Source organism: Micromonospora sp. KC721 (assembly GCF_004348355.1).
Classification (GTDB): Bacteria; Actinomycetota; Actinomycetes; order Mycobacteriales; family Micromonosporaceae; genus Micromonospora.
Map to the genome: position 1 here is coordinate 1 of NZ_SMJY01000011.1, position 57,671 is coordinate 57,671.

Annotated in this window: 44 protein-coding genes; 25 read left to right on the plus strand and 19 right to left on the minus strand. The window is 69.2% G+C overall.

Going from position 1 to position 57,671, the window contains the following annotated elements:
* Nucleotides 1-317: 317 nt before the first annotated feature.
* Nucleotides 318-2,123, minus strand: a complete 1,806-nt coding sequence (locus E1182_RS03685; RefSeq protein WP_243706014.1) for an RICIN domain-containing protein — start codon at nucleotides 2,121-2,123, stop codon at nucleotides 318-320.
* A 674-nt stretch (nucleotides 2,124-2,797) separates the two neighbouring features.
* Here E1182_RS03685 and E1182_RS03690 point away from each other — a divergent pair.
* From E1182_RS03690 to E1182_RS03710, 5 genes are all read left to right on the plus strand, one after another.
* Nucleotides 2,798-4,069, plus strand: coding sequence for an ABC transporter substrate-binding protein (locus E1182_RS03690; protein WP_207921255.1), 1,272 nt, complete (start codon nucleotides 2,798-2,800; stop codon nucleotides 4,067-4,069).
* A 72-nt stretch (nucleotides 4,070-4,141) separates the two neighbouring features.
* Nucleotides 4,142-5,095: a carbohydrate ABC transporter permease gene (locus E1182_RS03695; protein ID WP_132261232.1), complete on the plus strand. Its 954-nt coding sequence runs from the start codon at nucleotides 4,142-4,144 to the stop codon at nucleotides 5,093-5,095.
* Between the two features lie 202 nt (nucleotides 5,096-5,297).
* A complete protein-coding gene (locus E1182_RS03700) occupies nucleotides 5,298-6,167 on the plus strand; it encodes a carbohydrate ABC transporter permease (protein ID WP_132261200.1) in 870 nt (289 codons plus the stop codon).
* Entirely contained in the window at nucleotides 6,164-8,221 is a 2,058-nt protein-coding gene (locus E1182_RS03705) for a family 43 glycosylhydrolase (RefSeq protein WP_132261201.1), read from the plus strand. The genes E1182_RS03700 and E1182_RS03705 overlap by 4 nt, the downstream gene beginning before the upstream one ends.
* A gap of 245 nt (nucleotides 8,222-8,466) precedes the next feature.
* Nucleotides 8,467-11,289 carry an NEW3 domain-containing protein gene (locus tag E1182_RS03710; RefSeq protein WP_132261202.1) on the plus strand — a complete coding sequence of 941 codons (2,823 nt, stop codon included), beginning with the start codon at nucleotides 8,467-8,469 and terminating at the stop codon, nucleotides 11,287-11,289.
* Nucleotides 11,290-11,386: 97 nt separating this feature from the next.
* On the opposite strand, the gene E1182_RS03715 is transcribed toward E1182_RS03710, so the two are convergent.
* Nucleotides 11,387-12,880: a cellulase family glycosylhydrolase gene (locus tag E1182_RS03715; RefSeq protein ID WP_132261203.1), complete on the minus strand. Its 1,494-nt coding sequence runs from the start codon at nucleotides 12,878-12,880 to the stop codon at nucleotides 11,387-11,389.
* Nucleotides 12,881-13,062: 182 nt separating this feature from the next.
* On the opposite strand from E1182_RS03715, the gene E1182_RS03720 reads away from it, so the two are divergent.
* The 5 genes from E1182_RS03720 (at nucleotide 13,063) to E1182_RS03740 (ending at nucleotide 21,231) form a co-directional block, all read left to right on the plus strand.
* Nucleotides 13,063-14,322, plus strand: coding sequence for an ROK family transcriptional regulator (locus E1182_RS03720; protein WP_132261204.1), 1,260 nt, complete (start codon nucleotides 13,063-13,065; stop codon nucleotides 14,320-14,322).
* A gap of 231 nt (nucleotides 14,323-14,553) precedes the next feature.
* The gene (locus E1182_RS03725; protein WP_132261205.1) at nucleotides 14,554-17,007 is read left to right on the plus strand and encodes a glycoside hydrolase family 2 protein; all 2,454 of its coding nucleotides are present in this window, start codon (nucleotides 14,554-14,556) and stop codon (nucleotides 17,005-17,007) included.
* Nucleotides 17,008-17,373: 366 nt separating this feature from the next.
* Nucleotides 17,374-18,156 carry a hypothetical protein gene (locus E1182_RS03730; RefSeq protein WP_132261206.1) on the plus strand — a complete coding sequence of 261 codons (783 nt, stop codon included), beginning with the start codon at nucleotides 17,374-17,376 and terminating at the stop codon, nucleotides 18,154-18,156.
* Nucleotides 18,157-18,850: 694 nt separating this feature from the next.
* Complete coding sequence (locus E1182_RS03735) at nucleotides 18,851-19,756, plus strand: GDSL-type esterase/lipase family protein (protein WP_243706016.1); 906 nt, start codon at nucleotides 18,851-18,853, stop codon at nucleotides 19,754-19,756.
* A 44-nt stretch (nucleotides 19,757-19,800) separates the two neighbouring features.
* Nucleotides 19,801-21,231, plus strand: a complete 1,431-nt coding sequence (locus E1182_RS03740; protein WP_207921256.1) for a glycosyl hydrolase — start codon at nucleotides 19,801-19,803, stop codon at nucleotides 21,229-21,231.
* Nucleotides 21,232-21,496: 265 nt separating this feature from the next.
* Here E1182_RS03740 and E1182_RS30850 read toward each other — a convergent pair whose 3' ends face one another.
* The 3 genes from E1182_RS30850 to E1182_RS03750 form a co-directional block, all read right to left on the minus strand.
* Entirely contained in the window at nucleotides 21,497-21,721 is a 225-nt protein-coding gene (locus tag E1182_RS30850) for a hypothetical protein (protein ID WP_165942497.1), read from the minus strand.
* A gap of 329 nt (nucleotides 21,722-22,050) precedes the next feature.
* Nucleotides 22,051-22,824: a hypothetical protein gene (locus E1182_RS03745; RefSeq protein WP_207921257.1), complete on the minus strand. Its 774-nt coding sequence runs from the start codon at nucleotides 22,822-22,824 to the stop codon at nucleotides 22,051-22,053.
* 496 nt (nucleotides 22,825-23,320) lie between these two features.
* A complete protein-coding gene (locus E1182_RS03750) occupies nucleotides 23,321-23,818 on the minus strand; it encodes a S26 family signal peptidase (RefSeq protein ID WP_132261208.1) in 498 nt (165 codons plus the stop codon).
* Between the two features lie 118 nt (nucleotides 23,819-23,936).
* Between E1182_RS03750 and E1182_RS03755 the strand changes: the two genes are divergently transcribed.
* The 7 genes from E1182_RS03755 to E1182_RS03785 all read left to right on the plus strand — a co-directional run bounded on the left by E1182_RS03755 (nucleotide 23,937) and on the right by E1182_RS03785 (nucleotide 31,744).
* The gene (locus E1182_RS03755; RefSeq protein WP_132261209.1) at nucleotides 23,937-24,494 is read left to right on the plus strand and encodes a MauE/DoxX family redox-associated membrane protein; all 558 of its coding nucleotides are present in this window, start codon (nucleotides 23,937-23,939) and stop codon (nucleotides 24,492-24,494) included.
* 38 nt (nucleotides 24,495-24,532) lie between these two features.
* Nucleotides 24,533-25,084, plus strand: a complete 552-nt coding sequence (locus E1182_RS03760) for a redoxin domain-containing protein (RefSeq protein WP_132261210.1) — start codon at nucleotides 24,533-24,535, stop codon at nucleotides 25,082-25,084.
* 109 nt (nucleotides 25,085-25,193) lie between these two features.
* Complete coding sequence (locus E1182_RS03765; RefSeq protein ID WP_165942499.1) at nucleotides 25,194-26,987, plus strand: ABC transporter ATP-binding protein; 1,794 nt, start codon at nucleotides 25,194-25,196, stop codon at nucleotides 26,985-26,987.
* A gap of 20 nt (nucleotides 26,988-27,007) precedes the next feature.
* Nucleotides 27,008-27,754, plus strand: a complete 747-nt coding sequence (locus tag E1182_RS03770; protein WP_132261212.1) for a BTAD domain-containing putative transcriptional regulator — start codon at nucleotides 27,008-27,010, stop codon at nucleotides 27,752-27,754.
* Between the two features lie 33 nt (nucleotides 27,755-27,787).
* Complete coding sequence (locus E1182_RS03775) at nucleotides 27,788-28,057, plus strand: hypothetical protein (protein ID WP_132261213.1); 270 nt, start codon at nucleotides 27,788-27,790, stop codon at nucleotides 28,055-28,057.
* 106 nt (nucleotides 28,058-28,163) lie between these two features.
* Nucleotides 28,164-31,007 (plus strand): FtsX-like permease family protein, encoded by a 2,844-nt coding sequence (locus E1182_RS03780; protein WP_243706023.1) that lies wholly within the window; start codon nucleotides 28,164-28,166, stop codon nucleotides 31,005-31,007.
* A gap of 20 nt (nucleotides 31,008-31,027) precedes the next feature.
* A complete protein-coding gene (locus E1182_RS03785) occupies nucleotides 31,028-31,744 on the plus strand; it encodes an ABC transporter ATP-binding protein (RefSeq protein ID WP_132261215.1) in 717 nt (238 codons plus the stop codon).
* Between the two features lie 81 nt (nucleotides 31,745-31,825).
* Here E1182_RS03785 and E1182_RS31940 read toward each other — a convergent pair whose 3' ends face one another.
* Entirely contained in the window at nucleotides 31,826-32,044 is a 219-nt protein-coding gene (locus E1182_RS31940) for a hypothetical protein (RefSeq protein WP_243706018.1), read from the minus strand.
* A gap of 18 nt (nucleotides 32,045-32,062) precedes the next feature.
* On the opposite strand from E1182_RS31940, the gene E1182_RS03790 reads away from it, so the two are divergent.
* From E1182_RS03790 to E1182_RS03800, 3 genes are all read left to right on the plus strand, one after another.
* A complete protein-coding gene (locus tag E1182_RS03790; protein ID WP_243706019.1) occupies nucleotides 32,063-33,592 on the plus strand; it encodes an alpha-galactosidase in 1,530 nt (509 codons plus the stop codon).
* 74 nt (nucleotides 33,593-33,666) lie between these two features.
* On the plus strand, nucleotides 33,667-35,040 hold the full coding sequence (locus E1182_RS03795) for a glycosyl hydrolase (protein ID WP_207921258.1): 1,374 nt from the start codon (nucleotides 33,667-33,669) through the stop codon (nucleotides 35,038-35,040).
* A gap of 161 nt (nucleotides 35,041-35,201) precedes the next feature.
* Complete coding sequence (locus E1182_RS03800; RefSeq protein ID WP_132261216.1) at nucleotides 35,202-37,202, plus strand: glycosyl hydrolase; 2,001 nt, start codon at nucleotides 35,202-35,204, stop codon at nucleotides 37,200-37,202.
* A gap of 57 nt (nucleotides 37,203-37,259) precedes the next feature.
* Here the strand turns inward: E1182_RS03800 and E1182_RS03805 are convergent, their stop codons facing one another.
* Nucleotides 37,260-38,399: an ROK family transcriptional regulator gene (locus E1182_RS03805; RefSeq protein WP_207921259.1), complete on the minus strand. Its 1,140-nt coding sequence runs from the start codon at nucleotides 38,397-38,399 to the stop codon at nucleotides 37,260-37,262.
* A 266-nt stretch (nucleotides 38,400-38,665) separates the two neighbouring features.
* Between E1182_RS03805 and E1182_RS03810 the strand changes: the two genes are divergently transcribed.
* The gene (locus E1182_RS03810) at nucleotides 38,666-38,929 is read left to right on the plus strand and encodes a hypothetical protein (protein WP_243706020.1); all 264 of its coding nucleotides are present in this window, start codon (nucleotides 38,666-38,668) and stop codon (nucleotides 38,927-38,929) included.
* Nucleotides 38,930-39,020: 91 nt separating this feature from the next.
* Here the strand turns inward: E1182_RS03810 and E1182_RS03815 are convergent, their stop codons facing one another.
* From E1182_RS03815 to E1182_RS03850, 8 genes are all read right to left on the minus strand, one after another.
* Entirely contained in the window at nucleotides 39,021-39,521 is a 501-nt protein-coding gene (locus E1182_RS03815; RefSeq protein WP_132261217.1) for a MauE/DoxX family redox-associated membrane protein, read from the minus strand.
* A 1-nt stretch (nucleotide 39,522) separates the two neighbouring features.
* Entirely contained in the window at nucleotides 39,523-39,834 is a 312-nt protein-coding gene (locus E1182_RS03820; protein WP_132261218.1) for a S24/S26 family peptidase, read from the minus strand.
* Nucleotides 39,831-41,609: an ABC transporter ATP-binding protein gene (locus E1182_RS03825; protein ID WP_132261219.1), complete on the minus strand. Its 1,779-nt coding sequence runs from the start codon at nucleotides 41,607-41,609 to the stop codon at nucleotides 39,831-39,833. The genes E1182_RS03820 and E1182_RS03825 overlap by 4 nt, the downstream gene beginning before the upstream one ends.
* Nucleotides 41,610-41,611: 2 nt before the next feature.
* Nucleotides 41,612-42,094, minus strand: coding sequence for a hypothetical protein (locus E1182_RS03830; RefSeq protein ID WP_132261220.1), 483 nt, complete (start codon nucleotides 42,092-42,094; stop codon nucleotides 41,612-41,614).
* Between the two features lie 68 nt (nucleotides 42,095-42,162).
* On the minus strand, nucleotides 42,163-42,402 hold the full coding sequence (locus tag E1182_RS03835) for a hypothetical protein (RefSeq protein ID WP_132261221.1): 240 nt from the start codon (nucleotides 42,400-42,402) through the stop codon (nucleotides 42,163-42,165).
* A gap of 66 nt (nucleotides 42,403-42,468) precedes the next feature.
* Nucleotides 42,469-45,420, minus strand: a complete 2,952-nt coding sequence (locus E1182_RS03840) for a BTAD domain-containing putative transcriptional regulator (protein ID WP_132261222.1) — start codon at nucleotides 45,418-45,420, stop codon at nucleotides 42,469-42,471.
* 83 nt (nucleotides 45,421-45,503) lie between these two features.
* Nucleotides 45,504-46,886: a PLP-dependent aminotransferase family protein gene (locus E1182_RS03845; RefSeq protein WP_165942501.1), complete on the minus strand. Its 1,383-nt coding sequence runs from the start codon at nucleotides 46,884-46,886 to the stop codon at nucleotides 45,504-45,506.
* An 808-nt stretch (nucleotides 46,887-47,694) separates the two neighbouring features.
* Nucleotides 47,695-48,966, minus strand: coding sequence for a hypothetical protein (locus tag E1182_RS03850; protein WP_132261224.1), 1,272 nt, complete (start codon nucleotides 48,964-48,966; stop codon nucleotides 47,695-47,697).
* 356 nt (nucleotides 48,967-49,322) lie between these two features.
* Between E1182_RS03850 and E1182_RS03855 the strand changes: the two genes are divergently transcribed.
* A complete protein-coding gene (locus E1182_RS03855; RefSeq protein ID WP_132261225.1) occupies nucleotides 49,323-49,739 on the plus strand; it encodes a cellulose binding domain-containing protein in 417 nt (138 codons plus the stop codon).
* Between the two features lie 204 nt (nucleotides 49,740-49,943).
* Here E1182_RS03855 and E1182_RS03860 read toward each other — a convergent pair whose 3' ends face one another.
* Together E1182_RS03860 and E1182_RS03865 are read right to left on the minus strand one after the other, a co-directional pair.
* A complete protein-coding gene (locus E1182_RS03860) occupies nucleotides 49,944-51,182 on the minus strand; it encodes a S8 family peptidase (RefSeq protein ID WP_132261226.1) in 1,239 nt (412 codons plus the stop codon).
* A gap of 227 nt (nucleotides 51,183-51,409) precedes the next feature.
* The gene (locus tag E1182_RS03865) at nucleotides 51,410-52,375 is read right to left on the minus strand and encodes a PaaX family transcriptional regulator C-terminal domain-containing protein (protein ID WP_132261227.1); all 966 of its coding nucleotides are present in this window, start codon (nucleotides 52,373-52,375) and stop codon (nucleotides 51,410-51,412) included.
* A 187-nt stretch (nucleotides 52,376-52,562) separates the two neighbouring features.
* On the opposite strand from E1182_RS03865, the gene E1182_RS03870 reads away from it, so the two are divergent.
* Nucleotides 52,563-53,657 carry an arginase family protein gene (locus tag E1182_RS03870; protein ID WP_207921260.1) on the plus strand — a complete coding sequence of 365 codons (1,095 nt, stop codon included), beginning with the start codon at nucleotides 52,563-52,565 and terminating at the stop codon, nucleotides 53,655-53,657.
* 206 nt (nucleotides 53,658-53,863) lie between these two features.
* Here E1182_RS03870 and E1182_RS03875 read toward each other — a convergent pair whose 3' ends face one another.
* A complete protein-coding gene (locus E1182_RS03875; RefSeq protein ID WP_243706021.1) occupies nucleotides 53,864-55,324 on the minus strand; it encodes an MFS transporter in 1,461 nt (486 codons plus the stop codon).
* Between the two features lie 101 nt (nucleotides 55,325-55,425).
* Here E1182_RS03875 and E1182_RS03880 point away from each other — a divergent pair, with 101 nt between their 5' ends.
* A complete protein-coding gene (locus tag E1182_RS03880; protein ID WP_132261228.1) occupies nucleotides 55,426-55,815 on the plus strand; it encodes a MarR family winged helix-turn-helix transcriptional regulator in 390 nt (129 codons plus the stop codon).
* Nucleotides 55,816-55,981: 166 nt separating this feature from the next.
* Here the strand turns inward: E1182_RS03880 and E1182_RS03885 are convergent, their stop codons facing one another.
* Nucleotides 55,982-56,431: a hypothetical protein gene (locus tag E1182_RS03885; protein WP_132261229.1), complete on the minus strand. Its 450-nt coding sequence runs from the start codon at nucleotides 56,429-56,431 to the stop codon at nucleotides 55,982-55,984.
* 62 nt (nucleotides 56,432-56,493) lie between these two features.
* Between E1182_RS03885 and E1182_RS03890 the strand changes: the two genes are divergently transcribed.
* Nucleotides 56,494-57,471, plus strand: coding sequence for a YafY family protein (locus tag E1182_RS03890; RefSeq protein ID WP_132261230.1), 978 nt, complete (start codon nucleotides 56,494-56,496; stop codon nucleotides 57,469-57,471).
* The last annotated feature ends 200 nt before the right edge of the window (nucleotides 57,472-57,671 follow it).

Genomic DNA, 57,671 nt, shown 5'->3' on the forward strand with positions numbered 1-57,671 from the left:
GTGCCGGCACCTATCGGGGTGCCGGCACCGCCCGCTTCTCAGCTGATCGTGGCCAGCAGGCGCGGCAGCCCGCTCGCATGCGCGTCAGGCGTCGGCGCAGATCCCGCAGTGCTCCTGCTCGCCGTTCACCGACGTGCAGCGCTGCTGATCCTCGTTGCGTTCGGTGTGCTCGGCCACCGCGCGCTGGATGGCATCGTATCCGTCGTTGCCGGTCTGAAAGCCGCCGGTGGCTCGGGTGCCGCGGCCGCCAGGGTTGTCCTCTCGGGGAGGGCAGATCGCTGGGACTCGACGCGCGGCACCCCGGCCGATCGGGCGACTCAGTTCCGCAGGCTCCATCTCTGGTTGCCCTGTCCGTTGCAGGACCAGAGGATGATCCTCGTGCCGTTGGCGGTTCCCGCACCGTTCGCGTCCAGGCACAGCCTCGACTGCACTCCGCTGATACTGCCGTCGGCGTTGACGTTCCACTGCTGGTTCGCGCCGCCGTGACAATCCCAGATGATCACCGCCGTGCCGTTGCTGGTGCCGCCGCCGTTGGCGTCCAGGCACTTGTTGCCGTAGACGGTCAACTGCCTGCCGGCGGTGTACGTCCAGCGCTGCTGGACACCGGTGCCGCAGTCGAACAACTGGATCTGGGTGCCGTTGGTGGTGCTGGCGTTGGGCACGTCCAGGCAGCGGCCGGACTGTGCGCCGACGATCTGCTGGCCTTCGCCCGGCGGAGCTGTCGGTGTGGGAGTGGGCGTCGGCGAAGGACCGCCCGAGGGAGGCAGGATGGTGATGGTGAACGTCTCATCCGCGTTGCGGTGCGGCAGGTTCACGGTCAGAGCGTTGTTGGACAGCGTCATCACCGAGTCCTGCACGGTGACCGGTCCCGGTACCGCGCCGCCAGCGTCGTACGGTATCCGGCTGACCAGCACCCGCACCTGGTTGTTGGCGACGATCCCGTCTGTCGCGTCCAGCCGTTGCAGGTTCACCGAGATGTTTCCCGTCGTTCTGCCACCACCGATGAGGACCTTCGCGACGCCGGTGTCCTTGGTGGCGAACGCGTCGTAGTTCGAACTGGGGGTCACCGACACGATCTGCCCCGTTTGCGACGCGTAGAAGTTGTAGACCCACCATTCACCCTTGGGCTGGTACTGGCCGGAGACGCGGGTCAGCAGGTTGGCCATGTCGTTGTGCAGGTTTCCCCCGCCGGCCCAGTTGGCCCGCAAGCCGTCCGCGCCGGCGCGTTCCAGGCGGGCGATGTACCAGGCGCCGTCACCCGGGTTCTGCTCGTTGGACGCGCCGTACTCGTTGATCTGGTACGGGCGCGGGTGCGCGATGCCCCGCGAGTTGAGCGTGTTGTTCGCGGTCGCCACGTTCGACACCGGGTCGCCGGGCAGGGAGTGCCAGCTGACGATGTCCGGTACCACGTTGTTGGCCTTGACATAGTCCAGGTACTGCGTCCACCAGCCGGAGTTCGAGGGGACGCAGGCGCAGCTCGGTCCGACGATCAGGTGGTCGGGGAAGGCCGACCGGATGCGCTGGTACGCACGTCGCCACATTTCGAAGTACTGCGCCTGTGGACGGTTCCAGAACAGGGTGATGTTCGGTTCGTTCCAGATGTCCCACTGCACCGGCGCGCCGGTGGCCCGTACGTCGTTGATGAGCCGGGTCAGGAACGCGTCGTAGTCGCTCCAGTTGCCGTTGTCGCCCGGGAATCGGGAGATGGGGTATCCGTCGGCGCCCCACAGGTCGTGCACGAGCAGCACGAACTCACCGTCCAGCGACCGGGTGCGCAGCAACTGGGCCCGGGTGGAGTTCCACCGCCGGTCGTAGCGGCCGGACACCCAGCCTCCCGGGCTGTCCAGTTGTGCGCCGCCGGCCCGCATGTACCGGAACTTCACGTCCCGGTAGAAGTTGTCCGGCGGGCCGGAGGCGTTCTCGGTCATGCCATAGATCCAGCCAGAGGCCCGGTAGGTCGGAGCACCGGACGACGCCGAGAAGTTGACGGCGAGGGACTCGTCCGCCGCCTGCGCGGCCGACGAGAGGGCAATGGTGGCGGCGGTGAGTGAGGCGGCGACGAGCGCCATGGCTGTGAGGTGGACGGTGAGACGTCGACCGCGTCCGCCGGGATGGGGCTTCATTGGCGACTCCTAGGACTCGGGGGATGGGCGGAGGTGTGACGAATGGACCTGGTCCGCACACTCGTTTCGGGAACCCGAACACGCCGACCTGCCGGCTCGGGGGCCGGTGCCTGCGCACAGTGAGACCGGTGCGGGCAACCGGGACCGCTGGTCGCCGCCGACCTCGTACCAGAACGCGCGGGGCGACGCGTCGGTCCGGTGGACGGTCTCACCGACGCTCATGTCGTACTCCTCACGAGTCGATTCGACCGCTGCGTACGCAGCTGGCAGCCCTCGGCGAGCCGCGCCGAGGCGTCACGGTCGAAACGATTCGACAAGACCCTAGGCCGCTCAGTGACGTATGTCAATGTCACTGCTGACGTTGGGTTGGGTGTCAGTGCCATGGCGGAAGTGGCTGTGATCAATCAGACGTCGGTCATCCGGGCCCATGGGTCGTTGACGGGTCCGGTGGTGCTGAGTATCGTCATACGTCATACCACTTATTGATGTTGGTCGAGATCTGGGATCCGGCTTCGCAGCGTGGGAGCGATCGCGACAGGGTCGTCGCTCACGTGTGAGCCGCACGTGGGGTGACCACATCACCTCCGCCTGGGGCCTGGCCGGTATCTGGTTCACGCGAGTTGACCGTAATCGCTAGAGCCGCCGCAGCTCATCACTGCCGTATGGAGGGCCGCTTGAAGCGCGTCATCACCACCGCAGCTCTTTTCGCCACGGCCGCGCTCTTGGTAGTCGGCTGTACGCCAGGATCGAGCGGCGACTCCGGATCGTCCGACTCGAAGTCGTTCGAGTTCTGGTCGTTCACCGGGATCAACCAGAAGACCGACGTCGAGGCATACAAGAAGAAGCACCCGGACATCAACATCAAGCTTACCGAGGTGGGCAGCACGAGCGAGACGGCCCAGGCACTCACCGCGGCACTGGCCGGCGGCAAGGTGCCCGACCTCGTGCTGATCCAGGGTGACGATCTGCCGAAGTTCATGCAGTCCCCGGACAATTTCGTGGACCTGTCCACGCTCGGCGCCGACAAGTTGAAGGGCGACTATCTCGACTGGGTGATGAAACAGTCGACGACCGAGGACGGCAAGATCATCGGAGTGCCGACGGATGTCGGCGGCATGGCGGTCGTGTACCGCACCGACCTGTTCAAGGCCGCCGGTCTGCCCACCGACCGGGACCAGGTCTCCAAGCTGTGGCCGACCTGGGACGCGTTCGCGCAGGTCGGCAAGCGGTACGTCCAGGCGACCGGCAAGCCGTTCCTGGACAACACGCCGACGAGCGTCTTCTTCCAGGCGGTCAACCAGGGAACGGAGCGCTACTACGACGCGGAACGCAAGCTGTCGTACGACAGGAATCCCCAGGTCAAGGCCGCTTTCGACCTCACACTGAAGGTCTATGAGTCGGGAATCTCCGCCAAGATCACCTCGTGGTCTCCCGGATGGACCGCGGGTATGAGCAAGGGTGACTTCGCGGCGATGTCGGCCCCGGCGTGGATGCTCAACGCGATCAAGACCAACGCCCCCGACACCGCCGGCAAGTGGGATGTCGCCACCATCCCCGGTGGCTCGGGAAACTGGGGTGGCAGCTACCTCGCCATTCCCAAGCGGGCGAAGAACCCGAAGGCGGCCTGGGACTACATCGCCGAGATGCAGTCCCCCGAGGGCCAGCTCAACAACTTCCTGTCGAAGGGGAATCTGCCCACGACGCCGTCGGTCTACACGGACCCGAGGCTGCTGGAGAGGACCGAGCCGTTCTTCTCGAACGCACCGATCGGCAAGATCTACACCGAGTCCGTGGTGAATATCAAGCCCTTCTACATCGGTCCGGAGGACGCCACCATCGGCAGTGAACTGCTCAACACCCTCACCAGCGTCGAGCAGGGCAAGGTCGAGCCAGCCAATGCGTGGAACACCGCGCTGACCAACGTCAAGAACGCCCTACGCGGCTGAATCGACGACTGATATGCGGCGGCCGGCGCGGGCCGGCCGCCGCACGTCGGAAAGGTGAGCGCTGTGACCACCATGCTCAGCCCGGCCGCGGCCCCGAAGGCCACCGCCAGGCCCACCCGGCGTCGCCACATTCAGCAGGGGTTGCGCGAGCGATTAGCGCCCTACGTGTACGTGGCGCCGTTCTTTCTGCTCTTCTTCGTCTTCGGCCTCTTCCCGCTGATTTTCACGTTCTACGTCGCCCTGTTCGACTGGGATCCGATCGGCGAGCGACGCTACGTGGGGCTGGCCAACTTCGCCGAACTCGTTGACGACCCGCGGTTCTGGGGCGCGCTGCGCAACACCTTCAGCATCTGGGTGCTGTCGACGGTTCCGCAGTTGCTGCTCGCGCTCGGCGTGGCACACATGCTCAACCATGTACGGCTGCGGGCGGCCACGCTGTTCCGCATGTCGATGCTCGTTCCCTACGTCACCTCCGTGGCGGCGACGACCATCGTCTTCGCCCAGCTCTTCGACCGCGACTACGGCATGCTCAACTGGTTCCTCGGATTGTTGGGTTTCCAGCACATCGACTTCACCGCGTCGGTGTGGGGGAGCCACATCATGATCGCCGTGATGGTCGCCTGGCGGTGGACCGGATACAACACCCTGCTGTATCTCGCCTCGCTCCAAACGGTGCCCCGCGAGCTGTTCGAAGCCGCCGCGGTGGACGGCGCCAACGGCTGGAAGCAGTTCCGCCACATCACCATCCCCGCGCTGCGGCCGATCATCGTGTTCACCGTCGTCACGTCGACGATCGGTGGGTTGCAGATCTTCACCGAGCCGCTGCTGGCCAATCCGGTGGGCGGGTTGACGTGCGGAGCGGCGCGGCAGTGCCAGACCCTCACCCTCTTCCTCTACGAACAGGCCTTCGGCCGGTTCCACTTCGGCTACGGCGCCGCCGTCGGCGTCGCGCTCTTCGTCATGGTCGTGATCGTCGCGGCGATCAACTACCTGCTGGTCACCCGCATCCGCTCGGAGCGTCCTTGACGTCCTCACCACGTTTCAGGGTGGGGGGCCCGTGCCCTCGCGGGTTGGGTTCTCTGCTTCGCTGGCGGCTGCGTCGCGGTCGCAACCGTCCGTCCTACCTCGCCCCCACAGGCAGCCACGGCAGGACCTGCCGCCAGGATGTTCGTGGGAGGCCCGAATTCCTTCCTACGGCTAACGCCGGGGGTCTCCTTCGGAGGTTCCGATGAATCCCGCGCCCTCGACCGTCAGGCGCGCACCGCACCGCCGGCGCAGTTCCGACCGGGTTCCCTTCGTGGTGTACGCGGTGCTCGGCGTCATGGTGGTCCTCAGCGTGTTCCCGCTCTACTGGATGTTCGTGGTCGCCACCACGGACTCGGCCACCGCGACGAGCCTGCCGCCGCACGTCCTGCCGGGCGGCAATTTCCTCTACCTGGCCGGCCTGGTCTTCGACACCGTGCCGTTCGTGCAGGCACTCCTGAACAGCGTCGTCGTGGCGACCTCGATCGGCGTGGGCCAGGCGCTGCTGTGCGCGCTGGCCGGGTTCGCCTTCGCCAAGCTGTCCTTCCGGGGCCGCAACACCCTCTTCCTCATCGTCGTGCTGACGATGACGGTGCCGGCCCAACTGTCCGTCGTACCGCAGTATCTGATCATGTCGCGGCTCAACTGGGTGGACACCCTTCAGGCGTTGATCGTCCCGGGCTTGGTGAGCGCGTTCGGCATTTTTTGGATGCGCCAGCACATCGTCGGCACCATCGACGACGACCTGATGAACGCCGCCCGCGTGGACGGCGCGACGACCTGGCAGATCTTCTGGCGCATCGCCTTCCCGTTGGTCCGCCCGGCGGCGCTCGTCCTGGGACTGTTCGGGTTCGTCAACGCCTGGAACGACTTCCTGTGGCCGTTCATCGTGCTGAAATCCCCGGAGCGGTACACAGTCCAGATCGCCATCAAGGCGCTGCAGAACAACCGGGACATCGACCTGGGCCTGGCCATGTCAGGTTCGTTCCTGGCCACACTGCCGCTGCTGGTGTTGTTCGTCTTCATCGGGCGGCGCCTGGTGCAGGGGATCATGGAAGGGGCGTTCAAAGGTTGACAGACTCCAGCGCCGCCCCCCAGGCCCGCGTGGTGCTGCCGTCGGTTCTCCGCTCGGGCACCATCCTGCCGGCCGGCGTCCGGCTCACCACCGACCATCCCGATGTCGATGTCAGCTCCGGTGTGATCACCAGCCGCGCGGCGGACGCGGTCGTCGCCCGTATCACGGTGCCGACCGCGTCCGAGACCACGGACACGTTCGATGTCACGGTGCTGCCGGCGGACGCGCCGGTACTGCTGGCCGGCACGCGTCGCCCGGACACCGACCCGGCGGTCTACGCACCCCGTATCGCGTTCAGCCTGCATCTGGCGCTGGCAACGCCGGACGGCGCGGTCACCCGGCTCAACGACGACCGTGGGGTCCTGTTCCCCCGCGCGGTTCCCACCGAGCACGTTGACATCCATCGCGTGCGTACCCTCACCGATCCGTGGGTGTTCGCGGTCCCCGGCGGGTACGCCGTCGTCGCCTCGCCCGCCCTGTCGGACGGCTCGCCGGAGCCGTCGGCCAGCTCGGCGGTCCTGCTGTTCCAGTCGCCCGATCTCATCCGGTACGAGGAGATCGGGCTGGTCCAGGTGGCCGCTGGCGGCGGCGTGCGGCAGCCGCGCGGGGTGTACGACCAGGCACGCGCGGAGTTCGTGGTGTGGTGGACCGACGACGAGGGTGAGATGTGGTCCTGCAACGCGGCCGGGCTACGCGGACCGTGGGCACCTCCCATCCCGGCGGCACCCGTGGTGCCCACGCCACCGGTACCCGACGGGGCACCCGACCGCGTCCTGACCGCTGCGCTGCCACTCCGCGAGGCCGACGCCCTGCGGCTACGGCGCCGGTTCGGACGCATCCGCAACATCGCCGTCGAGGTACCCCCGATCGAGGCCACCACCGGGGAGGTCGCCCGTGAGCTGCCGTGGGCGCGGCTGACCTACGACGACGGCTCCACCGCGCGGCGTCCGGTCGACTGGGACCCGGACAGCCTCGCCGGGGTCGAATGGGACCGGCCGGGGGAGTACGTGGTGACCGGCAGGGTGCGACAACGTGTCTACCCGTTCCCCTTCGTCGTCGATCGTGCCGATCCCACCGTGCTCGCCCACCGTGGCCGGTACTACTTCATCGCGACGGACGATCCCGGCGGCGACTGCGTGACCCCGACCAAGCTGCTGATCCGCGTCGCGGACAGCATTGCCGGGCTCGCCACCGCGCCGGATCACGCGATCCTCGAGGTCGGCACCGCGGGTATCGCCGGCTGCTTCTGGGCTCCCGAGCTGCACCTGATCGGGGATCGCCTGCACTGCCTCTTCGCCCCCAGCATCGGGGAAGCGGACTGGAAGCGGGTGCGCTGCCACGTGATGCGGCTGCGTCACGGCGGGGATCCGGTGGTCGCCGCGGACTGGGAGCCGCCCCGCGCGGTACTCCAGTCGGACGGTTCGCCCCTGCAACGTGACCCCGGGCACCCGGGGCTCAGCCTGGACATGACCTACGTCGAGGACGCCGGGCGGCACTACATGATCTGGTCCCAGCGGTACATCACCGACCGCATCGGCGACGCCGAGCTCTGGATCGCGACGATCGATCCTGCCGCCCCGTGGCAACTGACCAGCGATCCGGTACGCATCGTCACCGCCGAGTACGGGTGGGACCACGAGGTCGCCGAAGGGCCGTTCGCGGTGCGGCACGGCGACCGTCTCGTGGTCACCTACTCCGGCTCCCAGGTGGGGCCGACATACGCGGTCGGTGCGATCGAGGCGCGCAGCGGTGCCGACCTGCTCGACCCGGATGCCTGGACCAAGGCGAACGCACCGGTGCTCGGTACCAGCGGCGACTTCAGCCACTGGGGGCCCGGTCACAACACGTTCAGCCGGGACGAGGACGGCCTGGAACTTGTTGCCTTCCACGCGCATCCCGGGATCACCACACGCGGAAGGTGCGTGGCGCTGCGCCGCATCCACTGGGCCGCCGACGGGCACCTGGTGCTCGATCAGCGACCCGATGAGGAGGTCGCGCCGCACCTGCGCCGGGTCCGCGCGGTCGTACGGGTCGCTGCCGCCCGTACCGGCTAGCCGAGCGGGTCGGGCACGGTCGGCGCCAGCGGCTGCGGGTCGACTCCCGGCCGGGCGCTGGTGCTGCCGGTCGCGGGCGCGATCCCCGGACCCAAACCGCAGAAGGAGATGATGTCGCTGTGCGTTGCTCGTTGGCCCGCCACACACGCAGAGCCGCCATGGTGGTGGCCGCTGTCCTGACCGCGACCGGTGTACTCGGTCGGTTCGCACCATCCGCACAAGCTCTCCCCGCAGAACACGTCATCGTGGTCGCGCCACCCGGCACCGAGAACGCCAGTGACCGCGGTCCGGGCACCTTCGAACGGCCGCTGGCCACCCTGCGGGAGGCACAACGGCGCGCACGCGTGGCGGCAGCCAAAGGTGACCGTGACGTCGCTGTCGTGCTGCGCAGCGGCACGTACCGGTTGAGCGAGCCGCTGCGGTTCGACGCCGCGGACTCCGGCCGCGATGGTCACACGGTCACCTGGCGGGCGTCGGGTGGAGCGGCCGTCCTCAATGGAGCCCGACCGGTGACCGGTTGGCAGCTCGACGACGCCGAGAAGGGCATCTACAAGGCACACGTCGGTACCGGCTTCGATACCCGCCAGCTGTACGTCGACGGGGTCTTGGCACAGCGCGCCCGGATCCGGCTCGCCCGTACCGACATCACGCTCAACCCGACCGGCTTCACCCTCAACAATCCGGATCTGGCCTACCTGGCCACCGTGCCGGACCAGCAGCGTATCGACTTCCAGGCGATGCAGTCGTTCACCAACCGGTTCGTACCGGTGCAGAGCATCTCCGGCATGACCGTCGTCATGCAACAGCCCGCCTGGGACAACAACACCTACGGGTACGACGCACTCCAGGCCCCGTTTCGTGCGCCGACCTACTTCCTGCTGAACTCAAGGCACTTCCTGGACGAGCCCGGCGAGTGGTACCTCGACACCACGACCGGGACGCTGTACTACAAGCCGGTGCCGGGGCAGGACATGCGGCGTGCGCGGGTCGAGCTGCCGCACCTGGAGTCTCTGCTGCAGGTGGGCGGCACCTATGACGAACCGGCCCGGAACCTGCGGTTTCAGGGCCTGACGTTCACCGGTACCACGTGGCTGCACCCCAGTTCACCTGACGGGTACGCGAGCCAGCAGACCGGCGTGTTCATCAGCGGTGTCCAGCCGGACCGCCCCGCAGACGCGTTCACCTCCTGTGCGGTCGGTTGCCGAGGATTCGAAGCATCCCGCAACGGCTGGGCGCAGGCGCCCGCCGCGGTGCAGGTCTCGGCGGTCGACGGCGTCAGTTTCCGCGACAACACCTTCGTCAACCTCGGCTCCATCGGGCTCGGGATCGGCAACGACGCCAACGCCCACGCCACCGGCGTCGGGCTGGGTGCGCACGACGTCTCGGTGGTCGGCAACACGTTCACCGCGAGCGCCGGGGGCGGCATCATGGTCGGCGGCGTGCGTCCGGACGCGCACCACCCGTCGGACCCTCGCATGGTCAACAGCGACATCCACATCAGCGACAACCGGCTCTACGCGTCGGTCCTCGAGTACCTCGACCAGGACCCGATCTTCGCCTCCTACGTCACCCGGCTCACCATCGCGCACAACTACATCGATGGCGCGCCGTACACCGGCATCGGGATCGGCTACGGGTGGGGCGCGAACGACCCCGGCGGCAGCCCGGAGTACCTCGACCGGGGCCTCTACGACTTCCAGCCGATCTACCAGACCCCGACGACGTTGAGCGATGTACGCGTGGTCGGCAACCACGTGCGCAATGTCGTGCAGACGATGTTCGACGCCGGCTGCATATACACCCTGTCGGCGATGCCCGGCAGCACGATCGAGGAGAACTTCTGCGAGAGCAGTGGCCAGCTCGGCCTCTACTTCGACGAGGGATCCCGATACCTGACCGTCAGCCGCAACGTGTTCATCGACACCGCCGAACAGTGGGCGCACGCCAACAACCAGAACGGAAACCGCACCGGCGACCTCACCCTGATCGACAACTACGCGACCAACCCGGCGATCACCGGCATCGTCGACGGCAGCCGCGGCAACGTCACCCGCGGAAACGTCATCATCACCGCCGCGAACCCGCCGATCGAGGCCAGTCGCGTCATGTACAGGGCCGGCCCGACCGGCCCGTACCGCGGCCCTGCCGACCCGAATCGGCCTCCGGTCGGTGCCGTCCTGTCGGCCGATCCGGCCAGCGTCAGTCCTGGCGGCACCACCACGGTCACCGCGACCGTGGAGAACATCGGCGACGAGATCGCGTCCGGCCTGACCGCCGCGATCGCCGTGCCGGATGGCTGGCGCGCCGTGCGTACCGGACCGGCGCCGCGGCCGCGGCTCGCCCCGGGCGGCACACAGAAGGTCTCATGGCAGGTGACCGCACCGGCGTCGTTCGCCACCCCGGTCGCTCGGGCGGCGGTCACGGCCAGGATGGGCTTCCTGGCCGGCCAGACCCGGTACGAACTGACCAGAATGCTGTACGTGACCGCCGTCACCCCGCTGACGTCCATGGTCGGGTACGGGTCGGTGCCGAGCCAGTTCGGTGAGGCCGACGACAGGTTCGCCATTCTGACCTCGGGGGCGGACATCTGGCAGGACGCGGGCGGCGCCTTCGACGAGTACGGCACCGTCTACCGCGACGCCGCGGTAGGAGCCACGTCGACCGTGACCGCGCGGGTCACCGCGATGGAGAACACGAACCCGTGGGCGAAGGCGGGTGTGGCCATCCGCAACGACCTCACCGGCGCCGGCACGTCGCCGGGGTACGCCGTGATGGTGGTGACACCCGGCAACGGGGTCGCGTTCCAGTGGGACGCCAACGGCAACGGCTACCTCGATTCGTTCAGCGGGGTCGGCGGTGTCCGGGCGCCCGCGTGGGTGCGGCTGGTCCGGTCAGGCAGCGAGGTCAGCGGCTACTACTCCACCGACGGCATTACCTGGACCAAGGTCGGCCCGACCGTCAACCTGGCCGGCATCGCCGAAACGCAGGACGCCGGCCTGATCGCCACCTCCCACGCCGCCGGGGTGACCGGCGAGTTCAGCTTCAGTGATTTCACCGTCACCCCTTGACCACCACCGATCGCCACTTCGCCCAGCCCAGCTCGCAGTTGGGGTGGAGGCGTGCGCCCCCGGCCTTGGGGTGGGCCGGGGGCACCGCGAGGTTGGGTCAGACGTATGGGCTCTGGGTCAGCAGGTGGGCCTTGTAGCCCTCGCCGACGCCGGGTTCCGGTGTGCCGGCCCAGTCCTTGATGAGCACGGCGCCGCCGGTGCAGCCCCAAGGGTTCCAGGTCCAGGCCAGGTACCCCATGTCGTGCGCGTCGGCCCAGGTGACCAGGCGTTGCATGTAGTCGAAGTTGCAATCGTCCTGACCGAACTCACCGATGACGACCGGCACCTGCTGCGCGAGTGGGGCGATCTGGCTGTCCCAGCAGGACTCGCTCGCGCAGGCGTTGAAGCTGTACGCGTGCCAGGAGGCGGCGATGTTGTTCAGCGGGTCCTTCGGCTTGTACGTCAGCCATTCGCGCATGTCGTTGGTCCATTCCAGGCCGCTGACCATGAGCATGTTGGTGGCGCCGGTGGCGCGGACCGCGTCGACGAGGTCCTGCATACCGGCGGCCTCGTAGGGGAGGCCGGTGCAGGTGCCGCCGTCGCGGAGGCATTGCCAGCCCAGGGTCTTGTTCCATTCGGCGGGCATGTCCGGGTACGGCTCGTTGAACAGGTCGAAGACGACGGCGTCGTTGCCTTTGAAGGTGTTGGCGACGCCGGTCCAGAACTGTGGGGCGTACCGCGCGTCCGGCATCGGCTTCTGGCAGGTGGCGTGCTCGTCCTTGCAGTGCCAGTCCGGGCTGTTCGTGTAGGCGCCCCAGGTCCAGTGCAGGTCGAGGATGACGTTGATGCCGTTGGCGACCAGGAGGTCAACGTAGTCCTTGACGCCCTGCTGGTAGGTGGCGCCGCTGGGTGAGCCGTTGACGCCCAGCCAGCATTCCTCGTTCAGCGGAATCCGGACGGCGTGGATGTTCCAGGTCTTCATCGCGTCGACGGATGCCTGGTCGACCGGCCCGGAGTCCCACAGGCCCTTGCCCTGGACGCAGGCGAACTCGCCGCTGGAGCGGCTCACGCCCAGCAGCCGGTACGCCTTGCCGTCTGCGGTGACGATCTTGTTGCCGGACACGCGCAGCGCCGGCGCCGGACCGCTCGGCGGTGGCGTTGTGGTGGTCGGGGACGGGCTGGGAGTCGGTGTGGTCACCGAGCCCGTGCACACGGTGCCGTTGAGCGCGAAGGACGGGGGTACCGGGTTGGCGTCGTTCCATGCGCCGAGGAACCCGATCGAGGTGGACGCGCCGGTGCCCAGTGACCCGTTCCAGGTCATGCTGGCCGCGGAAACGCGGGCGCCGGACTGCGTCCAGGTCGCACTCCAACCCTGCGTGACGCGCTGGCTGGCGTTCGGGAAGTCGAACGTCAGCGTCCAGTTCGACATCGGGTCACCGAGGTTGGTGATGGCGACGTTGGCGGTGAACCCGCCCTTCCACTGGCTCTGCACCGTGTACGTGACGGAGCAGCCAGATGCGGCCGCCGAGGCGGGAAGGGTTGCCGTTGCGATGCCACCCAGTACCAGCGCGCTGGCGGCGCCGGCGGCCAGTAGTGCATGACGGTGTTTCATCTGATCTCCTCGTGGGTGGGTGAGGGATCGATGGGAGCGCTGCCGACATCCTTTATTAGGCAGGTTACGAAAGTCAATACGCCGCATGACCGAGGCTCAGGTGCGCAGGAGGAGGCGACGGGAGCAGCTCAGCAGGGGGTTAAGTAAGGTGACTCGGCAACCGACGGGACGGAGGGGGCATCGTGGCGACGGGCCCGATCTGGGCAAGCCGGCCGAAGACCCGTGGCCTGGTCCTCGATCTGATCAGGTCGGCGCGCACGATCACCCGGATCGAGCTCGCCGAGGCGACGGGTCTCACCGGAGCGACGATCTCCGAGGTCGTGCGCGAGCTCATGGGCGACGGTCTGGTAGTCGAGGCTGGTCGGGGTGTGCCGACGGGCGGCAAGCCACGCACGCTGGTCCAGCTCAACCCGCTGGCCCGCTACAGCGTCGGTATCCAGCTCGAGCGCAACACGTGCGTCATCGTCGTGGTCGACCTGGCCGGTCGGCAGGTGGCCCGCACCTCGTTCCAGGGTGTGGCGACGATGCCGCCGGGGCAGGCGCTGCCGCTGGTGGCCGCGCAGGTCGAGGCGCTGCTGGCCACGGCGGCGGTCGATCGGGACAAGGTGTTGGGGGTCGGCCTGGTCAGCTACGGCCCGCAGGACCGGCGCGTGGGTGTGCTGTTGACGCCGCAGCCGACCGACGAGTGGCTCGACTACCCGGTCGCGCGGCGGCTCTCGCAGAGCCTCGGGCTGCCCGTCCTGCTCGACAACGACGCCGTGGCGGCCGCTGTCGGCGAGTACTGGATGGGTGCGGTCGACCCACGCAGCACCTACGGCTGCATCTATATGGCCACCGGTATCGGCGGTGGGGTCGTGGTCGCCGGTGAGGTCTATCGGGGCAGTTCCTCGAACAGTGTGGAGATCGGCCACATCTCGGTCGACGTCAACGGCGACGAGTGTCCGTGCGGCAACGTCGGCTGCCTGGAGAACTACGCCGGCCCGTCGGCTCTGGTCCGCCAGGCCCTGGCGACGCCGGGGCTCGCTCAACGGCTGGCGCTCGATCCGGCCAGCGCCGACTTCCTCACCGAGTTCGCGCGGGTCGCGGCCGCGGCGAACGCCGGCGATCCCGCCGCCCGGGGCCTTGTCGAGCAGTCGGCCCGCTATCTCGGGTCTGCCGCCGTCACCATGACGATCCTGTTCGACGTGGACGCGATCGTCCTCGCCGGCCCGAGCTTCGCTGTCGCCAGCTCGATCTACCAGGCGGTGATCCAGCAGGAGGTGGACCGCCGCACGTTCGCCCGGCGGGCCCATCCGGTGCGGGTCGTACCGTCGGTCAACGGGTCGGACGCGGCAGCGATCGGCGGTGCGGTCCTCGTCCTGCAGAGCGAGCTGACCCTGGCGCGTTCCCGCCCGGAGGACGTCGCCAGGCCGGTGTCCGCCGGCGTGGGCGAAGCGCCCTGACCCGCCCTTACGCGATGGCGCATGCCGCTGCTGGGATCGTGGCACGACTTGGAGCCCGCGCTCCGGCCATTATCAAGTTGCCTAAGAAAGTCGTCAATAGGTTCCGGCAGCACAGGCGGCGCCAAGCAGCGGCGGGACGCGAGCCTCGCCACGTCCGATCATCCTGCTGCGGTTGACTTACTTAAGTTGCCTACGTAAGGATGCGGTCGCCGACCGACGACGAGAGGGCGGATGATGCGCGAGACCTTGCACGACGGCTGGTTCCTGCGAGCCGTGGGAGGGCCGGTGCCGGACGTCCTCGGGGGACGGCAGGTCCCCGCTCAGGTGCCCGGCAGCACCCATCTCGACCTGATGGCCGCGGGCCTCATCCCGGATCCCTTCCTGAATCGGAACGAGGCGGAGCTGACCTGGATGCACCGCGTCGACTGGCAGTACACGACCGGGTTCCAGACGCAGGCAGCTCGGCCCGGCGAGCGGGTTGAGCTGGTCTTCGACGGCATCGACACGGTCGCCACCATCGAGCTGAACGGCCACCTGCTCGGCCACACCGCCAACATGCACCGCGGCTACCGATTCGACGTCTCCGAGTCGCTGCGCGACGGCGGCAACGACCTGACCGTGACGCTGAGATCCGCGCTCACCCAGGCCGAGCAGATGGAGGCCCGGCTCGGCTGGCGTCAGCGGGCCTACCCGCACCCGTACAACGCGATCCGCAAGATGGCCTGCTCCTTCGGCTGGGACTGGGGACCGGACCTGCAGACCGCCGGCCTCTGGAAACCGGTACGGCTGGAACGCTGGGACACCGCTCGCCTGGCCCGGGTGCGCCCGCTCGTCGCCGTCGACGCCGACGGCACCGGCCGCGTCGACGTACACCTGGAACTGGACCGCGCCGCGGACCGCGACTACACCGCGGTGGTGGCGGTCGGCGACCGCGAGGAACGGGTCACCGTCTCCGGCGACACCGCACACGTCACCGTCCTCGTGCCGGACGCCCGGCTGTGGTGGCCGGTCGGCTACGGCGACCATCCACTCTACGAGCTGACCATCACGCTTCTGGCCGACGGCGAGCCGGTGGACACCGACCGGCGCCGGATCGGGTTCCGCACGGTCACCGTGGACACCGAGCCGGACGAGATCGGCACGCCGTTCACCTTCGTCGTCAACGGCACCCGCGTCTTCGCCAAAGGCGCCAACTGGATCCCGGACGACCACTTTCTCACCCGGATCACCCCCGAGCGGCTCGCCCGCCGGATCGACCAGGCCGTCGACGCGAACATGAACATGCTGCGGATCTGGGGTGGCGGCATCTACGAGACCGACGACTTCTACGACGCCTGCGACGAACGCGGCATGATGGTGTGGCAGGACTTCCCCTTCGCGTGCGCCTTCTACGCCGAGGAGGAGCCGCTGCGCGGCGAGGTGGAGGCCGAGGCCCGGGAGAACATCACCCGGCTGGTCGCCCATCCGTCGCTCGTGTTGTGGAACGGCAACAACGAGAACCTCCCCGCGTACACCGACTGGGGCTGGCAGGACGGCCTGCAGGGACGCAGCTGGGGGATCGGCTACTACGCCGATCTGCTGCCCAGGCTCGTCGCCGAGCTGGACCCCACCCGTCCGTACGCGCCGGGCAGCCCGTACAGCCCCGACGACCTGCCACCCAACGGCGCCGACCACGGCACCCGTCACGAATGGGACGTCTGGAATGCTGTGGACTACACCCACTACCGCGACCACGTGCCGCGGTTCTGCGCCGAGTTCGGTTTCCAGGGACCGCCCACCTGGGCCACCCTCACCCGGTGGATTCACGACCAGCCGTTGACCCCCACCTCGCCGGCGTTTCTGCTCCACCAGAAGGCCGATGACGGCAACGGCAAGCTGCACCGCGGCCTCGCACCCCACCTGCCGGTCCCGGCCGATTTCGCGCAGTGGCACTGGGCGACCCAGCTCAACCAGGCCCGTGCGGTGGCGTTCGGCATCGAACACTTCCGCTCCTGGTGGCCGCGCACCGCGGGAGCCCTGGTGTGGCAGCTCAACGACTGCTGGCCGGTCACCTCATGGTCCGCTGTGGACAGCGATGAACGACCCAAACCCCTCTACTACGCGATCAAGCACGCGTTCGCGCCCCGGCTGCTGACCATCCAGCCCCGTGCGGGCAGGCCCACGTTGGTCGTGGTCAACGACCACGACCAGCACTGGACGGGTAGCGTCCTCGCGACCAGACAGACCTTCGACGGCGACGTGCTCGCCACCGCTGAGCTGCCGCTCAGCGTTCCGCCCCGATCGACCACGCGGCTGGACCTCGCCGACGACCTGCTCAAACCGACCGACCCGAGGGCCGAAGTGCTGATCGCCGCTGCCGACGGTGTCCGGGTCCACCACCTGTTCGCCGAGGACCGTGACCTCGACTACGACCCGGTGCCGTTCACCGCGAGCGTCACACCCGCGGCCGGTGGCTACCGGGTCGACGTGCGAGCCAACTCGTACGTCCGAGACCTCGCCCTGCTGGCCGACAAGGTCGCACCCGACGCGATCGTCGACGACATGCTCGTCTCGCTCGCGGCGGGCGAGATGCACAGTTTCCTCGTACGCACGACGGTGAACCTCCAGCTACCGTCCGCTCTGGTGAAACCAGACGTGTTGTGCTGTGCCAACGCGGCAGCCCGGGCCGTCGGGAGCCTCCGATGAAGGCCGTCCCACGAGATCGATCAACCATGTCGCAGTGGTCCTCACGGTCCTCGTGGTGGCCGCGCACGTCAACACCTACACCTACGTGACGAACCCGCGAGCCGAAACGGTCCCGCCCGATGATCGGCGGTCACCGTAGAGCGCCGTGGAGCGAGGCCGGACGATCAGCTGCTTCGACCGCCGTCAAGGGTCTGGTCAGGGCTCGTGGTTCCACGGTCGGCCCGTGAGATGATGGCGCCCATGGGGAAACAGCAGGACGTCGGCGGACCCAACCGTCACAGTGGGTCAGATGCCGCCGCGGACGGTGCGACGGGTGGCAGCGTCGATGCGCGGCTCGCCGTCGCGCGGGACCCCAGGACGCCGCAGATGACCCTCATCGACCTGGCGTCCGATCCGTCGGCCGTGGTCCGTAAGGCGGTCGCGACCCGCACCGACGCGCCCGCCCAGGCACTGCGGCCGCTGACCCGCGACCACGATCGTCAGGTCCGGGAGGCCGTGGCGAGAAACCCCTCGACCTCGGTCGCCAATCTCCGGCTACTCGTCAAGGATGCCGACCGGTGGGTGCGCTGGGCGGTCGCCGGCAACCCGGCCTGCGACGAGTCGATTCGCCGGGTGATGGCGGAGGCTCCCGACAAGGAGCTTCGCGGTCTCCTCGCGGAGACGCCCGACCTGGAGCCCGAGCTGGCCGCGCGACTGGTCAATGACGTCTCACCCGAGGTACGGGAACGACTCGGCAGCCACACCCGCGACCCCGGCGTGATCACCGCCCTGATGGCCGATCGCACCGTACGCGTACGCAAGGGACTCGCCCGCAATCCGCGGACCACCACCGCCCAGCGCAGCGCACTTGCCCAGGATCCCGTGGCGGACGTCCGCGCCGCCCTGGTGCTCGCGGTCGAGCTGGACGAGGTGGATCTGCGGCGCCTGGTTGACGACCGCTCGGTGCAGGTGCGGATGGCGATGGCGACGTCGGAGGTGGTCCCGCCGCACATCCGGCACCTGCTCGGCCGCGATCCCGACGAGATGGTTGCCAGCGCGGCGCGGGACTTCCGCCCCGGGTCGGGCAGTGCCCCGGTGGTACGGGCTCCGCGCATCGGTCACCGGGCCTCCGGGACCGGTCGAGGCCGACCGGGCGGCGCCCGGCGCTGAGGTCGGCGGAGCCGCTGTCATCCGCCGCACCCGATTTCGCCCAAATCAAACTTTCGGCCCAAATCAAACACAGGTCACCTCCACCACGTCACGGGACGTGACCGACGCGGTCATGGTCAGCAGGGGCGGCTTGGCCAAGTCGTCACCAGCCACAGCCGGGTCGCTGACCTCCGAAGCGACGAGTTACTGCTGGGACATGCCCTGGTCGGGCAGCTCACCGGCAGTAGCATCCGCAGCGGTCGGGTGGCCTCGCCGGCCTCGCCCAGGCCGCCGTGTTTCGAACGGGCTGACACGGGCGAGACAGTTGTCACGGACCAGCAGGCTCAGGGAGATGCTGCGGCACACCGGGCGTAGCAGGCGGTCCGGTACTGCGGGTCCGTCGAGGTCGACCGAAGACCACGAAGAACACGAACACCTGGACTCGGCGCGTTCCGCCAGCACCGCAACGGCGACACGGCCATAGTTAATTTCAGCTTGCACCTAACGTAGAGGCCGCCTAACATATCGAAGTACGTCGAGATGTTACCGGGCTCTCCTCGTCGGGCCGAAGGTTGTCGGATCGACAGAGCCAACGCTCGCCGTCAGCTTTTCCATGGTGGCCACCGGTCGACACCTCGCAGGACGCCGCTGTTGGCATGGCGTTGCCATGTGCGGCTGAGCCGGAGAAACACGCCTTCATCCCCGTTGTATCTGCGTGACGGTCGCGTCGAGTCCGGCGCCAAGTCCCGCGCCTCGCCAAGGAGAAGATGAGTTGACCAAACGAGCCTTGGGCGCGCTTGTCATGGCGGTGGTGGCCGTCGTGGCCATGATGATCGTCCAGCCATCGGCAAACGCTGCTGCGGCAACCCGGATCATGCTGCTCGGTGATTCGATCACCGGTTCGAACGGCTGTTGGCGCGCCTTGCTCTGGCAGCACCTGCAAGCAACCAGGTACACCAATATCGACTTCGTCGGCACCCTGAGGAACCCTTACTGCCCCGGCTCGTTTGACATCGACAACGAGGGACACGGTGGGTACTCGGCTACCGGGATCGCCGACAACAACCAGCTTCCCGGCTGGCTGTCCGCGTCCAGACCGGACATCGTGCTGATGATGCTCGGCACCAACGACGTGTGGGGCAACAAGGGCACGTCGAACATCCTCAGGGCCTACACCAAACTGCTCGGGCAGATGCGGGCCAACAACCCCAACGTCAAGGTGCTGGTCGCTCAGATTCTGCCGATGACGCCCAGCGGGTGCGGCAACTGCAACGCCAACGTCCAAAACCTGAACGCGGCCATCCCCGGCTGGGCCTCGTCGAACAGCACCAGTCGATCCCCGGTCCGAGTGGTCGACCAGTACACCGGATTCAACACCGCTCGGGACACCGTCGACGGTGTGCACCCCAACGACAGCACCGGCATCCGCAAGATCGAAGCAAGGTGGTACCCGGCCTTGACCTCGTTGCTCAGCGCCACGCCGACGCCGACCGCGCCGGCCACCGCGCCGAACGGATACCCGTACTGCGCCAGCAGCAGCAGTGACCCCGACGGGGACGGTTGGGGCTGGGAGAACAACAGGTCCTGCGTGGTGCGCGGCGGCCCGGCGGACCGTCGATGACCCACCTGGCACCACGCGCGATCCATCCCCCGACAGGAGGACCTGTGCCTTCGTTCCCCACTCATCCCCGTCGCCGGTGGCGTCGTTGGGCGATCCTCGCAGCTCCGGTTGCCGCCCTGCTCACCGGCAATGTCTATGTGGCCATGCCGGCCTCGGCCGCGGTCGGTAACCCGTTGGTCAGTAGTAGTTCCAACCGGTGTCTGGACGTCATCGGTGGCCGGAACACCCAGGGCGCCGCGGTCGGCATCTACGACTGCCAAGGCGGCCAGAACCAGGGCTGGGTCTTCACCGGTGCCGGCGAGCTGCGCACGTTCAACGAGACCGCTTGCCTGGACGCGCCCACCAACGCCGCTGCCGGCGCTGCGCTGGTCATCTGGCCGTGTAACGGTGGGCAGAACCAGAAGTTCCGGCACCACGCCGACGGCAGCATCGTCGGTGGGCAGAGCGGCCTCTGCCTCGACGTGAACCAGGGTGCCACTGCCAACGGCACCCGGGTCATTCTCTGGCCCTGCAACGGTCAGGCCAACCAGCGCTGGTCCAGCACCGGCGGCCCGCCGCCCACCACCCCGCCGCCGAGCAACGGCACGTGCAACGTGGCGCCGGTGGACCCGCAGGCCACCCGGCAGGCTCGCAACCTGCTCTGCTACCTGTACAGCCAGTACGGCAACCACATCCTGTCCGGCCAGCGGGAGACCAACGGTCGTGAGGACGAGTTCAACCACATCCGCACCACCACGGGTAAGGACCCGGCCATCCGGGGCTTGGACATGTGCGACCGGCCCGGCGCGACCAGCCGAGCCGCCGCCTGGTGGAACGCGGGCGGCATCCCGCTGATCGGCTGGCACACCGGCGCCCCCGGCACCGGCGGCTACTGCGACTACGCCGGCCGTACCTCAATCAACGCGGTTCTGACCCCCGGAACCAGTCAGAATCGTGCCTACCTGGCCGAACTCGACGCCGCCGCCGGGCAGCTCCTGCAGCTGCAGTCGCAGGGCGTCGCCGTTCTGTGGGCGCCCTATCACGAGGCCGGCGGCACCTGGTTCTGGTGGAGCACCGAAGGCGGCAGTCAGTACCAGCGCCTGTGGCGCTACCAGTTCGACTATTTCACCAAGACCAAGGGCATCCACAACCTGGTCTGGCTGCACCCGTACAACGGAAGCCCACAGTCGTCCTTCTATCCGGGCAAGCAGTACGTCGATGTCGGCGGCGCGGACACCTACGTCACCGACCACGGCCCGCTGACCTCGCTGTACAACGCCACCCGCGCCATCGTTGGCGGCACGATCCCGATCGCCCTGCATGAGAACGGCGCCATCCCGGATCCGGACCAACTGCAGTCCAGCGGTGCTCGCTGGGTCACGTTCAACACGTGGAACGGTGACTGGCTCTACGGCCGCAACGACCCGAGTTTCCTTCGGAAGGTCTACACCCACAACTACGTCGTCACCCGCGACGAAGTGCCCAACCTCAAGTAGCCGACACGGGGTGTGAGCGGCGCACCCGAAGCGCCGCCCGCTCACCTTCGGGTCGGACAGTGCCGGACCGCGACGATGACCGCGGTCCGGCGCTTCTCCGTAGGGTCGACCCAAGGGCCGTCGACAGCAGGACTGGTCGCTGGTTCGGCAGGCCAACCGAGGAGTTGGCCGGAGTCGTCCGGACCAGGCGGCTGCCCGGCGAACATCCGCGTACGGCCCGCGGAGTCATCGGGCGGCGTCGCGGTTCTGCATGCCCGTGCCGTGATCAGGAGCGCGGGCGGAAGTCCCGCACGTGTCGACCGCGGTGAGCGAGCCGGGACACCGGTACGCGAGCGTTGACCTGCTTCGGCCAGGCATTGATGGTGCTGGTCTTCTGCACACCACCCCGCGACGGGTGGCCGACGACGGCTGGTCCCACGTCATCCTGGACGGGAAGCTTCGACTGTGACCTGCTGACCGAGACCACGCTCAGCGTCAAAGGCGAGGTCATCGACGCCGGGTATTCCGGAAAGCACCGCGACTTCGGCGCGAACATTCATGCGCGCCTGGTGCAGAGCACCGCTTTCTCATCCGGACGCTCGAACTGGTGTACTCACCAGCCGACCGCCAAAGCTGCAAGCAGGGCAACCCGGGCGCCGACCCCGGCCCGCCCCCAAACTCGCGGGGAAACACCAGGAGGCGAATCACGGCGAGGCGAACCTCTCCCGCTGCGATTCGCCTCCACTGGTGGGCAGCGCGGCATCGAGGTGCACGGCGTCGGACCGCGTACCGGACAGTGCGTGCCTGGTGTGCGTGCGCGATGGAACGTGACGAACGACGTCAGCAGCCGAGTCGCTTGGTGGACAGAGCGATGTCGTCGATCCAGAGGTCGAACTCGCCGGGCGTGGTGCCGCCCTGGTAGAGCTGCCAGCCGATCTTCACTGTGTTGACCGCGGGCAGAATGAAGGGAACATCGTTGCCGCCGTGTTCGGTCGTGGAGGCGGTCAGTTCCGGGTTCGCCACGCCGTCGATCCACACTGCCACGCGGTTGTCCGCCGGGTCGAGTTTCCACTCGAAGCACTGCCAGGTGTCCTCGGTGACCGGGGCGGACTCACGCCAGTTGGTCCAGTCGCCGGTCGGTCCACCGTCGGCACCCACACCCCAGAAGGTTCCCGGGACCGTGGGCGCGTACTGGCCGCCGACCGGACGGACAACCTCCGAACTGCCGGTGCCGGTCGCCTCCACCAGCGTGAAGTGCGCCCAGTCGGGGGCGGTTGGGAAGGCGTCGACGCGCAGACGCATCCGACCGTAGAAAAGGTTGCCCGGCGCGGCGAAGTCGTCAACGCGCAAGAAGGCGCGGCCATTGTCGACGGTGTGGATGTGCAGCACCTGGTTGCCGTGACGGCCACGCTCGACGGTGAGGGTGCCGTTGCGCGTGTCGACACCCCAGTTCAGCGTACTGGGACCGCCACGAGGCAGCCGCTCGAAGTCTTCGCAGAAGAGCATGCCACGGGTGCACGAGCGCTGCGAGGCACCCGACGCACCGGCCGGGACGCTGCCGGCTGTGGTGCCGAGGATCAGGGCGGCGGTGAACACCGCGAGGAAACTGCGCATGGTCATCCTCCATGACGTTTGGTCCCTGCCACGCGGGCAGGGGCCAGAAGGAATTCTCCGGGCCATCAGGATCGGTGCTCACCTCGTCGCCGGTGTGCGTGTGTCGACATGGCGCATCGGGCGCCTCCGGCGTGTCAGAGGTCGAACGTCTCGGTTGTCGCGGGAATATGTTGTGGGGGACACGTACGGCGGGACACCTGCCCGTCGTCGTGGAGATGGCCCGGCCATGCGGCGCGCGTCTGCCGGAGCGGCGCGTTGCCGACACGGCGATGCTTTCGTGCTCACCGTTCCCAGCGCGGTTGCCCGTGCTGCGGCGATGTGAGCCATTCCAGCACACCCTTACCCGTTCCAGCAACATCGACGATCATCTGCGTGGTTTAGGTCGTCCATGGTCGTCCAAGATGGCCGGGTAGACGACCTTCGTCGTGCTGCACCGCCGCTGGGCGGTCGAGCGTACGTCTCTCCTTGACCGACCGCCACCGATGCTCCGAAGCCCTTATCTACCAGGGTCTGCGGCATTGGACCTCAACCGCCTGACGACCACGCCCTCGATGTCATCGAGCGGTACGAAGCCCCATAGGCGGGAGTCGACGCTAGCCGGATGCTCGCCGAGTAGCACGGCCATGCCGGCGGGCACCTGCCGCGAGTGACCGCCAACGGCTGGAGCGACCGATTCCGGGACAGCGTCGCCGGGTAGGGCTGCCAGTCGCTTGACGAGCCACGTGGATGCCAGAGACCCATCTGCGGCGGTCCGGCGCCCACCCTCCTGGTGGTGCGCGACCACGATGTTGCCCACCCGTAGCCGATGCGTTCGCCGAATCAGGAGACGGTCTCCGTGGATGAGGCTGGGAGCCATGCTGTCACCCAGCACATCGATGACCATGAGGCGGCGACGCGTCGCTACGACACCACCCAGAATCGATGCCGTAAGCGCGAGTCCGATCATGGTGGCGAGCAGGAGTGGTGACTTGTCGATCATGCGCCCCCCGGTCATGCATGTCTATGTGCCCGTAAATCAAACCGTTGACGCAGTTGGATGGCAAGGGTACGGTCCAGGAACCTAGCTAGTTGCGTGCGCATCGATTGGCTCGTGACACGCGGGATACGGGGACATGGGGGACGTCGTGGGCGTTGCTGTTGTCGCGGCAATATTGGCGGTATCTGGCGTTCTTGCGATATCCATAGTCAGCAAGGTGCGCACCCGCGCCAGTTTCCACGCGTTCGCCGACGCCGTTACCGGCCTACAGGTGACCGCTCCACGATGGTCCCGCCCCGTGGCAGCCGCATCGATCACGGTCGAGACAGTGGTGCTGGCTCTGGTTGTCTGGCCAGGTGGCGCGCCGGCGGGTCTCGGGGCGGCGGTCCTGCTCTTTGGCGCGTTCGCCGTGGTGCTCGCACGGGCCGTTCGGCGGGGTTCCACGACCGGGTGCCACTGCTTCGGGCCGACGAGCGCACCCGTTGCCTGGCGGCACGTCGTGCGCAGCGGGTTCCTCGCAGTCGCCTCGTTCGGCGCGTTTCTCGGCACGTTCGCCTTGCCCACGGTGGCGCTGGCCAGCCTCGACCCGTCGCAAATTCTGTTGTCCATTTTCGCCGCGGGCATGGTGGTCACGGCGTTGGTCTGGCTGGACGATCTGACCTGGCTCCTGCGTGGAGCGGCCCACCCGCGCTGACTTCCCAGACAACCGAATACGCATCCTGGTGCACCGCGTTGGCGCACTCAACCCAAGGAGACAATGTGCTATTTCTCTCCGTCGCTGTCGCCATTCTGGCGGTACTCGTCTTCGTCGATCTAGCGTTGAGTGCCGCGATCATCAGGCGGTTGCGTGAAACGGAGACGAAGCTCATCGAGATGACGACGCCACCCGCGTCGGGGCTGCCGCTCGGCAGCGCGATGCCGGAGTTCGTGTCGCCCGACGGTCAGGTCTCCAGCGCCGACATCGCCGGCGGCCCGGTTCTGATCGGTTTCTTCTCGGCGGGTTGCCGACACTGCCCGGCCCAGGCTGAGGCGTTGGCTGAGCGCGCGGAGGAGATCGGGGGCGGGGGTGTGCGGGTGGTCAGCTTCCTCACCGTGGGCGAGAACATGAGCGATGAACTGGCCCCGACGTTGCGGAAGGCCGGTCTGCTCGTCACGGCAGGCGACTCGAGCGCGGTGATGACGACCTTCCAGGTGCAGGGCACCCCGGCGTTTCTGATGTTCGGCGACGAGGGGCGGTTGCTGGCCCGCGGCCACGAGCTGACGGAGGTACTCAGCAGCCAATGAGCCCTTTTCAACCTGAACCCCCGCTGTGCTTGTGCTCCGCATCTGAGCTGCGGCCACGACGGCGCGCAAGAGAGGTTGAAAAGCTCCGATGAGGCGGTCGGCATCGTTAATGCGGCGCGCGTTCGGCATCTACTTCGGCGCCGCGCCCTGGGCTGCGGCCGTGAGCATCGTGCTCATGGTGGTGGGTGGCCTGGCCGCGGTAGGCACCGCATGGTTCACCCGGGCGATCATCGACGGCCTCACCGCCAACGACGGATCGACGATCTGGGCTGGTGTCGCCGGCTTCGGCGTCCTGGCCGTCGTGTCCCCCGTCGTCCTGCACGTTTCTCAGTACGCCCAGCGGGATGCGGAACGCCGCGTGACGATCCGCACGCAACAGGAGTTGTTCGCGGCGGTGTCGGCGCATCCCGGTCTGGCCGAGTTGGAAGACAGCTCTTTCCATGATCGGCTCCGGCTCGCGCACGAGGCGAGCCGCTACGCGCCGACCCAGCTCAACACCATGGTCCTGGCGATCGGGCAGGAGACGATCACCGTGGTGGCGTTCGGCGTCACGCTGGTGCGATGGTCTCCCCTGGCAGGGGCACTGGTCCTGCTGGCCGCTGTGCCCACGCTCATCGCCCAGATCCGTCTGGCCCGGATGCGTGGGGCGATGCTGGAACGCACCGTGCCGATGTTTCGCAGGCAGACCTTCTACGCCTCGCTCCTGCTCGACATGCGCGCCGCGAAGGAGATCAGGCTGTTCGGTCTCGGCGCGTTCTTCCAGGGTCGTCTCCTGCGCGAGCTGCGCGCTGCCCAGGCGCAGGAGCGGCACCAGGACCGTCTGGCGCTGTGGGTCGACAGCGCTCTGGCGACGTTGACCGGCGTCGTGTCGCTGGTCGCGTTGGCTGTCTTCGTCGCCCGGGTGGCGGACGGCCGAGGCACCGTCGGCGACCTGGTACTCGTGCTCGCGGCACTGGCCGCGTTGCAGATGTCCGCGTCGGGACTGGTCCGCCAGATAGCGATGCTCGGCGAGACGTTCATCATGTTCGGTCACTACGTCGACATCACCGCGGTGACCCGCGAGGGGCCGCGGTCCAAGCCGCTGCCGGCCGTGCCGCCGCTGGAGCGCGGCTTGGAGTTCGACGACGTGTGGTTTCGGTACGCTCCCGACCACGAGTGGGTGTTGCGCGGTCTGACGTTGCGGATCCCGCGCGGCTCGTCACTGGCGCTGGTCGGTGACAACGGTGCTGGTAAATCCACGGTGGTCAAGCTGCTCTGTGGGTTTCACGCTCCGACCCGAGGCGTCATCCGTTGGGATGGCGTCGACATCACCACTGTCGACCCGGCGTCCCTGCGTGCGCGGATCGGGGCGACGTTCCAGGACTTCATGACGTACGAGTTCTCCGCCCATGACAATATCGCCGTCGGTGACATCACCGCGCTCGACGACCGCGCGCGGGTACGTGCGGCAGCCGCCACGGCCGGCATGGACTCCGTACTCGGAAACCTTCCCAACGGGTACGACACCATGCTGACGCGCGCGTTCAGCGACGGGGACTCGGCCGGGGTCGGTGTCGTGCTGTCGGGTGGACAGTGGCAGCGGCTGGCGCTCGCCCGAGCCGCGCTGAGGGAAGGCGCTGATGTGCTGATCCTCGACGAGCCGTCGTCGGGGCTCGACGTGGCGACCGAGCACGAGATCAACCGACGGCTGATGGCGTTGCGCCGCACACACACCAGTCTGCTGATCTCTCACCGCCTCAACACCGTCCGGGAGGCCGCCAGCATCGCTGTGCTGTCCGGTGGCCGCATTCTCGAACAGGGCAGTCACGACGAGCTGATGGTGTCGGGAGGGCGCTACGCCGAGTTGTTCCGTCTCCAGGCGTCCGGCTACGACGACGCACTCCCGACGCGGGCGGTGACGTGAACGCTCATACGTTGCTCCGGATGTCACTGCTGGGTCCGCTCGAGGCGACTGTCGGCGGCCAGCCGATGGCCATCGGCGGCTCGGGAAAGCGGGCGCTGCTGGCGACGCTCGCCCTCAACCTGGGTACGGTGGTCGGCGTCAGCCGTCTCGTCCAGGTGATCTGGGACGATCGCCCACCGGTGACAGCCACGACGAAGCTGCAGGGCCACGTCTCCGCACTGCGGCAGAGCCTGGTGCGGCTCGGTGGCCCGGAGGCCGTGAACGTGTTGCAGACCCGTCCACCGGGCTACGTGTTGTGCGCTCACCGTACGTCGACCGACCTGGCGCGTTTCGACGAGTTGACGCGGCGCGGCGCCGACGTCCGCCTTCCGGAAGGAGCCGAGCAGCGCGTCGCGTCGCTGTCCGCGGCGCTGCGGCTGTGGCGGGGCAGTGCCTGCCTCGACGTCGGGTCCGCCGGGGTGGCGGCCGTGGCGGCATCGCTGGACGAGCGGAGGTGGCGGGCGATGGAGGATCTCGCTGAGGCACAGCTCGTGCTGGGCGACCACAACAGCGTCATCGACGCGATGGAGCCCCTCGTACGCCAGTGGCCCTACCGGGAGCGGGCCTGGGAACATCTCATAGAAGCGCACATGAGGCGTGGCGACATCGCGTCCGCGCTGGCCGCTCATGACCAGCTGTGCCACGTCCTGGCTGCCGACCTCGGGGTCGCACCTGGTCAGCGAATCGGCCGGCTCGTCAGCATCATTCGGGCGGGCATCGAGCGTTAGCGCATCGTTAGTCGATCGTAAGCGGTCGATGACATGGTGGCCCTGCCGGTAACCGTCGGACCGACGAAGGAGAAGGACCGGATGGTGATCATCAATAGGCTGGGCGACAAGCTGCTGGCCGCACTGCTGCCCAAGGCCAAGGCATCCGCGTGCAACATCTGTCAACGCATCCGCGTTGGGTGCGGAGGTCCCTACTGCTACTACTACTACAATAGGGTGGCTGGATCGCAGGTTCGCTGTTACGCCAACACCGCGGACTACTGCGATGCGCCCTACGTCAGCAGCTCCCCGGGCTGCTGCTGATCGTCGATCCGCTGCCGCCGGCCGGACATCGCTGTCCGGCCGGCGGCACCATCGTGGGAGGCACCTATGACCCCGGGCGCGGCCGGATGGTGAAGTAGTGCTGGAGATGGCCGTGTCGCAGTGGCGGGTACGGCTGCGTCGGTCATTGGCCTTGTTGTCGATGATCGCTGTCGCGGTGGCGGGATTTACTCTGCTCACCGGGGCCGCGGTGACCTCCCGTCTGGACACTGTGGGCACCGTGGCGGCCAACTACCGTCCCGTGTACGACCTCCTGGTGCGGCCCAGGGACGCGGTGCTGCCGCTGGAGCAGCAGCGCAATCTGGTCCAGTCGGGTCAGTTGGCGGGGATGCGCGGCGGGATCACCGTCGACCAGTGGCGGCAGATCCAGGCGGTGCGGGGCGTGTCCGTCGCGGCTCCGGTTGCCATGATCGGGTACGTGATGCGGACCGTGCCCGTGACGGTCGACCTGTCGGATCAGCTGGACCCGACCGCGGAGCGGCAGGTACTGCGGGTGCAGCCGACATGGGTGACGGACGCGGGGTTGAGCCAGATCCCGGACGGGCCGGCATACCTGTACGTGACGCGCAACCGGCTGGATGTGGTGCCGAACAGCGAACTGGAAAGCGGCGGTGGGCTGCCGCCGCCAGAGGAGGTCGATGCCGACGGTCAGCGGGTGAAGATATGCCCGGCGGCGTCGTCTGTCGGCGAGGGGGACTGGCTCCAACCGACGGATCTACGAGCCCGTTCGTCGTTGACGTGCGTCGGCCGCGCGGGATCGAAGGATCGGGAGGGGGGGGCGATGCGCCCGGTCGTCACGCTGGTGTGGACGGTCCCGTTCCTGATGGCCGCGGTCGACCCGGACTCCGAGGCGGCGTTGGCGGGCCTGGACCGAGCGGTCACCACCGGCCGGTACTTCACCTCCGCCGAGAAGCCGACGTCGCATCGCCTGGACGGAATGCGGTATCCCTACTCCAAGCTGCCGATTCTGATCGCGGACCGGCCCCAGATCGAAGGGGCGCTCAGGCTCGACGTGCAGCGGCTGAACCCGGGCGCGACGCAACTGGTTCGCTCCGGCTCGGACGACCAGCGTCTACGCGCGGCCCTGGGAAACGAGTCCGGCACGCCGGTCGCACAAAGAACCATGTCGATCGACGAACCCTACCGGACCATGGTCGACCGGATGCTGCGCCCCGGACAGTTGGCCATCGAATACGACGTGGCGACGGCCAACACCATGTGGCTGCACTCGTTCTGGACCGTCGGACCGGCGAATACGGTGCAGGCCGAGGACGGCCTCAGTGCCCAACCGGCGCCGTACGACTTGAAGATCTGGGGCAAGGGCGCCGACGACGGCGGGTCCTCGCGTCACGTTCCGATGGAGTTCGCCGACACCGGCGTGCGTGGTGGCGTCGCCATCCATCGCAACACGGCCCGGGGGTACGACCCCCAGGCCGGGGGCGTCAACATGCCTGATACCGCGATGGGCGCGGTGGGCACCTTCGACCCGGCCAAGATCTCGCTGGGCAGCGCGTTGTCGGCGGTGCCCATGGACACGTACTTCAACCCGGGCGTCGATGGCGCGGACGAGGCGTCACGGCAGGCGTTGGGCGGCGAGCGACTGGTCCCGAACGCGAACGTCACCGGCCTGCTGAGCCAACCACCGCTGATGCTCACCACCATGGCGGCCCTGCCGGCCATCTTCGACCCCGGTGCCTACAGCACCGAACCCGCCTACCCCGAATACCAGCTCAACACCGCCGCGCCGATCAGCGTGGTACGGGTCCGGCTGGCCGGAGAGGTAGGCATCGACCCGGTTTCCCGCGAGCGGGTACGGGTTATCGCGGAGGAGATCGCGCGACGCACCGGACTGCAGGTCGACATCACGCTGGGATCCTCGCCCACCGCGATGACGGTGCACTACCCAGCGGGCAACTACGGGCGGCCGGACCTCGCCGTGGCCGAACCATGGGTGCAAAAGGGCGTCGCGGCCGTGCTGGTCCACGCGGCCGACCGCAAGAGCGTGCTGCTGTCCGTGCTGGTACTCGCGGTGTGCGCGCTGGCGGTACTCAACGCCAACACCGCCGCCATCCGCGCCAGACGCACCGAGTACGGCATCCTCGCCTGCCTCGGATGGAACCGGCGACACCTCCTCCAACTGATGTTCACCGAGATCGCCGGCATCGGCCTCGTCGCCGGCCTCGTGGGCACCGCGCTCGCGCTCGGGTTCGCCTTCGCCTTCGGGCTGGACATCCCGTGGAGTCACACACTGCTCGCCATTCCCGCGGCGGTGGCACTGGCCCTGCTCGCCGGTGGCTGGCCGGCCTGGCGGGCCGCCCGGCCCGATCCCGGTGAGGTCATCCGTCCCGCCGTGCTGGGTGTCGCCGTACGCCGGCAGGCCCCGCGCCGGCTGTCGACCCTCGCCCTGGCGAATCTTGCCCGCACACCCGGTCGTACCGCGCTCGGCGCGATGAGTCTGATGATCGGGGTCGCCGCGCTGACCATGTTGCTGGCGATCACGTTCGCTTTCCGCGGCACGGTCACCGGTACCCTGCTCGGCGATGCCGTCACCCTCCAGGCCCGCACCGTCGACTACGTCGCCGTCGCGGTCACCATCGTGCTGGGCATCGTCTCCGTCGCTGATGTGCTCTATCTCAACATCTCCGAGCGCGCCGCCGAGTTCGCCCTGTTCGGCGCCGTCGGCTGGACCGGTGCCATGCTGAACCGGCTGGTCGTCATCGAGGCCATCGGCATGGGGGTGATCGGCGGCACGCTTGGCGCCGCTGCCGGCCTCGGCGCGGCAGCGGCCTTCGCCGGGGGCATCACCGCTCCGATCGTCTGGTGTTCCGTGGCCGCTCTGGCGTCCGGCGTTGCCGTCACCGCCCTGTCGGTGGTGGTGCCGATCGCGATGCTCCGCCGACTGCCCACTGCCCAACTGCTCGCCGAGGGATGAGCGGCAAAGGAGTAGATCCGATGCAACGGACGTCAGCTGAGGCGCTGACCGAGGTCAGCGTGCCGCTGGTGTGTCTCACGGATGTGCGGAAGACTTTCCCGCTGCCCGGCGGCGCACCGCTGGTGGCGGTCAACGATGTCAGTCTCTCGATCGCCGCCGGCACCGCGGTCGCGTTGACCGGGCCGAGCGGCTCCGGCAAGTCCACGCTGCTGCACCTGATCGGTGCCGTCGAACGGAGCGACGGGGGCACCATCGACGTCGACGGGCAACGGGTGACTGGCTTGTCCGGCGCAGCGTTGGCCGCGTACCGGCGGCGGATCGGCTTCGTGTTCCAACGGTTCCACCTGCTGCCCACGCTCACCGCCCTGGACAACGTCATGGCACCACTGATTCCGTTCCGCACCGCTTTCGACAAGGCCGCCCGGGCACGGGAGCTGCTGGCGATGGTCGGGCTCGCCGATCGGTCCGCCGCCCTGCCGTCGCGGCTCTCCGGTGGGCAACAACAGCGGGTGGCCATCGCCCGCGCGCTCATCAACCGACCTGCCGTGTTGCTGGCCGACGAACCCACCGGCAATCTCGACAGTCAGACCGGCACCGCCATCGTCGACCTGCTGCTGCGTCTGCGCGACGAGCACGCCACCACCCTCATCATGGCCACCCATGACACCGGCATCGCCGCACGCTGCGACCGCGTCGTTCAGATGCGGGACGGATGCCTCACCAGCCTGGACCGATGAGCTCCCCAAGAAGCAACTGGGCCGGCCGAGGAACCGACCGGCTCATCGGCCGCAATGAGCCCTTCCCAACGACGGTCATGCCTAATCCGCGGCTTCGGTGACCCGGATCAGCACGACACGATCCGGGTAGAGCACCGGGAGGCGCAACCCGGCGGTGTCCAGGACGCGCCCCGAGAGCTGCACTCCGGTCGCAGACCACCAGGGGAGGGCAGCGCCCCAGTCGGCGGCATTGCCGTCGGTGACGTCGCCCGGCGGCTGCGGGCGTACCCGGTAGGCAGCCGCCAGGGCATCACCGGGCACCAGCCCAACCCGTGGATCATGATCGATGCGGGCGCCGCGACCGAAACCGAGGGCGTGGTCTTCGGCATGGCACTCGCCTGGAGCGGCAGCTGGCGGCTGACCGCCACCCGCCGGCCCGAGGGCGGCGTGGCCGTGGCCGCCGGATTCGGACACGAAGGCTTACGCTGGCCGTTGCCTCCCGGCGCGGAACTGGTCAGCCCCCGGATGCTCGGGCTGTACTGCGAGGGCGGCTTCGGTACGGCCAGCCGTGCCTGGCACGACTACACACGGGCGTACGTGCTGCCCGCCTCGGATGAGGTCCGGCCCGTGCTCTACAACTCGTGGGAGGCTACCGGCTTCACCGCCACCGCGCAGGGCCAGCTTGCCCTCGCCCGTACCGCCGCCGCCCTCGGCGCGGAGCTCTTCGTCGTCGACGACGGCTGGTTCGCGCGGCGCGACGACGAAACGTCCTCGCTCGGTGACTGGTGGCCCCACCCGGAGCGCTTCCCGGACGGGCTCGGCGTCCTGTTCGACGAGATCCGCGCCCTCGGCATGCAGGTCGGCCTCTGGGTCGAGCCGGAGTCGGTCAGCCCGGACAGCGAGCTGTATCGGGCCCACCCCGACTGGGTGCTGCGGATGGATCACCGGCGGCACGACACCAAGCGCGACCAGTTGGTATTGAACTTCGCCCGGCCCGAGGTCAGGGACTGGGCGCTGGACTGGTTGAGCCGGCTGGTCGCCGAGCTCGGCATCGACTACCTCAAGTGGGACGTCAACCGACCGTTCACCCAGCCGGGCTGGCCGGAACAGCCGGCCGATCAGGATCTGCTGTGGATCGACCACACCCGGAACGTCTACCGGGTGATGGAGGCCCTGCGCGCCCGGCGCCCGGCCCTGCGCATCGAGACGTGTTCCGGCGGTGGCGGTCGCGTCGACCTCGGCGTGCTGCACCATGTGGACCAGGCCTGGCCGTCGGACAACACCGACGCCAAGGACCGCCAGATCGCACAGCACGGCTTCTCCCAGCTGTACCCGGCGGCGGTCATGGGCGCCTGGGTCACTGATTCACCCAACCCGAACACGCGGCGGGACATGCCGTTGCGTTACCGGTTCCACGTCGGCATGGCCGGTGTTCTCGGCATCGGCGCCGACCTCGGCCGCTGGACACCAGAGGAGCTGACCGAGGCGCGGTCGTTGATCGACGCGTACAAGCAGATCCGGCGTACCGTGCAGCACGGCCGCCAGTACCGGCTCGGCGGGATCCCCGGCGCTGAACGGTCAGCGGTGCAGTACGTCCTCGGCGACGAGGTGGCGGTCCTGGTCTACAACCCGCTCGGCAACGCCAAAAGCGGCCCGCGCCGGCTCAAGCTGGCCGGGCTGGATCCGGACGCGACCTACGAGGTGGTTGCGGGTGGCTCCGCAACGCCGGCTCACGGCCGACTCTCCCACCGCTCACGGTGGTACGGCAGCGTTCTCATGTCCGCCGGCATCCGGCCCGCGGCCTGGGAACCGATCGGCGCCGACTATCGCAGCGACCTCGTGGTGCTCCGCCGCATCCCCACCACCTGACAGGAGGATTCTCTGTGTCTCCGTTCCCCCTCGCCGGAGCAACCCGCAGGCGAACACGCCTTCTCGCGGTCACCGTGAGCGCGGCGGTGCTGGCCACCGCGGCGGTCGGCTACGCCGCCACTGCCCAGGCTGCCGCCGGATGCCGGGTCACCTACAAGGTCACCAGCCAATGGCCCAACGGCTTCGGCGCCACCATCGACATCACCAACCTCGGCGAGCCCCTCAGCACGTGGTCACTGGCCTACACGTTCCCCGCCGGCCAGACCATCACCCAGCTCTGGAACGGCAGCCACACCCAGACCGGGAGTCAGGTCACGGTGAGGAACCTCAGCTACAACGGCCAACTGGCAACGAACGCCACCACCTCGATCGGCTTCAACGGCACCTGGACCGGAACAAACACCGACCCGACCTCCTTCAGCCTCAACGGCACCGCCTGCACCGGCGGCGTCGTCGACCCGACCTCGTCACCGTCGGTCAGCCCATCGGTGTCGACCCCGCCCTCCACCCCGCCGGTCTCTCCGTCGCCGGACAACGGTACGTGCAACGTGGCGCCGGTGGACCCGCAGGCGACGACGGCGGCCCGCAAGCTGCTGTGTTACCTGTACAGCCAGTACGGCAATCACATCCTGTCCGGGCAGCAGGAGTCGACCTGGATCGACGGGCCGGATCACGAGATCAACTACATCTACCGCCATACCGGGAAGTACCCGGCGATTCGTGGCCTGGACATGGGTGACTCGCCGACCTTCGGTAGCCGTGCGGCGGCGTGGTGGCGTTCGGGTGGTATCCCGATGGTCGGGTATCACATGGGATCGCCGGCGCAGGATTCCGATGGCTACGCCGGTTCGCAGATGAACGCGGACATCAATGCCGCCCTGACGCCGGGGACGGCGGACAACCGACGCTTGTTGCAGCGCCTCGACGCGGTTTCGGCGCAGTTGAAGATCGTCGGTGACGCCGGCGGTGCGGTGCTGTGGCGTCCGTATCACGAGGCGGGTGGTACCTGGTTCTGGTGGAGCAAGGAGGGCGGTGCGGCGTACAACCGGTTGTGGCAGTACACGTTCAACTACATGACCCGGACGAAGGGTCTGCACCACCTGGTGTGGATGCATCCGTACAACGGTGAGCCGCAGTCGTCGTTCTACCCGGGCAAGCAGTACGTCGATGTCGGTGGCGCGGATACCTATGCCCGGGACCGAGGGCCGTTGACCTCGTTGTACAACGCCACCCGCAATATCGTGGGCGGCACGATCCCGATCGCTCTGCACGAGAACGGTCGGATCCCGGACCCGAACCAGCTGCAGTCCAGTGGGGCGAAGTGGGTGTTGTTCAACACCTGGCACAGCACCTTCATCGAGCCCTCGACGAACCCGGTCTCGGTGTTCCAGCAGGTCTACCACCACAGCTACGTCATCACCCGCGACGAACTACCCAACCTGAGATGACGACCCGTCGGGGGCGGCCACCACACCGCCCCCGACGTTGCCCACCGAACCGGAGCAGTTCGATGACGGCTCACCGCCCGATGCGAGCGCCCGGTACACCGTGACAACCCGCAATCATCTCTTGGTCGAGCCCGCCGGGCCGACCAGAAGTGGACTCGACAATGAGACGACTCGGCGCCCTGCTCCTCGCCGCCGCCGTTGCGACCCTGATGGCCGCCGTACCCACGCCGGCCTCCGCCCGGCCGCAGAAACCGGCCCACGTCCGGCTCGCTGACGAACGGGCGACGCCGGAGACCCGTTCCCTCTTCGCCTACCTGCGCGCCCAGCGTGGTAAGGGCGTCCTGTTCGGACACCAGCAGACAACGGAGTTCGGGCTCACCTTCGACACTGCGGACGGCGTCAGCTCAGACGTGCGGGCCGGCGTCGGCGACTACCCCGCCGTGTTCGGATGGGACATGAGCGACGAGGGCTACGGCTCTTCGCCCGGCACGCCGGAGGAAAAGTTCGCCACCTACGTCAAGCTGGTCAAGGCGGCCCACCGGGTGGGCGGCATCAACACGATCAGCGCCCACATGAACAACTTCGTCACGGGTGGCAACTACGGTGACACCAACGGCGACGTGGTGGCACGGATCCTGCCGGGCGGCGACCACAACGGCGAGTTCCGCGAGTACCTCGACCGGGTGGCCCGGCTGGCCCACGCCATCACCGACGACCGCGGCCGGCCGATCCCGGTCATCTTCCGTCCCTTCCACGAGAACAGCGGATCCTGGTTCTGGTGGGGGGCCGCGCATGCCTCACCGTCGCGGTACATCGAGTTGTGGCGCTACACCGTCGAGTACCTCCGCGACACGAAGAAGGTCCACAACTTCCTCTACGCCTACTCTCCGGGCGGCTCCTACGGCGGCGTCAGCGACGTCTACCTGCGCACCTACCCGGGTGACGACTTTGTCGACGTGCTCGGCTACGACAGCTACGACGGCAGCGACGCCTCGCCGCAGTGGGTCAACGGTGTCGTCGCCGACCTGGCGATGCTTGCCCGAATCGCGGACGAGAAGGGCAAGGTCTCCGCCGCCACCGAGTACGGCATCAGCGGCGCGCTCAAGGCGAACGGAAGCAACGGCAACCTGAACTGGTACACCCAGGTTTTCGACGCCATCAAGGCCGATCCGGACGCCCGGCGCACGACCTACGCGATGACCTGGACCAACTTCGGCGCCGAGCAGTTCTTCGTGCCCCACCCGGCGACCGACGACCTGCCCGAGCACGAGATGCTGCCCGACTTCCGCGCCTTCTACGACGACCCGTACTCCGTGTTCGCCGACGAACTGGCCCATGTGTACAACCGCCGCACCAAGGCCGTTTCCCAGCAACCGTTGGCGCACATCGTGTCTCCCACCGACCGGGAGCGGGTGACCACGCCGACCACGACGATCCGGGTCAAGGTGGCCAACGCCAAGGCGTCGCGGGTGTGGTACACGGTGGGTGACAAGGCGAAGCAGTACCCGCTGCGCTACGACCCCGCCAGCGGCTACCACACCGGCACCTGGCAGATCGGAGCGGCTAACCTCGACAACACCGTCACCCAACTGAAGGTCAAGGCCGCCATTCCCGGCCGGGCGCGCTTGGAGCTGACCAACAGCGTCATCCTCGGTGCCAAGCCGCCGATGCCGCCGGGTGTGGTGGACGACTTCGAGGGCCACCCCGACGACACCGCGCTGCGGTCGGAGTACAGCACCTACGGGTCCAACACCATCTCGCTCGCCGACGCGAACGGCGGCACGGCGCTCAAGTTCGACTACGACTTCACGTTCCAGACCTACACCGGCATCGGTAAGCGGCTGGCGGGTGACTGGTCCGACTACAGCGGTCTCTCCCTGTGGCTCACGCCGGACGGGTCGAATCACAAGCTCGTGCTCCAGCTCAATGCCGGGGGCGTCTCCTACGAGGCGTACCCGTCACTGGCGGGCACGGTGCCCGTACAGCTGACCATCCCGTTCTCGCAATGGCGGCCGGCCCCGTGGGACACCGCGAACGCGGACCGGCGCATCACCCCGGAAGACCTGCGCAACCTGTCGCAGTTCAACATCTTCGTCAACCAGGCCGACGGGGTCGGTGTGACGCGCGGATCCGTCCTGCTGGACGACCTGCGAGCCAGCTGACGCGAGCGCGCCGGGCCTGGTCACCCGCGCGGGTGACCAGGCCCGGCGCACGCCGTCTCAGCGAGTGCCGGTGACCGTGGCCCGGATCGACAGCGCGGCCGCCGAGCGGGCCCACTCGCTGAAGTCGAAGGGGACCGCCGTCAGGTCGATGAGCGCCGGATCATCCTCGTAGGTGTTCCGGAGCCCCCGGGCCACCGCGGCCTCGGCCACCTCGTAGAGGGGCAGGCCCTCGCCGGTCAGCAGGATCCGCTCCGGGTCGAGGATGTTGGCCGCGTGCCCGATGAGCACTCCCAGCGCGTATCCCGCGGCCTGGAATACCGCTTCGCTCTCCGGGTGCCCCGAACGGGCCTGCTCGACCGCCTCCTCGTAGGTCGACCGCCCGGGGAGCTGACGCATGATCATCTCGGTCATGAGGAAACTGGAGACGCAGCCGCGGTGGCCGTACCCGCACTTCGGGCCGGTCGGGTCGACCAGGAGGTGACCGAACCGGGGCGGCCGGCCGTGCGCACCCTGCACCAGGCGTCCTCCGGAGACAATTCCGAGACCGACACCCGCGCCGACCGTGATCAGCACCATCGAGTCGGCTCCGGCCCTCGCGCCGAACCAGTGCTCGCAGAGGGTGAGCGCCTGCACATCGTTGTCCACGGCGGCCGGTAGGCCAGTGGCCGCGGTCAGGGCCGAGGCGAGCGGCACTCCCCGCCAGTCCAGAAACCCGGCGTCCAGCACGACACCGTCCTGCACGGCTGAACCGAGCGTCACGCCCAGGCCGGTCAGACCGCCAGGGCCGGTCAGATCGCCGACGCCGGTCGCGACGGCGGCGACCTGCGCCACCACGTCGTCCGCCTCGGTGGACGCCAACGTCTCCTCGGCCGAACCCACCAGCGTGGCGGTCAGGTCGGTCACGGCCGCGTAGAGCCGGTCGGCAGTGAGCTTCACTCCGAGGAAGTGGTGCGACCCGCCCTTAACGTGCAGCAGTTCCGAGGGACGCCCGGTTCGCGAACGCAGCTCGGTGCCCCCCTCTGCGAGCAGGCCCGCCGCGACCAGGGTTCCGGTGAGCCGGCTGAGCGTCGGGCGGGACATCCGCAGGCGGGCCGCGATCTCGGCGCGCGGCATCGGACCGTGGACGAGGAGATCCAACAGCACCTCGCGCGCGCCCTCGGTGAGGGCCGGCCACGGCGAGCGGACTGCGGTCGACATCAATCGAACCTTACCCCGCGGCCGTCACCGGGGAGTGCTGGCCGCCGGCGACCTGGAGGCCCGGCTGGCTTGTCAGTCGTCGACGAGCTGCTGCTGATCGGGTCGATACGCAGTTGGTAACCGGAGTGCCGGATGTACCGGCTGGGGAAGTACATACAGGTTGATGTCGTCTTCGGTGAAAAGCTCCCCCTGCCACCAGAGGTGCTGGTACTGCCCGACGTCGACGAGCCGTTGCTGGCCCCGCTGGCGCTGGCGTGGAAGCTGATGTGGCTGGCCACCGACATGTCCCGCAGGGCAAGGACCTCTACGACGCGGTCCTGCTCGCCGAACACACCACCGTCGACCAAGCTCTCGTCCGCCAGCTCATGCGACCGGAACTCGGCGCCGAAGCCGACACCTTCACCGCCGAAACCGTCCTGTCCTGGCAGGTCGACTGGACCAACTTCACCGACGAGTACCCCGAGACCACGGGCACCGCCGAGCGGTGGACCGATCGGCTCGCGCTGGCCCTCGACCGTGCCTGGACGTGACCCGGCTCACCCCTACCCACGTCACGAAACGAGGCCGTGCGACGGGTCCAGGACGCAACCTGACGCGCCCGAGCAGCTCACCGCTGGGAGGTCACACTCGGCTGGACGCGCCGAACAGGTAGCGCAGCTCGTCCAGCATGACGACCAGTACGCCGGTGACCAGCGCGCCGGCGACGACCAGGACCGCTTCACCCGGGCGTACCGGTCCGGCCGGCGCGAGCGCGCCGGCGACGGCGCAGCCGATGAGGAAGGCGTTGCGCCACACATGGTGCCGACCCAGAGGTGCCGCGGCGCGGCCGAAACAGCGGCAGGTGCCGCCGCCGCGCCGCAGGTTCGCGACGATGGCGGCGGTGAAGGCGAGCAGCAGGGCGGCGGACGCGAGGAAGCCGGCCGGCGGGAACACGGCCAGCAGGGCGACCGCGGTGAGCTCGGCGGCGACCACGGCCGCGGCGAGTGGGCCGGCCGGCCGGTAGCCCATGTCGCGCACCGAGCGGGTGAACTCGCGGTAGGCGTCGCGGCCGGAGATCTTGCCTACCGCCGCCACCAGCAGGACCGTGCCGAGCAGCACCCGGCACCCGATCTCGACGTACATGTCATCGCCTCCCTCTGGCCACGCCGAGGATCGCCTCACGGGGCACCACCCCGAAGTGTCGCGAGTCCTGGCTGTGGGTGTTGTCTCCGCGCACCGTCACGGCGCCGTCGGGTTCGAGCCGGTGCACGCGTTTGACCATCCACGCCAGGTCCGCGTCCGGGACGACGTCACGGGCCCGGAAGACGACGAGGTCACCGACGGCCGGTCGCCGCCCGACGCGGACGACGAGCCGGTCCCCGTCGCGCAGCGTCGGCGCCATGCTCTCTCCGCGTACGACCACCAGGCGCCAGCGACGGCGCAGCCAGCCGGTCATGTCGCCGCCAGTTGGTAGCCGTCGGCCTGGAGGCGGAACAGCCGCGCGTACTCGCCGTCGGCCGCCATCAGCTCGTCGTGCGCGCCCGACTCGACGACGCGTCCGGCGTCGAGCACGACGATGCGCCGCGCGTCGCGCAGGGTGCTCAGCCGGTGGGAGATCAGCAGCCCGGTGCGGCCGTGGCGGATCCGGGCCAGCGAGGCGTGCACGCGGGCTTCGGCATCGGCGTCGAGCCCGGAGCTGGGCTCGTCCAGGACGAGCAGGTCGGCGTCGGCGCGCATCAGGGACCGGGCCAGCGCGACCCGCTGCCACTGCCCGCCGGAGAGGGTCACCCCGGGCTCGCCGTCCTGGTCGGCGAAGGTACGGCTGAGCAACGTGTCGTAGCCGTGGGGCAGGGCGCGGAGGCGCTCGTGGATCTCGGCGCGCGCGGTGGCCTCCTCGACCTGCGCGGTCGTGTGCGGCAGCCGGCCGATGCCGACGTTCTCCGCCGCGGTCAGGTCATAGCACATGAAGTCCTGGAACACCGCCCCGATCCGCTGGCGCAACGTCTCGACCCGCAACTCGCGCAGGTCCACGCCGTCCCAGGTGATCCGGCCACGGTCGGGGTCGTAGAACCGGCAGAGCAGCTTGACGAGGGTGCTCTTGCCGGCGCCGTTGAGGCCGACGAGGCCGACGGCCTCACCGGCGGTCAGCGTGAGGTCGACGCCCCGCAGGATCCAGGGGCCGTCCTCGTCGTAGCGGAACCACACGCCCTCGAACCTGATCGCGGTGCGCAGCGGCGGCGCCGGCTGGGTCCCGTCGGCCAGGTCGGCGGGACTGTCGAGAACGGCGACGTAGTGCCGGAACAGTCGCATGGCCGTGCCGGCCTCGCCGAGCTGACCGGCGATGCCGGCCAGGCCGCTGTGTGTCGCGGCGAGAGCGGCCAGCAGGAGGGTGAGGTCACCGAGGCTGAGCCGGCCGCGGACCGCGGCGTTCACCGCGATCACCGTCGCGGCGAGCGTCACGGCGGCACCGGCCAGCGCCCAGCAGGTCTGCACCACCGTGGCGTGCCGGGCGGCGGCCAGTTCGATCCGGGCTGCCCCCCGCACGGCGCCTGCGAGCCGGTCGTGGAAGAACCGGCCGAGGTCGTAGAGGCGCACCTCCCGGGCGGCGCGCAGGTCGGTTAGCACGGCCTGGAACAGGAACCGGGCCCGGAACAGGCCGGCGCTGTCCTCCACGGCCCGCGCGGCGCGGCGGGACAGCCGCAGCTGGATGAGGAACTCGGGCACGGCCACGGCGAGCAGCAGCAGGCCGGCCGGCGGCCACAGGGACGTCAGAATGGCGGCGAAGCCGCCGATGGTGACGACGTTCTGTGCCACGTCGACCGTGAACATGACGACCGCGTACGGCGCCTGGTTGGCGGCCTGCTGGGCCAGCGCCAGCCGGTCGCGCAGGGCTGGCTGCTCGAAGGGGCCCAGGCCGAGGAAGCTGTTCAGCTTCCGGTACAGCCGCACGTCGGCGGCGATCGTGATCGCGTTCTGCAGCGCCGTGGTGAAGTAGCCGGACAGACGGCTGGCGATTGCCGCCAGGGCCCCCAGGACGGCGATCACCACGGCGTACCAGGTCGCGGTTGACGGGTTGGCCGAGCGGCCCTTGCTGACCTCGTCGAACAGCAGCTTCGTGAACCAGGCGATGCCGACCGGCGGCGCCGCGCCGACGAGGACCAGAGCGACCATGGCGGCGAGCGCCTTCGGGTCGGCGCAGCCCAGCCGCAGGGCGGCTCGCAGTGTGGCCACGGTCAGGCCAGGACCGGAAGCTGGTGGCTGGAGTCGACGACGACGCCGTCGACGACCGAGAGCACAGCGGGGAACCCCTTGACCTGGAACTCCTTCTCGGCCTGCGGCTCCGACATGGTGGCCGTGTCGAACCCGGCGAGGCGGGGGGCCATCGCCGCCGTCTCCGCCGGCGTGCCGATCATGAACACGAGGGTGTCGTGGCGGTAGCGCTCGGCGTCGGCGGTGAGAGCGTCCAGGAGAGTCTGGCACGGTGGGCAGGTGGGGGTCAGCATGACCACCGTGCGCCGGCCGGTGGTCAGGTCGGCGTGCGGGAAACCGGTGACGTCCAGGCCCGGGGCGGGCAGCACCTCGGGGACGGGCTCGCCGTCGTGGTCGTGGCCGGCCTGCATCTCACGCAGCCGCCGGGCGAGGGCCAGGGTCAGGACGAGGTTGAGCACGGCGACCGCCCCGACGACAGCGACAGCGGCGTGGGCGAAACCCGACATGGGAACTCCTCGGCGAGTCAGAGGGGTGGGGGCCGCGCCGGCCGGCGCGGCCCCCCGGGAAAGTCAGGTCAGCAGACGCCGGCCTTCTTGACATAGCAGATCGCCCGCGACGTCGAGGTCACGCACGCGCCGTTGCAGTTGTAGTAGCCCTGCCGGTAGCGGCGGAAGTAGTCGCCGCCCGAGCAGTAGCCGTCGGACGCGACGCACGAGCACTTCTGGCCGTGCTCCGGCACGCAGGCGCCGGCCACCTCGCGGCCGAGCACCTTGCCGAGGACGGCGTCGCCGACGCGGGCGATGATCTTGGTCATGGCAGACCTCCTTTGTGGGTGGTTGCCGATCACTGTGCTGGACGCCGCTGCGCTTGCCCTGCGCTTCTACTGCGCGCGGGCTGCGTCCCGCCAGTGGGCCAGCCGTTCGCGCAGGTCACCGGCGTACGCGGCGTTGAAGTGCTCGAAGGTGCGCAGCGCCTCCCCGCCCAGCGCGACGGCCCGGTCGTACCTGCCCAGGGCGGCCTGCGCCCGCGCCAACAGGCTCAACGAGTTCGCGAGCGGGAACGGCTGCCCGATGCCGCGCAGCATCGCCACCGAGCCCTCCAGTTCGGCCACCGCCTGACCCGCGTCGCCCTCCTCGAGGTGCACCTTCCCGAGCAGCCGGCGGGAGATCGCCTCGCCCCACTCGTGGCGCATCTCGCGGAACGCCGACACCGTACGGGTCAGCAGCCGGCGTGCGGCGACGCTGTCCCCGCAGGCGAGATGCGTCGCGGCCAGCGCCTGCTCGGCGGTGGTCACGCTCATCCGGTCACCGAGCCGGCGAGCGGCGGTCACCGCCTGCCGCAGCTGCTCCAGCGCCTGCGGCCACTGCTCGGCATGCCGATGCAGCAGCCCGATGCTCTCCCGCGCGAGCGCCTCGCCCCACAGGTCGCCGCCTTCCTCGAACAGCCGCAGGGCCGCGGCGTAGGCGGCGTGGGCGAACGGGGAGGTGTGCTGGTACTGCCCGTGCTGCATGCCGAGGGCCAGCAGCACGTGCCCGCCGACCGGGCCGACCGGCCAGTGCGCGGCGCACAACCGCACCATCAGCAGCAGCGCGGCGTCCGCCTCCCGCAACCGACCGAGCTGACGGCAGCACAGCGAGTAGCCCTGCAACGCGACGAGCCGGTGCGCCAGCGCGTCGCGATCACCACGGCGCTGCCCGCCCAGTGGTCCGCAGCCGTCCCGATGTGCCGCGCGCAGCAGCGGAACGGCTTCGGCGTGCCGGTTCAACACCCGGTAGGCCGTGCCCAGGTGGAGCCGCAGCGACATCCGGGTCGGCAACGGCAGGTCGGCGTGGTGGTCGAGCACGCCGCGCAGGCAGTCGACGAACTCGGGCAGGTGTTGGCTGCGCATCATCGCGAAATTGCCCATCGTGTGGGCCAGCCGTCCGGCCAGGTCGACCGCGCCCAGCCCCAGCAGGTCCCGCACCGCCGCGACGAGGTTCTCCAACTCCGCCTCGAACCAGTCCACGGCGTCCCCGGCGTCGATCACGCACTCCACGTCCGCGACCGGCAGGGCCCTGCAGGGCAGTGACGCGGCGGCGCGTTCGGCGTACGCGTGCAGTCGCGCGTACCAGGTGATCACCTCATCGGCGGTGACGTCGGTGCGCTCCCGGGCATGCAACCGGACCAGGTCGTGCATACGTACCCGGCCGTCGGGATCCGCGGTCAGCAGATGGGACCGGCACAGCTGTTCCAGCAGCGGCTCGGTGATCTCGTCCCACATACCGAAGCTGCGCAGCGACGTACGGCTGAGCACCGCGAGCAGCCGCGCGGCGGGCGGTGGCAAACGCTCGAACCCGACGGTGAAGCTGGTGCGCACGTCGAGCCCATCGAGCGACAGCTCGTCGAGGCGGCGCCGCTCGTCGCGCAGCCGGTCGCGCAGCCGTGCCACGGTCATCGCGTCCCGCTCGGCCAGCCGCACGCCGGCGATGCGCAACGCCAGCGGCAGACGGCCACACAACTCCACGACGTCGGCGGCCGCCGCGGCCTCCCGGTTGATCCGCTCGGCACCGGCGAGCCCGGCCAGCAGGTCCAAACCGTCGTCGACCGGCAGGACGTCGAGTGTGACGACCTGGGTGCCCGGCAGCCCGGGCAACGCCGCGGTGCTGGTGATGAGGGCGCTGCCGCCGGCGGACGGCAGCAGAAGGCGCACCTGGGCCGCATCCGCCGCGCTGTCCAACATCACCAACATGGGCTGGTCGGCGAGCACGGATCGGTACAGCGCCGCGCGTTCCTCGGCCGCTACCGGGATGGCCTCGCCGGCCACCCCGAGGGCACGCAGGAAGGCGCCGAGCACCGCGCCGGGTCGTGCCGGGTCCGTGGTGTTGCCGCGCAGGTCCGCGTACAGGCACCCGGCGGGAAAGCGATGGCGGCACTCGTGGGCCGCCCGCAGCGCCAGCGTGGTCTTGCCCGTCCCCGCAAGCCCGGTCACGACGACGACCTGAGCAGCCCCGGCGGCTGATGGGGGCCGGCCCAGCAACGACAGCAGCAGCCCGAGTTCCTTGTCCCGTCCGACGAAGTCACCGGTGACGCCGGGGAGCTGGTTGGGACGTACCCATGCTCGCGGGGACGGGTCCTGCTCGCTGCCGAGGATCTCCCGGTGCAGCTGCTGCAGCTGCGGCCCCGGGTCGATGCCGTGCTCGTCGGCGAGAATCCGGGCCCCGTCCCGGTACACGGCGAGCGCCTCCGCCTGCCGGCCGCTGCGGTGCAGGGCCACCATGAGCTGGCCGCGCAGCCGTTCCCGCAGCGGCTGGTCACGCACCAGTGTGGTCAGCTCCGGCACCAGATCCTGATGCAGACCGAGCGACAGCAATGCCTCGACGCGCAGCTCGATCGCGTGCTGACGCAGCTCGCGAAGCCGGTCGCGCTCGAAGTCGACCAGTCGTGCACCGACGTCGACGAACGCGTCGTCGCGCCAACGCGCCAGCGCGCGGTCGAGCAGCTCCACGGCACGCCGGGCGTCGGTGGCGGCCGCAGCGGCCTGTACCTCGGTGCCGAACTCCGCCGCGTCCACCACCACCGTGGCGTTCAGCTCGTAACCAGGTGACCTGGTGAGGATCAACTCCGGCGTCGCACTGCGCCGGACCGAGGCGACGACCGCCTGGACCCGGTTACGCGCTCCTGCGGGCGGGTGGTCCGGCCAGAGACCGTCGATCAGACGGTCGACGGAGACTATGCGTCCACGATGGGCCGCCAGGCCCGCCACGAATGCCCGTTCCAGCGGGGCGAGCGACACAGCTACCCCGTCGACGCTCAACTCGATTCGTCCGAGGACGCCGATCCGATACCCGCACACCGCGCAAAGCTAGCGCGGTGTGCGCCGGTTGCGTCTCGGGGTACCTGTGCCGGCGCTGGCGCAGTTCTGCGTTTGTATGCCGATCAGCCCAGCCCGGCGAGGAACGCCTGGATGGCCGTGATTCCGCAGCGCAGTTCTTCGTCGGGCAGGTGGCCGAAGGCCAGTACGATGCCGGCGGGCGAGTTCGCGGGGTCGACCCGGTAGAACTCGGCCAGTGGGGTCACGGCCACGCCGAGCTCGGCCAGCTGGGCCACCATGGCGGTGGCCAGGTGCTGGGGCAGCAGCAACGTCGCGGTCGACCCGCGGGGGCCGATCATGACGCGGACGGGGTGCGGCACCGGGTCGAGTGCGGCCCGCACCTGCTCGCGCCGCTCGGTGAAGAGCCGGCCGATCCGCGTGGCTCGGTGCACGAGTACGCCGTCCCGCAACAGCCGGGCATACGCGGCCTGGGTGGTACGGGCGACCGGCCCGTCGTCGTCGCCGATCAGGCCCGCGATGCGCGGCGTGAGCTCGCGCGGTATCACCAGATACGCCAGGCCGGGGGGAGCGAGACTGTCACCGATCGTGCCCGCCATGGCCACCCGCTGTCCGCCGGCCAGGCTGAACAGCGCCGGCAACGGCAACCCGTCACCGGAGCTGGCCTGTTCCGTATTGATGTCGACCAGATATCCGCCGGTGCGGAAGGCCCAGTCCACCAGGGCATGACGTTGGTCCAGCGTCAGTACCGTGCCGAGCGGATGGTTTCCCTCCGCGAACACCACCGCGACGTCGGCGGCGTCTGCCTGTTGCGGGACCGCATTCTCCGGCAGGGCGCCGACCGTCCAGCCGGCCTGCCGTCCAGCCAGCACCGGATAGGCCGGTGCGGGCTGCTCCACCGCGATCCGGCGGCCCACCGACTGCGCCTGGCCGATCGCCTCGAACAGCAGCCAGCAGGCCTGACGTAGCCCGGACGCCACGACCACCTCGTCGGCGTCCACTCTGATGCCCCTGGTGCGGCGCAGGTGCGCGGCGATGGCCTCCCGTAGGGTGGGCATACCCAGTGGTGCCGTCTGATCCAACGGAGGCTGGTAACTGGCCTCCCGCCACGCGGCACGCCAGGCGGCCAACGGGAACGCGCGGGTCGGGGCGGGGCCGGGGGTGAAGTCGCATACCCGACGGGCCGGTGCCGCCAGTGCCCTGCGTCGGTGTCGCGTCGGGTCGATCTGCAGGTGCCGGACGTAGGTGCCCGAGCCGGGCCTGCTCTCCACCAAACCCTTCGCCAGCAGTAGCTCGTACGCCGAGATGACCACGCCCCGGGACACGCCCAACAGCCGAGCCAGGTCCCTCGTCGATGGCAGCCGCGTCGCGGGAGCGAGCTGACCTCGGTGAATGGCGCGGGCCAGTTGGGTCACCAGTTGCTGAGGCAGATGCTCCGTGCGCTCGCGGCGCAGGTTGATGTGGACGGTGAGCTGATCGGCTCCGCGCATGTTTCCCCCCATTGTCTCGACGGCTGTCCGACCCGCGATGGTCGACCGGCCCGGCCCTCCAAGGCTTTGGTCGGCACCGCGCTCCGGTCACCGGGCATGGCGCCACGCCGCTGTGACCTGGGTACCGTCGGTCGATGCAGGTCAGCGGCGCGCTTCGGCGGGGACGGGCCGAGCCCGCCCAGGGACAGTGCCACGCGCTCCGGCTGATCCGGCGCGATTCTGGACGCGGCTGGACAACGCTGGACACCGGGTGGTCACGACGCGCCCAGCACTGCGCGCAACGCCGTCAACCGGGCGTTCCCCGCGCCGCCCTGGGCGTTCCTTCGGCGCGCACGCCGATCTTGACCATCGGCTGCGTACGGTGACCGCGGCCGCCGCGACTGCCGACCTGGACCGTCGGCACACCGGTTCGCGGCACCTCGCGGGCTACGGGTGGCGCCCCAGCTGAGCTCGGACATCCGACGGCCATGGAACGCTCTGAGCGCCCCGTGGGTCGCGGCCACCGACCTGGACCGTCCACGGCGGTCGTCGCCGCGCTGCGGGCATTGCGTCCCCGACGGGGTGATGCCCCTGACCCCAAGACTGTCGAAACCCACCTGAGCAGGGTCTCTATCGCACGTTGGCGTGCGCGACGCACTGCCATGGCTTCCCAGTGCTCGCCTGAGGCCAGTGCCGGTCAGGCGGGATGGCGGCGGTCACATCAGCACGCCGGGTCCGCGCTCGAACCACCACACCTAGCGGGCGGAATCACCCAACGAGACACGCCCCGACCGCTACGTGCGAGCACGTAGCGGTCGGGGCGGCGGCGTCAGCAGGTCGATTTCGGCCGATCCAGGTTGTTGACCAGGCGCGCCAGGACGGCAGGTGCCTTGGCGAGCGACAAGTGGTCGACGCCCGGGTTGTCGGAGAACTCGAAGCGGTGGCACGGCATGGTTGACCAGACGGCGATCGCGTCGTTGGTGATGTCCTCCTGGTTGCCGTCACCGGGACGGTCGAACAGCGGGGCCGTCGCGGGGTCGAACACCTGCCCGATCGTGAGGTTGGGCAGCGTGATACCGACGACCGTATACAGCCCTGACCCCTTCTCGGCGTAGACGTCGACGCCGGGGAAGGACGCCGGGTCGGCGAATTTCACGAACCCGGTGTAGTGGGGCGCCACGCGCCACGCGATGGACAGGCCGGCACGCTCGAACAGCCTGAGGTTGTCCCTGGGGGTGTAGTCCGCCGCCGGCGTCGTCGTGCGAACCACCACCTCACGGTTGCCGAAGACGGCCGGGTCGGCGGCGCTCATGTACGTCGACGGGTGCGACTCGTACATGAGCGCGCTGCTCCGCGCGTTCGCCGATGTGCTCGGGTAGGAGAAGTCGGTGATGTTGAATCCGGTGAAGAGCACCCCGTAGAGCAGCCCCTGGCCCGGCCAGTTGCCGGCAATCGGGGTGAACCCGTGGATGTACTTGGTGCGCCAGCTCTTGGTGGTGTGGGTCAGCAGGTACTGGGCGTAGAGCGGGCCGTTCGAGTGGCCGACCAGATGGACGGGGATGTTGCCGTTCTCGCGGTACGTCTGCTCGATCAACGATATCGTCCGCCGCAGGAAGTCGCCCTGGTCGGGGGTGCGCCGGGAGTCGTAGCCGGCCACGCGGATGTCCTTGTTACGCACGTAGCCGCGCCGCTCCAGAGCCGAGTAGAGCGGATCGTAGAAGGGTGCGCTCTCGGTGCGCCCGTAGTCCTTGATCTCGACCGTGACGCCCAGCTGCTCGCTGAAGCGCTCCGCCATGGGCTTCGCCGGGTCGGTGCTGTACCTGAAGGTCATCAGCTTGTCCCGGCAGACCTGGCTGAAGATGGAGGTGGTGTCGTTGCCGTACCAGTCCTCGAAGTGCCCCGTCGCCGGGCAGCTCGGATGGCTGGGCTGCCGGTAGGCGGTCACCTTGAGTTTGGTGAAGTGGAAGGCCGGAAAGACGACAACCGGTGTGCGGGCGGCGCTGCTGGCGACGCGTTCCTCGGCAACCGCCGTGGTGCTCGAAGCGAGAAGCCCCACCGCGGCGGTCAACGCCACCACGGCGATCCGGATCCTACGTCTCACGTTTTCTCCCCCTAACTGCCCGTACGCTTGGCGTTTCGCGGGCGGTCGCGATACCTGATCTCACTCGCCGAGTGGCCCGATCCGACCGTCACCGGAGCCGTCCTGCTCGCCCACGCTCGCTTTCCACCTCTCGGCCAGTGCGTGATCTAAAGCGTCGGTGCCGGTTGGCGGTCGTAGCGGACCACTTCGCCGCCGGAACCGGTGGACCAGACGCGGCGGCCCGGTGCGGCCGGCGAGCGTCGTGCTCCTGATCGCCGACGAGAGTGGTCCTGCCCAATGCCCGTCGAACTGGTCCATCGAGCGGCGGCGGCCCGGATCACGATGGGGTGGACCCCAATCCCTGCCGGAGGAGCACCATGCAACCCATCCGTATCCTCACCACCCTCGCCGCGCTGGTGTGCCTCGCGACGGCGGGCGCGGCGACCGTTGCCACGACGCCGGCCGCCGCCGTTTCGGCCCCCGCTGCGACCGAGGCCCCGACCTGCGAGGTCGATCTGCTCACCTTCGGGGGCTTTCAGGTGTTCATCTCGGTCGCGAACACCACCACCGCTCCGCTGACGAACTGGACGGTCCAGTTCACGCTGCCGACGTCGTCCAGGATCGAGTCCCGGTTCAACGGCACGATCACGCTCAACGGCACGGCCGGCACCTTCCACCCGGCCTCTTGGATCGCCACGCTGGCGCCGGGCACCGAGGCCAACGTGGGCTTCGGCGGCAGCGGAACGGCTCCGACCGCCTTCGCCCTCAACGGCGTACCCTGCACCTTGGTGTAGCGCGACCGGGGACAGCCGCCGGGTCCGCGCCGGTCGGCCGGGCGTCCGATCGATGGCCCGGGTCACCGCCGAGGGCTCGCATATACCACTGAGGCCACACGGGTATCGCGGTCATCCCAAACCCCACCCGGCCGCAAACGACGCCGACCAGGGTCGGGCGGGCGGCGCGTGCCGGACCGGTCGCCGGCACGCGCCGGGTGTGGGTCAGGCGCCGCAGTAGAGGAGGCGGTTCGGCGTGCCGGCGACCACGCCGCCGACCACGCCGGCCGTCGCCCGGCTGGTCAGATAGCTGGCGACCTGGGCGGGGGTCCAGGTCGGGTTCGCCGAGAGGGCGAGCGCGGCGCATCCGGTGACATGCGCGGCGGCCATCGAGCTGCCGCTGATGGTGGTGGCCGCGCTGTCGCCGGTGTGCCAGGTGGACGAGATGTTGGCCCCGGGGGCGTAGAGGTCCAGGCAGCTGCCGTAGTTGCCGCTCGGCATCCGCGCGTCGGACGACGTGGTGCCGGCGACGGTGATCGCACCCGGCACCCGCGCCGGCGAGTAGTTGCAGGCGTTGCCAGCCGAGCTGCCCGCCGCCACCGCGTAGGTGATGCCCGAGGAGATCGAACGGGTCACCGCGGCGTCCAGGGCCGAGTTGGCCGCCCCGCCGAGGGCCATGAGTGCCACCGCCGGCCGGACGGCGTTCCCGGTGACCCAGTCCACCCCGGCGATCACCGCCGCGTAGCTGCCGCTGCCGTTGCAGTTGAGCACCCGTACCGGACGGAGCCGGACCTCCTTGGCGACTCCGTACCGGGTTCCTCCGACGGTGCCGGCCAGGTGCGTGCCGTGGCCGTTGCAGTCGTCGGCGGGAAGCGCGCCGTCGACCAGGTCGGCCCCGCCCCCCGCGCGGCCACCGAAGTCGGTGTGCGTGCTCCGCAGGCCGGTGTCGATGACGTACGCGTGCACGTTGTGCGCGGTGTTCGGATAGGCGTACCGACCGTCGAGCGGCAGGCTGCGCTGATCGATCCGGTCCAGCCCCCACGAGGGCGGGTTGAGCTGCACGCCGGGCCCGATGAGGGGCGTCGTCCGGTTCTGCTCGACGTACGCCACGGCCGGGTCGGCGGCGAGGCGACGGGCCGCCCGCTCCGGCATGCGTACCTCGAATCCGGCCAGGGCGTGGCGGTAGACGTGACCGATGGTGCCGCCGTGGCGGGCCTTCAGCCGGTCCGCGACCCGGGCGACTTCGGCGGGGGCGCCGACCCGGGCTGTCGGGCGCACCAGCTCGTCGCGGAGCACGACGATGAAACTGCCTGGTACGGCGTCGGTGCCGCCGGCGTGGCGGATCGTCCCCTCGGTCGCGGTCGCGGTGGCCGCGAGGGCGTCGCCACCCGGGGCCAGCACGGCGGTCAGCGCGACCACCAGGGCGATCGCGGGAAACCGGCCCCGGACACGTGAGCCTGTCATCTGCGGTCCTCCTCCTGTGGGGCCTTCCGGGCGACGTGTGGCTCACTCCGGATGCGGCCTGGACATAGGAGGAAGGTAGCCGATGCATCCATGATTATAAATCAAATGGACGACTGGCCGCCGGGCGTGCGTCGCCCCGCGACGAGCGACGCGGCCCTGCCGTGATCGCGGCGTCGTCGGTTCCGGCGTGCAGGGTTAGTGCTCGTCCCGGCCCAGGCGGCCGCGGTTCAGTTGGGCCATGGGCGAATGCCGGCGGCCATCTCGGCAGTGGTGTGTGCCCGCAGGTTCGGATGAGGTACACCGGTGACGCGTGCCGCGACAGCTCGTACATGGTCTTCGGCCGGTGCCGCCAGCCCGTCGTATATCGCCACGAACACCTCGCGTGCCCGTGCGCGTGGCCAGTCGGGCGGCATCAGTTCGGTGGGGAGCATGGGGTCGAGGACCGGGATGCGACGGAAGACGTCCATCACCTCGGTGCGGGCCCGTAACGCGGCGGTGCCGGTGACAGCCCCGGCCGCGATGCGGCGCAGCAACGGGACCCAGCGCTGGATGAACCCCGCGTACTGTTCGGCGATGGCCGGCAGATCCCACGCGCTGACCGGATCACGGTCCGTCTCCGTCTCCAACTCCGTGTGCTGCGCGCGGAACACGGTTACCGCCCCGCGTGCCAGGGCGGCCAACTCGGCTCGCCCCTTGGCGTCCAACGGGTGTGGCAGGACCCAGACCCCGTCGTACAGTGGCGCGAATCCGTGCCAGCGCAGGCACACCCGCAGCGCCCGCCGCCGGGTGCTTTCCCCCTCGGGCATGGAGAAGGCCACCACGGTCCACGACCCGTCCCAGGATTCCGGTTGCGTGGCCAGAGCCGCGATCGAGGCGCCGCCCATCGAGAGGTCGACGGCGGCCGGCTCCGTCAGACGGTATGAGCTGTACCGACCCTGCCGGCTGCCCTCCAGCACGCCCCTGCGGGCGAGCCTGCTGATCGTTGTCCGGGCGGCACCGCTGCTCACCCCGAACTCGCCGAGCAGGGCCACGATCACCGCCGACGGCAGCCAGGCGCGGGTGCGCGCCGTGTAGTCGGCGAGCAGCGTCACCGCGAGGCCCTGAGCGGAGCTGCCGGTCTGCCGGCGCCGTCGTCGGGGCGATCCGCCGGGTGCCTCGGGAAAGATCTCCTCGATGTTGAACGGGCGTACCACAGAGTGCTCCCCGGGGCGCGGGTGAGTGCGGGCGTACCGACCCTAACGCCGGCCGCGAAGGGCGGACACAGCACCAGGCTGTGCGCCCTGCCGGCGGACTCCGGAAGCCGGAATGGTGTGGCGCTCCGGCCCGGGCGGGGGAGGGGCGCAGGGGTAAGCGGTAGCAGCGTGGTCAGGACGAGAAGGGGTGACCGGGAAGCGCCGCCGCAACCGCGACATGGCTGCGTCAGCGGCATCGAACACGGCGTCCACCCTGTCGACACAAGCAGCCCTCCGCCACAGCCTCAAGGCGGTGGACTCGCCACACGCTGAATGTAGTAATTTGCGCTCTAATGATCGTTATGCAGAGAGTGGGTGTGGGGTGTCGGGCTACACGGTCCTGGAAGTGCCGCAGTGGCAGGGGTCGGGCTCGCGTGGCGCGTACCGGTTGCGGCAGGGCGCGTCCGCGCTGGCCGGGCTCTTTCCCGGCGGGCAACGGATGCGAGTCGACACGGACAACCAACCGGGCGGTCCCCGCGACGGCGTCGCCGCACTCGACACGCTCGCGGCGAACCTGCACGCGGTGCGCGCCGCGCACGTCCATGCCCGGGCGCGTGGGCAGGCGGTGGTGACCGTCGGCGGGGACTGCGGTGTCGACCTCGCCCCCGTCGAGGCGGCCTTGGCTGCCCACGGCGACCGGCTGACCGTGGTGTGGTTCGACGCGCACGGCGACCTGAACACCCCGGCCACGTCGCCGTCCGGCGCGTTCCACGGCATGGTGTTGCGTGCCTTGCTCGGCGACGGCCCGAGCCAGCTGGCCCCGGCCAGGGCGTTGCGGCCGGATCAGGTGGTGCTGGCCGGTGTACGCGCGCTCGATCCCGGGGAACGGGCGTTCGTGACTGAGCATCGGATTCGGCACGTCGCGGCGGCGGGTCTGGCCGATCCGTCCGTACTGTTGGACGAGGTCGCCGCCACCGGTGCTGACGCTGTCCACCTCCACATCGACCTCGATGTGCTGGACCCGGAGGTGTTCGGCGCCGTCGGCACGCCCGAGCCGGGCGGTCTGACCCTCGAGCAGCTCGTTAACGCCGTGCGTTACCTTGCCTCGCGCTACACCCTCGCCGGACTCTGTCTTGCCGAGTACGAGCCGCGAGACGACGGCGACCTCGAGGTCCTCACCAGCCTGATCACCGCACTGGCGTCTGTTCTGGACGGCGGCGCTGCCGACGGCACGGTGCAAGAAGTCGAACGCCTTCCCGCCAGGGCGTGGCCGGCTACCCACACCGTGAGCCGCGGGGGTTGACCACCGCGTCTGGCGTTGCTGTTCGTCACCATGCTGCCGGCGCACGGCGGAGATGCCGTTCGCGGCGAATCAGCTTGCCACCCCGGCGGCGCACCGGAGCAGGTTCATGGCGCCATGGGTAGGTCGGCGGTATCGCGATCCCCCTGGGCCGACGGCCCGCCGGAGGCCGGCGGGCCGTCGGCGCGGTGGCCGATCTTCCTTGTGCGTCACACGCGCCGACTCCTGCGCAGCGCCGCCAGGCTGAGTGCCAGTCCGACCAGTGCCACCACGCTGACGAGGTTGACGCCGGGGCGGAACTGGCTGAAGTCAGCCACCTGGCCGGCCACCTCGTCGCCGGACACCAGGGCGGTGACGACGGCGAGCACCAGGGCGGCACCCACCTGACCCGAGGTCTGCACAAGGCCGGAGGCCAACCCCTGTTCGGAGTCGTCGATGCCGTCCGTGGCCTGCGCGGTGATCGAGCTGAACCCGAAGGCGAAGCCGCCGCCGAGCAGCAGCATGGTCGGCAGGATGGTCAGCAGGTAGTGCGGCGTGTCCCCGGCGGTCAGCAGGAACCACAGGTAGCCCAGGGTCAGTGAGACCATGGCGGCCAGGATCACCCGGCCGGTGCCGTAGCGGTCGATCAGGCGGGCGACGAACGGTGCGCCGAAGGCGACCAGCAGCCCTGCGGGCAGCAGGGCCAACGCCATCTGCAGTGGCGACCAGCGCAGCACGTTCTGCAGGTAGAGCGTCATGATGAACTGGAAACTGAGGTAGCTGCCGAACAGCGCGACCATACTGACGTTGGCCCGTACGACGGTGGCGGAACGCAGGATGCCGAGTCGGATCAGCGGGTGTCGCACCCGACGCTCCGTGGCGACGAAGCCCACCAGCAACAGGACGGCGGCGACGGCGGCGGCCAGCGTCACCGGGTCGAACAGGCCTCGTTCCGGAGCGGCGACCACGCTGTACACGGCCGCGAGCATTCCGCCGGTGAGAGTGAGCGCGCCGACCAGGTCGTGCCCGCCGTTGGCGGCGGGCCGGTCCCGTGGGATCAGAGCGAGGCCGGCGATCAGGGCCGCCACTGCCAGCGGTACGGGGATGAGGAACGTCCATCGCCAGCCCAGGCCGGTGAGAAGCCCACCCATGATGAGCCCGCTGGAGTAACCGCTCGCGCCGAACACGGTGAAGATGGAGAGCGCCCTGTTCCGGGCCGGTCCGGCGGGAAACGTGGTGGTCAGGATGGACAGGGCGGTGGGTGCGGTGAAGGCGGCCGCGAGCCCCTTGACGAAGCGGGTGGCGATGAGCAGTGTGCTGTCGTCGACCAGACCGCCGACCAGGGACGCGGCGGCGAAGACGCCCAGCGCCACCAGGAAGGTCACCCGCCGGCCGAGCAGGTCCGCGGTGCGGCCGCCGAGCAGCAGCAGCCCACCGTAGCCGAGGACGTAGCCGTTGACGATCCATTGCAGGGAGGCGGTGGACAGGTTGAGGTCGGCTCCGATGGAGGGTAGGGCCACCCCGACCATCGAGACGTCGAGTGCGTCGAGGAACAGCACGGCGCACAGCACGGCGAGGAGTCCCCAGAGCCGCGGCGTCCACTGCGTCCCGGTGCGGGTGGGCGTGCGGGTCGGCATCGAACCAGCCGGTCTCGTCATGACCGGCGTCGTGCCGGTGGCGTTGTCGATCACGAGAGGGACGTTATATGCAGACGCATCTAATGTCCATGCACCTTATGCGACTGCATATAATCAGGTGCACGAAGCTCACGACCGGGAGTACGATCCGCGCGATGACGTCCGAGGTTGCCCTGATCGAGCGCTGGCGCTCGTTGCTGACCAGCTACAACCGCGTCGCGGCCCAGCTCGACCGCGCCCTTCAGGACCGGCATGGTCTCACCCTGACGGAGTTCGAGACGCTCGACCGGCTCGTGGGCCGGGATGGTGAGAAGCGTCGCATGCAGGATCTGGCGGGCGACATGTATCTCAGCCAGAGCGCACTGTCCCGCACGGTGGACCGACTGGAGAAGCGCGGCCTGGTGCTGCGCGCGATCTGCGAGGCCGACCGCCGTGGCGTGTTCGTCGCCGCGACCGAGGAGGGCGTACGGCGACACACCGAGGCCCGACGCACCTATCTCGCCGTACTGGCTGATCATCTTCCGCCGAACGCCCCCTGTGGCTGACTGGTCGGCTGGCGGCCGGCCTCGTCATCATGTTGTCGATCGCCCGCTGACACTTCCGTCACGCCGTGGTGGTGGCCGCAGGCCGACGTCGGACCCGGGGCTCTTGTCCGTGGTGGGAGGCGGCGGTTGAGATGCGGCTCGGCCCTTGCCGGGCCGAGCCGATCGGTCAGGCTCGGGTGAATTCCATGACCCAGTTGGACTCCCAGGTCTGTCCGCCGTCGGGGGAGAACTCCTGCCCCCACCGCGCCGAGGTGGGTGTGATGTCGGACCAGATGAAGTGCGCCTTGATCGGCTTGCTCTCGTGCGTGTCGTTGCCGTAGAAGTCGCCGCGGCCGTTGGTGAAGGTGCCGACGACCGGCGGGAAGAGCAAGCCGCTACGGCTGTTCGCCCAGTAGATCGACCATTCCTCTCGCTCGGTGTCGAACAGGCGCAGGGTGAAGCCGCGGCTGCCGAGCGTCGGGAAAATGATCTCCTCGGTGTTGCCGGCGCCGTTGAAGATCGGCTGGCAGGTGGTGGTGCCGGGGAAGGTCTCCCAGTCGTCGCTGTCGGCGAACAGCGTCTTGAGCCGGCGGTTGACCACATTCCACGAGCCGATGAAGAAGTCGAAGTCGTTCATGCCGATGATCGTGGCGGACCACCCCTGACAGCTTCTGTCAGTGGTCTGCCAAACTGTCTCGGATGCGCGCCAGTCGACTGCTCTCCCTGCTGCTGTTGCTGCAGAACCGAGGGCGGATGAGCGCCACACAACTGGCCGCGGCACTCGGTGTCACCGCCCGGACCGTCTACCGCGACGTCGAGGCCCTCGCCGCGGCGGGTGTGCCGATCTACGCGGAGCAGGGCCCCGCCGGCGGATATCAGCTCATGGACGGCTACCGCACCCGGCTGACCGGGATGACCGCCGATGAGGCCGAGTCACTGTTTCTGACCGGTATGCCGCAGCCCGCCGCCGAGCTGGGTCTGGGTGCCCAGGTGGCGGCTGCCGAACTCAAGCTGATGGCGGCGCTGCCGACCCCGTACCGGCACGCGTCGATGCGGATCCGACAGCGTTTCCACCTCGACACACGCGGCTGGTACCGGGAGCCCGACGCGGTGCCGCACCTGCTCGCCGTCGCCGAGGCGCTCTGGCAGGACCAGACCATCGACGTCCGGTACCGCCGCTGGGCGCCCCGGCCCGGCGAGGTCACCCGGCGGCTGCACCCGCTGGGACTCGTGCTCAAGGCCGGGGTCTGGTACCTGGTCGCCGCCAGCCGCGGCCAGCCACGTACCTACCGCGTCTCGGCGATCGTGGACCTTCGCGCGTTGCCCGAGACAGTCACCCGGCCGGACAGCTTCGACCTGGCGGGCTTCTGGCGGGCGCATGTCGAACGGTACGAGCGGGCCGACACCGATCAGGTCGCCGTCGTGCGCCTGACCCCGAACGGGGTCGCCGCCCTCCCCGATGTCCTCGGCCCCAAGGCCGCCCGGTTGGCCCTTCGCACCCTCACACCCGCCGACCCGGACGGCTGGCACCAAGTCACCATTCCCATGGAGAACGTGCCACACACCGCCGTGACTCTGCTCCGCCTCGGCCCGAACGTCCAGGCTCTCGCCCCCACGCAACTGGTCGCCCACCTGACCGACACCATCCAGGCGATGGCCCGCCTGTATCCCGCTTGACGAACACCACGATGGCCCGCGCACGCTCATGCCGCTCCGGGCTTCCTGTCGATCACGCCCGCACGCGGCTCGCAGCCCCAAGAGGTGTCCGGCCAGGGCTTCGGCACGGGCTAGGGCCTGTGTCGAAGTCGGTGCCAGGGCTTGAGGTGGCTTGAAGATCTTCGCGTGTCGGAGATCGAAAACGAGTGAGGTCTCCGGTA

Excerpts from the sequence above, each read along its gene's own strand:
- E1182_RS03750 (WP_132261208.1), bottom strand. The coding sequence starts at position 23,818 with ATGACCGGGGGGCGCATGATCGACAAGTCACCACTCCTGCTCGCCACC.
- E1182_RS03820 (WP_132261218.1), bottom strand. The coding sequence starts at position 39,834 with ATGACCGGCTGGCTGCGCCGTCGCTGGCGCCTGGTGGTCGTACGCGGA.
- E1182_RS03790 (WP_243706019.1), top strand. The coding sequence starts at position 32,063 with ATGATCGATGCGGGCGCCGCGACCGAAACCGAGGGCGTGGTCTTCGGC.
- E1182_RS03780 (WP_243706023.1), top strand. The coding sequence starts at position 28,164 with ATGGCCGTGTCGCAGTGGCGGGTACGGCTGCGTCGGTCATTGGCCTTG.
- E1182_RS30850 (WP_165942497.1), bottom strand. The coding sequence starts at position 21,721 with ATGACCTCGCCTTTGACGCTGAGCGTGGTCTCGGTCAGCAGGTCACAG.
- E1182_RS03745 (WP_207921257.1), bottom strand. The coding sequence starts at position 22,824 with ATGCGCAGTTTCCTCGCGGTGTTCACCGCCGCCCTGATCCTCGGCACC.
- E1182_RS03890 (WP_132261230.1), top strand. The coding sequence starts at position 56,494 with ATGCGCGCCAGTCGACTGCTCTCCCTGCTGCTGTTGCTGCAGAACCGA.
- E1182_RS03815 (WP_132261217.1), bottom strand. The coding sequence starts at position 39,521 with ATGTACGTCGAGATCGGGTGCCGGGTGCTGCTCGGCACGGTCCTGCTG.
- E1182_RS03860 (WP_132261226.1), bottom strand. The coding sequence starts at position 51,182 with ATGACAGGCTCACGTGTCCGGGGCCGGTTTCCCGCGATCGCCCTGGTG.
- E1182_RS03730 (WP_132261206.1), top strand. The coding sequence starts at position 17,374 with ATGACCCTCATCGACCTGGCGTCCGATCCGTCGGCCGTGGTCCGTAAG.
- E1182_RS03755 (WP_132261209.1), top strand. The coding sequence starts at position 23,937 with ATGGGGGACGTCGTGGGCGTTGCTGTTGTCGCGGCAATATTGGCGGTA.
- E1182_RS03800 (WP_132261216.1), top strand. The coding sequence starts at position 35,202 with ATGAGACGACTCGGCGCCCTGCTCCTCGCCGCCGCCGTTGCGACCCTG.
- E1182_RS03805 (WP_207921259.1), bottom strand. The coding sequence starts at position 38,399 with ATGTCGACCGCAGTCCGCTCGCCGTGGCCGGCCCTCACCGAGGGCGCG.
- E1182_RS03725 (WP_132261205.1), top strand. The coding sequence starts at position 14,554 with ATGATGCGCGAGACCTTGCACGACGGCTGGTTCCTGCGAGCCGTGGGA.
- E1182_RS03785 (WP_132261215.1), top strand. The coding sequence starts at position 31,028 with ATGCAACGGACGTCAGCTGAGGCGCTGACCGAGGTCAGCGTGCCGCTG.
- E1182_RS03685 (WP_243706014.1), bottom strand. The coding sequence starts at position 2,123 with ATGAAGCCCCATCCCGGCGGACGCGGTCGACGTCTCACCGTCCACCTC.
- E1182_RS03770 (WP_132261212.1), top strand. The coding sequence starts at position 27,008 with ATGTCACTGCTGGGTCCGCTCGAGGCGACTGTCGGCGGCCAGCCGATG.
- E1182_RS03830 (WP_132261220.1), bottom strand. The coding sequence starts at position 42,094 with ATGTCGGGTTTCGCCCACGCCGCTGTCGCTGTCGTCGGGGCGGTCGCC.
- E1182_RS03715 (WP_132261203.1), bottom strand. The coding sequence starts at position 12,880 with ATGAAACACCGTCATGCACTACTGGCCGCCGGCGCCGCCAGCGCGCTG.
- E1182_RS03700 (WP_132261200.1), top strand. The coding sequence starts at position 5,298 with ATGAATCCCGCGCCCTCGACCGTCAGGCGCGCACCGCACCGCCGGCGC.
- E1182_RS03765 (WP_165942499.1), top strand. The coding sequence starts at position 25,194 with ATGCGGCGCGCGTTCGGCATCTACTTCGGCGCCGCGCCCTGGGCTGCG.
- E1182_RS03835 (WP_132261221.1), bottom strand. The coding sequence starts at position 42,402 with ATGACCAAGATCATCGCCCGCGTCGGCGACGCCGTCCTCGGCAAGGTG.
- E1182_RS03775 (WP_132261213.1), top strand. The coding sequence starts at position 27,788 with ATGGTGGCCCTGCCGGTAACCGTCGGACCGACGAAGGAGAAGGACCGG.
- E1182_RS03695 (WP_132261232.1), top strand. The coding sequence starts at position 4,142 with ATGCTCAGCCCGGCCGCGGCCCCGAAGGCCACCGCCAGGCCCACCCGG.
- E1182_RS03845 (WP_165942501.1), bottom strand. The coding sequence starts at position 46,886 with ATGCGCGGAGCCGATCAGCTCACCGTCCACATCAACCTGCGCCGCGAG.
- E1182_RS03880 (WP_132261228.1), top strand. The coding sequence starts at position 55,426 with ATGACGTCCGAGGTTGCCCTGATCGAGCGCTGGCGCTCGTTGCTGACC.
- E1182_RS03885 (WP_132261229.1), bottom strand. The coding sequence starts at position 56,431 with ATGAACGACTTCGACTTCTTCATCGGCTCGTGGAATGTGGTCAACCGC.
- E1182_RS03855 (WP_132261225.1), top strand. The coding sequence starts at position 49,323 with ATGCAACCCATCCGTATCCTCACCACCCTCGCCGCGCTGGTGTGCCTC.